This is a genomic window from Pseudomonas sp. PA-6-3C (assembly GCF_021605825.1).
GTDB lineage: Bacteria > Pseudomonadota > Gammaproteobacteria > Pseudomonadales > Pseudomonadaceae > Aquipseudomonas > Aquipseudomonas edaphica.
Map to the genome: position 1 here is coordinate 1 of NZ_WKDV01000046.1, position 52,767 is coordinate 52,767.

Sequence of the window (52,767 nt, forward strand, 5' to 3'; positions counted from 1 at the left end):
CCAGCTTGGTCATGACACTGGCTGGTGCTTGTTTTTCAAACCGTTCTAAAACCTTTTCCCACATAGCTTCGTCGTCCTGACTGAATTGATTAGGGGATTTTAAACCAAGACCTTGAAAGGCATGGCTGTAAGAGCGGAACCATAGGCCGCCGTTACCGCAGCAACGGATATGTACTCAGCAACCCTGAGCCAGCCCAAGACTTCAAACTGCCCCGGCACTCCCCGGTCACAAGGAAAAACCGGGGTGCCTGTCGCGAGGGCCGGCTCCTGCACCCCGGTTGCACCAACACTCAGTCGGCAGAAAACTTGAGCACAGTGTTCTGGCTATAAGTCTGCCCAGGATTCAACCGAGTCGACGCAAACTTGGGCTGGTTGGGCGCATCGGGAAAATGCTGGGTTTCGAGGGTAAAAGCACTCCAGTGCTGATACGTCTTGCCCGCTTTGCCCTTCACCGTGCCATCGAGAAAGTTACTGGTGTAGAACTGCACCCCAGGCTCGCTGGTGTAGAGCTTCAAACGCCGGCCAGACGCAGGGTCGTGTACTTCGGCGGCGAGTTGCTTGATATCGCCCTGGGTGTCGAGCGTCCAGTTGAAGTCAAACCCGCCTTGTTTCGGCTCGGCAAATTTGAGCTGCGGATGCTCGTCCTTGATGTGCTGGCCGATCGGCGTGGGTTTGAGAAAGTCCATCGGCGTGCCCTTGACCGGTGCCAGCTCGCCGGTCGGAATCAGGGTGGCATTCACCGGTGTGTAATGGCTGGCATGCAAGGTCGCGACCTGCTTGAGAATGTCGCCATTGCCCGCGCCCGCCAGGTTGAAATAGCTGTGGTTGGTGAGGTTGAGCACGGTGGGTTTGTCGGTGCTGGCTTTGTAGTCGATATGCAGTTCGTTGTTATCGTTGAGGCTGTAGGTGACCTCGGTTTTAAGGTTGCCAGGGAAGCCCATTTCACCGTCCTTGGACAGGTAGCTGAGCTTGACGCCGACCGAGTCCTTGCCCTTGACGGGTTCGGCTTGCCAAACGTGCTTGTCAAACCCCTGGGCGCCGCCGTGCAGCGAATTTGGCCCGTCGTTGAGCGGCACCTGATAGCGCTTGCCATCAAGCTCAAACGCACCGCCCGCCAGGCGGTTGCCGAAGCGCCCGATGGTCGCGCCAAAAAAGGCCGTGCCGCTCTGATAGCCCTGCACGTCATCAAAACCCAGTACCACGTCATCGACCTTGCCGTTTTTATCCGGCACGTGCAGTGACTGCAACACGCCGCCGTAGGTGATCACCGTGGCTTGCATGCCGTGGCTGTTGCGCAAGATGTACTGCTCGACGGCGGTGCCTTCATTGGTTTTACCGAAGGGTTTGTGTTCGCTGGTGAGGCCCGCAGCCTGGGCGCCGCCGCTGGCAATCAGCAGGGACAAGGCGAGGCCGGAAAGCAGGTGACGAGGGTGCTTCATGGTCGAACTTCCTTTTGTTGTTTTCAGTGGAATAGTTCTACTAATGTGCGATATTTTGTCGTTGCAGCAGCAGATTTATAGCCTTTTACGGCCTGTTTGCAAAATAAAATAAGACTAATTAAGTGAGGCAACCTTTATATGACCACTCAGCAGGCTGTTTACCCCGACCTTGAGGGTAAGACCGTTCTGGTTTCCGGTGGTGCCTCAGGCATCGGCGAATTCCTGGTGCGCGCGTTCGCCGCGCAGGGCGCCAGGGTGGGTTTTGTGGACCGGGCGCAAAGCCAGGGTGAGCGGCTGGCCGCGCTGCTGCATTCCCAGGGCTACAAGGTTGAGTTCGTGTGTTGCGACATCACCGATGAAATCGCCTATAAAGCGGCGATCGAACGCTTTGAGCACTCGTTGGGGCCGATCACCGTACTGGTCAATAACGCGGCCAACGATGTGCGTCACACCCTGGAAGAAGTCGATTCGGCGATGTTCGACAGGCTGATCGCGGTCAACCTCAAGCACGCGTTCTTTGCTGCCAAGGCCGTGGTGCCGATGATGAAACGCGCTGGTGGCGGGGCGATCATCAACCTGGGCTCGGTGGGGTGGATGATGGCGTCTGCTGGCTACCCGGTGTACGCCGCCAGCAAGGCGGCGGCCCATGGCATGACCCGCGCCCTGGCACGTGAGCTGGGGCCGAACCATATTCGCGTGAATACCCTGGTGCCCGGTTGGGTCATGACCGAAAAACAATTGGCAATGTGGGTCGATGATGCGGCCAAGGAGCTGATCAGCCGCAGCCAGTGCCTGCCCGGCAGCGTACTGCCGGAACACATCGCCAATATGGCGTTGTTTCTCGCCTCCGATGCCTCGGCGATGTGTTCGGCGCAGAACTTTATTGTGGATGGCGGCTGGGTCTAGGCCTGCTACTCGATGGGGTAGCGCTTGAACGCCGGGTGCTGTTCCAGTTGGTCGGCGTGACGTTGCAGGTTAGGGAATGCCTTGGGGTCGAGCACCGACGGCAGTTTGAGTTGGGTGAACGACCACGCGACTGCCGCGGTCAGCGCCGCCTGGGTCAGTGGCGCGTCGGTGGTTTGGGCAAGGTGCTTTTCCAGCAGCGAATAGGCGGCCAACAGTTGACCGGTCACGCGGTCTATCCACGGTTCATGGCGTTTTTCTGCCGGGCGCAGATTGTCCTCATAGACGATCTGCACGGTTTTCTCGCAGGCCGCCAGGGCCAGCCCGAGCAGGTGCAGTTCGTGGGCGCGGGCGCCCGGCGCTTGTGCCAGCAGCTTCTTGTCGGTGGGGGCCTGGGCTTCGAAATAATCCAGGATCAGGCTGGAGTCCATCAGCAAGGTGCCGTCGTCCAGCACCAGGGTCGGCGCCTTGACCACCGGGTTGATCGCGTGGAACTGCTCGAAGGTGCTGAACACCGACACCGACTGATGTTCAAACGCCACGCCGTACAGGTCCAGGGAAATTGCCACGCGGCGTACGTAAGGCGAGTCCAGCATGCCTATCAGTTTCATGAAGCCTCCGTTGCTTTCAGGTGATGGGATCAGGAGATTAAGGGCACATGATTGTCCTGCGCAATGGCCTTGCGCAGTTGCTGATAGGCATCCACTAACTGCTCCAGGTTGAACGCCAAATTGCGCCCGCTGGGGTTGGGCAACACCCATACCGCTGCGCCGCCCAACAACAGCGGCTGCAACCCCCAGGCAACCTCGCGTTGGCCGGACACGGCGCTATAACCGACCTTGCCCAGAAAGGCCACGAAGCGTGGCTGACAGCGGCGGATTTTTTGCTCAAACGCAACCGCCGCGTCGTTGAATTCATGCCGCGCCAATTCCCCCGCACTCGCCGTCGGACGCTCCACCAGTGTGGTCAGGCCGCAGTGGTAGTCGAGCAAGGTGCGCCCCTCTTCGGGGTGAATTTCATGGGGCGTGAAGCCGGCCAGGTGCAACGTGCGCCAGAAGCGGTTGCTGCGGTTGGCGAAGTGCAGGCCCAAGGCGGCGGAGCCTTTTCCGGGGTTGATGCCGCAGAACACCACGTTCAAGTGCTCGGTGAGGATGTCTTCAAGTCTGTCGCTCATGTCGGGTCTATCTGCAAACGCATCAGCAGCCATTCGGTAAAGCTGCGGGCCAGTGGGTCGTTTTCACTGTCACGGTGGGTCAACAGCGCCCAACTGGGACCGCGAATGGTGGCTTCGACCAGCGGCGTGAGCAAACCATCGGCCTGGGCCTGGCGGCTGAGCAGTTGGCTGACCAGGCCGATGCCCAGCCCGCTGCACACGGCATCCAGCAGTAAACCTGGATCGGAAAAATTCAGCCCGTGGTCCTGTTGGCCCACATCAATACCGGCCTCCACGGCCCAATGGCTCCAGTCCATCTCTCGCTCGCCGTGCAACGTGGTGCGCTGCGCCGCAGGCACAGACAGCAGCTTGGGATGGCAAGCCGGAAACAGGCGGTCGGCATGCAGCACCTTGAAGCTGCATTCGGCCTGGGAGCTGATGTCGTCACGCACGGCCAGGTCGATGGTCTGGCTGGCCATGTCAGGCACTTCATCGGTGCTGAAGATCCACAGGTCTACCTCCGGGTGCCGCTGACGAAAGTCCGCCAGGCGTGGCAGCAGCCAGTGACGAGCAAAGGTCGGCGTGGTGTTGAGCACCAGTTGATTGGGTTTGCGGTACTGCCCCAGGCGTCGCACGCCCACCGCCAGTTGTTGCAGCAGCGCCTGGGTGGTGCTGAGGAAGTCATAACCTGCGTCGGTGAGGCTCACGCTGCGCCCGCTGCGTAAAAACAGCGGCTGCTCCAGGTAAGCCTCCAGGCTGCGGATCTGCTGGCTGATCGCCGATTGGGTCAGGTGCAGTTCTTCGGCAGCCTTGTGGAAACTGCCTAGCCGGGCGGCGGCTTCAAAGCCGCGCAGGGTGCCGAGGGGCGGCCAGTGGTTGAGCATATCGATAAGCTCCGCTAATCAGTTTTCTACAAAATCCATCGTTTGTTTGGCCTTTTCAGCCTACGTAGCATGTGCGCCAAGACTCCGTGGGCAGTTTTCACTGAACACAATGACTTAACTCAAAGGTGCTTGTCATGCAGCGTAGTGAAATTTTAAGCAGTGGTTGGTGTATGCCCGCGGAGTGGTCCCATCATGTGGCGACCTGGATGGTCTGGCCACATAACCAGGCGCTGTGGGAAAGCACCTGGGGTGTGACTTTGGCATTGGTGCAGCAGGATTTTGCGCGGGTCGCCAATGCCATCGCACGTTTTGAGCCAGTAAAAATGATTGTCGACCCTTCGGCAATCGCCAGTGCCAAAGCCCTGTGTGGCCCTGGCATCGAGTTGATCGCTGAGGCCGTCAATGACAGCTGGTGCCGCGACTCCGGCCCCACCTTCATTTGTCACCCGCAACAGGGTGCGGCAGGTGTGAGCTGGCGCTTCAACGCCTGGGGCGGCAAGTCGGCCCATGACTTGGACGAAAGCCTGGCGCGCCGGGTGCTTAATCACCTGGGGCTGGAATGCTTCGGCACGCCGCTGAGCAATGAAGGCGGCGCGATCCATGTGGACGGCGAGGGCACCTTGATCACCACCGAATCGGTGCTGCTCAACCCCAACCGCAATCCCGGTATGACCAAGGCCGAGATGGAAGAGGTCTTCGCGCGCCTGCTGGGGATCAAAAAGACTATCTGGCTGCCCGGCGACCCGGATTACGTCACTGGCGATATGACCGACGGCCACGTCGACGGCGTGTGTGCCTTCGCCCGCCCTGGCCTGCTGCTGGTGGATGCCACCCACGATCACCACTCGACCTACGCCCAAGTGGTACGCGAAAACCGTCGCGCCCTGGAACTGGCCACCGACGCCCATGGCCGCCGTTTCGAACTGATCGAACTGTATGAGGCCACCGACGCAGTGGACACCGATGCAGAAGTGTTTTGCGCCTCCTACACCAACTTCTACATTGCCAACGGCGCAATCATCATGCCGGCCTACGGCATTGAGGCTGATCAGGTAGCGGCCGAGGTGCTGGCCCAGGCGTTCCCGGGCCGTGAAATCGTGCCGGTGCAGATCAACCACTTGGCCCACGGCGGCGGCGGGGTGCATTGCATCACGCAACAGCAACCGGCCTGGCCGTTAAAGGGGTAATGCCATGACTGTATTGACGATTGCTACTACCCAGATGCCGTGTACCTGGGACTTGCCGGGTAACCTCGACCGCGCCGAGCGGTTGGTGCGCGATGCCGCCGCACAGGGCGCCCAGGTCATCCTGCTGCAGGAGCTGTTCGCCACGCCGTATTTCTGTATCGAGCAGCATCACAAACATTTGGCACTGGCCGAGGAGTATCAGCACAGCCGCGTGCTCAAGCGTTTCGCCGCATTGGCGAAGGAACTGGGCGTGGTGCTGCCGCTGAGCTGGTTCGAAAAGGCCGGTAATGCCTACTTCAATTCCCTGAGTGTGGCCAATGCCGATGGGCAGTTGATGGGCGTGTACCGCAAGACTCATATTCCCAACGCCATCGGCTACCAGGAGAAGGAATATTTCAGCCCCGGCGACACCGGTTTTCGCGTCTGGGACACGGCGTTCGGGCGCCTGGGTGTCGGTATCTGCTGGGACCAGTGGTTCTCCGAAACCGCCCGCTGCCTGGCGTTGCAGGGTGCTGAAGTGTTGTTGTTCCCCACGGCCATCGGCTCGGAACCCGGCTGCGCGGCGCTCGACTCCCGTGACCACTGGCAAATGACCATGCGCGGTCACGCCGCCGCCAACCTGGTGCCGGTAGTGGCGGCCAACCGCGTAGGCCGTGAAGTGGCGACAACGGATGCGAGCCTGCAAATGGATTTCTATGGCTCGTCGTTTATCTGCGACCACAAAGGCAAGCTGCTGGTCGAAGCTGATCGCGAATCCACTGGCGTACTCGTGCACTCCCTGGACCTGTCTGCGATGCGCGAAGAACGCCGGACCTGGGGCATCTTCCGCGACCGCCGCCCGCACATGTATGACGCACTGCTGACCCTGGACGGACGCCCATCATGAGACTGCTTTTGAGCTGTGCCCTGATCCTCACCAGCGCCTGCGCCACGGCCGATGACAAGACGCTGAAACTCTACAATTGGGCGGACTATTTTGCGCCGGACACCTTGTCGGCTTTCACCGCCGAGACCGGCATCAAGGTGATCTACGACGTGATGGACGGCAGCGAAACCCTGGAAGCCAAGTTGATGGCCGGCGGCAGCGGCTACGACCTGATCTTCCCCGGCGACACCGTGGCCGAGCGCCTGATGCGCGCCGGCAGCCTGCAACCGCTGGACCCTGCCAAGCTCACTGCGCTGGATGATATCGAGCCGGGTTTGCAGAAGTTGCGCAGCCACTACGTCAACTCGAACAAAGCCACGGTGCCCTACACCTGGGGGACTATCGGCCTGACCTACAACACCGCACAGATTAAGCAGCGCTTGCCGAACGCGCCGGTCAACAGTCTCGACCTGCTGTTCAAGCCCGAATTTGCCGCCAAGTTCGCCGACTGTGGCATTTCGCTGATCGATTCACCGGATGAAGTGCTGGCCGTGGTGCTCAACTACCTGGGGCGCGACCCGCGCAGCGCCAAACGTGAAGACCTGGCCGCTGCCAGTGACTTGCTGCTCAAGCTGCGCCCGTATATCCGCAAGTTCCAGTCGCAACCGGTGACCGACTTGGTCAACGGTGATTTGTGCCTGTCTCTCGGCTACAGCGGTGACATGACCCAAGCCCAGCGCGCCGCCGATGCGGCCGGCAAATCGGTGACCTTTGGTTATCACATCCCTCGCGAGGGCACCACGGTATGGATGGATACCATGGCCATTCCCGTCGACGCCCAGCACCCGGAATACGCCTATGCTTTTATCAACTTCGTGATGCGCCCGCAGAACATGGCCGCCATCACCAACTTCACCGGCTACCCTACGGCCAACGCCAAGGCCCGCCCGGCGGTGGAGGCAGCCATGCGTGATAACCCGCAAATTTACCCGGATGCAGCCACCTTCGAGCGGTTGATTGCCGGCAAAGACATCCCCCAGGCGGATATGCGTGCGCGCATGCGCATGTGGACTAAATTCAAGACAGCGACCACCAAGTAGAGACCCCCATGCCAACCCGTCGAACCTTCATCAAACAAGCCAGCGTGGTCTGTGCCATGACCTTACTCACCACCCATGTACGTGCCGCTGTCAAAGGCCGTTTCTACATGCCCGACGAAGGCGAAAAACACCGCCAAGCCTTTATCGCCTTTGGCGCCCAGGACGCTATCTGGGAAGACTTTACCGCTGATGTGCAAGCGGCCCTGGGCCGTATCGCCAGGGCGATTGCCAACTATGAGCCGGTCACTGTGTTCTGTCGCGAAGACGAGCGCGCATTGGCGGAAAAACACTGCGGCACGCGCAATATCACCTTTGTCGAAACCGAGTTGGACGATATCTGGATGCGCGACACCGGCGCCAATTTCGTCATCGATGGCACCGGTGGCGAAGGCGCAGTGGATTTCAACTTCAATGGCTGGGGCAACAAACAACAACATGCCGATGACGCGCAGTTGGCGGCGCTGGTGGCCGAAGAAACCGGCGCGCGCCACATTCGCAGTGAGCTGGTGGGCGAGGGTGGGGCAATCGAAGTGGATGGCCTGGGCACCGGCATCATGACCGAAAGCAGTTGGATCAACCGCAACCGCAACCCCGACTGGAGCAAGGCCGACGTGGAGGCCGAACTTAAGGAACGCCTGGGGCTGCGCAAGATCATCTGGCTGCCGGGCATCAAGGGCAAGGACATCACCGACGCCCACGTCGACTTCTACGCCCGGTTTGTGTCGCCCGGCGTGGTGCTGGCCAACCTCGATACCGACCCCGAGTCCTACGACCACAAAGTCACCCTTGCGCACCTGGAAATCCTCAAGAACGCCACTGACGCCGACGGCCGCCCGTTGCAGGTGCACACCGTATCGCCGCCGCTGAACCCGCGCAAAAACAAGTTCAGCAAGGGTAACGAGGACTTCGCCGCTGGGTATATCAATTATTTTGTGATCAACGGCGCGGTAATTGCGCCTGAATTCGGCGACCCGGAGGCGGACCGCAGGCATTGGACCTGCTGTCACGGCTCTACCCGAGCCGCAAAGTGCTGCAACTCAATATCGATGCGATTGCCGCGGGCGGCGGTGGCATTCACTGCGTCACTAACCACCAGCCGATGGCTTAATCGTCCTTGGCCAGCAGGGTGCGGGCAAATTCGTCGGAGGCGATAAAGTCCAGGGTCTGGCGCAGTTGCGCCGCCGCTTCACGGCCGAATGCCTGATCGAAGCGTTCGGCCATTTGCGTGGAAATACGCTTGGCCGCCAGGTGGGTGCGCTTGCCTTGTTCGGTCAGCAGCACGCGCCGGGTACGCCGGTCGAGTTCGTCCACGCGCAGCTCCACCAGGCCGTCACGTACCAGCGGTTTGAGCGTGTGGCCGAGCGCGGACAAATCCATCACCAGGGTTTGTGCCAGCTCGCCCATTTTCGGCGTGCCGGCCTTGGCGATGCGGTTGAGCAGCGCGTATTGCGTGGCTTTGAGCCCGCAGGGCGCGAACGCTTCGTCATAGATCTGGCCCAGGCGGCGCGAGGTGCGGCGCACGGCACCGTTGACGCAGGCGCTGGGGCTCTCGGAGCAAGGCGGGGCAGATTTCAAGGGCAGATACTCTCTGATACAAAACACGACGCGGCTGATTATGCCTGCGCGACCTGTCAGGACAAGGCCTTTCGGACCGAACTGACGTTCCAGATGAAAACTGAGACAGCTTGAAACAAATTAGTTGCGTATGCCACTAAGTTCGATATCGTGGCATATGCCTCTTTGTGACCGGGATGTCGTTACAAAAACCCCAGGACGTGCATGGGGCGAGGCGGGAAACGGCATGGCGCAGCCTGCTTGACCGACCAATCTCCTGTCTGGATCACCTCCTATGCTCAACCTCGTGCGCATCGCCTTGCTGCGCCCCTATACCTTTTTGGTATTGGCCATTTTCATCCTGATCGTCGGGCCGCTGGCGGCCTGGCGCACGCCGACGGACATCTTCCCGGAAATCCGCATTCCGGTGATTGCGGTGATCTGGCAGTACACCGGTTTGCCGCCGGACCAGATGGCGGGGCGCATCACCTCGCCGTTCGAGCGGGTGCTGACCACCACCGTGAACGACATTCGCCATATCGAAGCGCAGTCGATGAACGGCTACGGGATTGTGAAGATCTTCTTCCAGCCCGGCGTCAACATCAGCACCGCCAACGCCCAGGTGACGTCGGTGTCCCAGGCGATCCTGCGGCAATTGCCGCCCAGCACCGTGCCGCCGCTGGTGCTCAACTACAGCGCCTCCACCGTGCCGATTGTGCAGCTTGCACTCTCTGGGCCGGGCCTGAGCGAACAGCGCCTGGGTGATATCGGCCTGAACCAGGTGCGCCTGATGCTCACCAGCGTGCCCGGCGCGGCCCTGCCATACCCGTTTGGCGGCAAGAGCCGGCAAGTGCAGATCGACCTCGATTCGGCGCGCATGCAAGCCCGTGGCCTGTCGGCACAGGACGTCGCCACTGCCCTGGCCACGCAGAACCTGATCACCCCGGTAGGCACCCAGAAGATCGGCAGCTACGAATTCAACCTGCAACTGAACAACTCACCTTCGGACTTCCATGACCTGGAAAACCTGCCGATCAAGACCGCCGACGGCACCACCGTGCTGATCCGGGACTTGGCCACCGTGCGCGACGGCAACCCGCCGCAAACCAACATCGTGCATGTGAACGGCAACCGCTCGGTGCTGCTGCCGGTGCTCAAGACCGGTTCGGCATCGACCTTGGGCGTGATCGCGGGCATCAAGGAAAAGCTTGCCGACAACAAGGCTGCGTTGCCGCCCAACTTGAATATCGATTTGATCGGCGACCAGTCGCTGTTCGTGCGTTCGGCCATCAGCGGCGTGGCCCGTGAAGGCTTGATCGCGGCGGCGCTGACCAGCCTGATGATTTTGCTGTTCCTCGGCAGTTGGCGTTCGACGGTGATCATTGCCACCTCGATTCCGCTGGCGATCCTGGCCTCGATAGCCACGCTTTCGGCGCTGGGCGAAACCCTGAATATCATGACCCTCGGCGGCCTGGCGCTGGCCGTCGGTATTCTGGTGGACGATGCCACGGTAACCATCGAGAACATCAACTGGCACCTGGAGCAGGGCAAACCGGTGCAGACGGCAATCCTCGACGGGGCGGCGCAGATCGTGACCCCGGCGTTTGTCTCGCTGCTGTGTATCTGCATCGTGTTTGTGCCGATGTTCTTCCTGGAGGGTGTGGCGCGCTTCCTGTTCGTGCCGATGGCCGAAGCGGTGATCTTTGCCATGATCGCCTCGTTCCTGCTGTCGCGGACCCTGGTGCCGACATTGGCCAACTACCTGCTCAAGCCGCATCTACACGGCGACGACGGGCACGCACCGTCGCGCAACCCGCTGGTGAATTTCCAGCGCGGTTTCGAAAAGCGTTTTGAAGCCTTTCGCGAGCGTTACCACAGCGTATTGCACAGCGCCTTGCACCATCGTCGCGCGGTGGTGATCGGCTTGCTGGCGTTTGTCGCCGTGTCGTTTGCGTTGGTGCCGTTCCTGGGCCGCAACTTCTTCCCCGAGGTCGATTCCGGGTTGATCCTGTTGCACGTCCGCGCTCCGGTGGGCACACGGGTGGAGAGTAATGCGCACCTGATTGCCGACATCGAAAACGCGATCCGGCGCAAAGTCCCGGCCCAGGAACTTAAAGCCTTGGTCGACAACATCGGCCTGTCCATCAGCGGTATCAACGTGGTGTACAACAACACCGGCACCGTGGGTTCCCAGGACGCCGATATCCAGATCAGCCTCAACGAAGGCCATCGCCCGACCGCCGAGTACATGCGCCAATTGCGCGAAACCCTGCCACGGGAGTTCCCTAGCGCGGTGTTCTCGTTCCCGGCCTCGGACATTGTCGGGCAGATCCTCAACTTCGGTTCTTCGGCACCGATCGACCTGCAAATCACCGGCAATAACCTCGCGGGCAACTTCACCTATGCCAGCGCGCTGCTGCGTGATATTCGCCGGGTGCCGGGGGTGGTGGATGCGCGCATCCAGCAGTCGCGGCAATTGCCGACGTTCAATATCGACGTGGACCGCACCCGTGCGCAGTTGGTCGGCCTCACCGAGCGCGATGTCACCAACAGTCTGGTGGTCAACTTGGCGGGCTCCAGCCAGGTGGCACCGACGTTCTGGTTGAACCCGGCCAATGGCATTTCCTACCCGATCGTGATGCAAACCCCGCAATACAACCTGGAAAGCCTGGCCGCACTGCACAACTTGCCGCTGAGCGGCAGCAATGGCGCGGCCACCGACCAGACCTTGGGCGGCCTGGCGAATATCCAGCGCAGCCACAGCAGTTCGGTGTTCAGCCAGTCGGATATCCAGCCGGTGGTTGAGGTGCTGACGGCGATTCAGGACCGCGATTTGGGTGGCGTCGCTGCCGATATCCAGAAAATCATCGCGGCCCACGCCGGTGAAGTGCCGACCGGCTCCAAGGTGATTTTACAGGGCCAGGTGCAGACCATGAACGCGGCCTTCAGTGGCTTGCTGTTCGGCCTGTTGGGCGCGGTGGTGCTGATCTACCTGCTGATCGTGGTCAACTTCCAGTCCTGGGCCGACCCGTTTGTGATCATCACCGCGTTGCCGGCGGCACTGGCGGGCATTGTGTGGATGCTGTTTGTCACGCATACGCCGCTGTCGGTGCCCGCCTTGACGGGGGCGATCATGTGCATGGGCGTGGCCACCGCCAACGCCATCCTGGTGGTGAGCTTCTGCCGTGAGCGCCTGGCTGTGCATGGCGATGCCGTGCAGGCCGCGCTGGAGGCCGGTTTCACGCGGCTGCGGCCGGTGTTGATGACCGCCATCTCGATGATTATCGGCATGGCGCCCATGGCTTTGGGCCTGGGCGAGGGCGGTGAGCAGAACGCGCCGCTCGGGCGTGCGGTGATCGGCGGGCTGGCGTTTGCCACCATCGCCACGTTGATTCTGGTGCCATTGATTTTCAGTCTGGTCCACGGGCGTCGCCAACACGCCACGCTGGCGACTACCGTTTCCCAAGGGGTTTGACATGTCCGTTTCCATTGCTGAAAAAAAGTCGTCCCGTGGCCTGCTGTGGCTGATCGTGGGCGGGGTGACGGTGGTGGTCATCGTCGGTGTCGGCCTGAGCGTGCGTGCCAGTGAATCCCGTGACCTCAGGACCTGGACCGACGCGCAGGCGCTGCCCAGCGTCAACCTGGTCAAGCCGGTGGTGCAAGCGCAAGGCCCGGTACTCAACTTGCCGGGGCGCATGGAAGCCTATTCGCGCGCGTCGATTTTTGCCCGGGTCAATGGCTACCTGAAATCCTGGAATGTCGACATCGGCACGCGCGTCAAAGCCGGCCAGGTATTGGCCGAAATCGACACCCCGGAACTCGACCAGCAACTGCTGCAAGCCCGCGCCACCCTGGCCTCGGCCCAGGCCGATGAGCACCTGGCCGAAACCACCGCCAAACGCTGGCAGGCGATGCTGGCGACCGACTCGGTGTCGCGTCAGGACGTCGACGAGCGCACCGGCGACCTGACCGCCAAACAGGCCAAAGTGACGGCGGCCAAAGCCAATGTCGAGCAGTTGGTGGCGACCAAGGGCTTCCAGCATCTGGTCGCGCCGTTTGCCGGTGTAGTCACCGCGCGCAGTACCGACGTGGGCGCGTTGATCAGCGCCGGGGGCACCGCCGGCAAAGAGCTGTTTGCGGTGGCCGATGTCAGCCGTCTGCGCGTGTATGTGCAGGTGCCGCAGACCTTCTCGCCACAGATTCGCGAAGGCACTACGGCGCGCCTGAGCGTGCCGGAGTATCGCGGCGAAACCTTTACCGGCAAGGTGATCGCCACTGCCGATGCGGTCAACGCCGCGTCCGGCAGCACCTTGGTGCAACTGCTGGTGGACAACCCCGGCGGCCGCCTGCTGCCCGGTGGCTACACCAGCGTGCAGTTTGATTTGCCGGTGCAGGCCGACGTGCTGCGCGTACCGTCCAGTGCCCTGGTGTTCGATGACAAGGGTATGCGCATCGCCACCCTCGACAGCCAGGACCATGTGCACTTCAAGACCGTCACCATCGCCCGTGACTTTGGCGACAGTGTGGAGATCGCCAGCGGCCTGCAAGCGGCCGACCGCGTGATCGATACGCCGCCGGATGGCCTGGCCGATGATGATTCGGTGCAATTGGCTGCCGCTTCCGTCGAGGCCAAACCCCATGGCTAAGCGCAACTTGCTGGGCCTGCTCGCCAGCTTGAGCCTGGGTGCCTGCTCGTTGGCGCCGCCGCTTGAAGTGCCGCAAACACCTGTCGCCGCGCAGTTTTACACCCAAGGCCCATGGACCGTCGGCGCGCCCGACGACCAGGCCAACCGAGACGGCTGGTGGCGCATCTACAACGACCCGCAGCTGGATGCGATGCAGCAGCAGTTGCTGAAAAACAACCCGGACCTGAGCGCGGCATTCGCGCATTACCAGCAATCCCAGGGGTTCCTGGCCCAGGACCGTTCGGGGCTGTTCCCCAAGCTCTCGGCCATCGGCAGCGGCCAGCGTATTCGCCAGTCGGACACCAAACCGCTGCGCTCGGCCACCTCGCCGGACGTCTATAACTCCGCGACATTGGGCCTGGAGGTGGATTATGAAGTCGACCTGTGGGGCCGCGTGCGCGACACGGTTGCGGCCGGCATCAGTGACTCGGAGGCGGCCAGGGCCGACCTGGCGTCGGTACGCCTGAGCCTGCAAGCGCAATTGGCTGACAGTTACATCCGCCTGCGCGGTATCGACTGGCAGAACCAACTGCTGGAACAGACCCGCGACGCCTACACCAAAGCCCTTAGCCTGACCGAAGGCTTGCACGGCGGCGGGATCGTGTCCGGGCTGGACGTGGCGCGGGCGCGCACGCAGCTGTCGACGGTCAAGTCGCAATTGAACCAGAGCCTGGTGCAACGGGCGGTGTTGGAGCATTCGATTGCGGCGATGCTGGGGGAGTCCGCCTCAACCTATACCGTCGCCGTGAATGTGGCGCCGATTGCCTTGCCCAACGTGCCCACGGGCGTGCCGTCGAGCCTGCTGCAACGCCGCCCGGATATTGCCGCTGCCGAGCGTCGCATCGCGTCGGCCAATGCGCGGATCGGCGTGGCCAAGGCCGCATGGTTCCCGCAGATCACCTTGAGCGCCCAGGGCGGCTATCAGAGTGATGAGTTTGCGCGTTTGCTCAGCGCACCCAACCTGTTCTGGGCCATCGGCCCGTCGCTGGTCGGCACAATCTTTGATGGCGGCGCGCGCCAGGCCCAGGTGGATATTGCCAAGGCCGCCACTGACGAAGCCGCGGCTAAATACCGCGGCGTGGTGCTGGGCGCTTTCGAGCAAGTGGAAGACAACCTGTCGCAGATCGCGGGCCTGGGCAGTGCCCTGGATGGCCAGCGTGACGCGGCCGCTGCCGCGCAATACGCCGAAGACCTGTCGACCTCGCGTTATCGCCAGGGCGCCGTGGCCTATCTGGATGTGGTCACCGCCCAAGTGGCTGCGCTGGAAGCCAAGCGCAGTGTGCTGCAACTGCAAACCCAGCAATTAAGCGCTAATGTGGGCCTGATCAAGGCGCTGGGCGGCGGATGGAACGTGGCCCAACTGGCTGCATCGAACAGTACTCAAATCAAGGAGAAGTGAGCATGACCGACTACCTACCCCCGAAGGTGTGGACCTGGGACACCGAAAGTGGCGGCACTTTCGCCAGCATCAACCGACCCATTGCCGGTGCGACCCATGACAAAGCACTGCCGGTCGGCAAACACCCGTTGCAGCTGTATTCCCTGGCCACGCCGAATGGGCAGAAGGTCACCATCCTGCTCGAAGAACTGCTGGCCCTGGGGCACAGCGGCGCGGAATATGACGCGTGGCTGATCAAGATCGGCGATGGCGACCAGTTCGGCAGCGGCTTTGTGGCAGTCAACCCCAACTCCAAGATCCCGGCGTTGATGGACCACAGTGGTGACACGCCGATTCGCGTATTCGAGTCGGGTGCGATCCTGCACTACCTGGCCGAGAAATTTGGCGCGTTCTTCCCCACCGAGCCTGCTGCGCGGGCTGAGTGTTTGTCGTGGCTGTTCTGGCAGATGGGCAGCGCGCCGTACCTGGGCGGCGGCTTCGGGCATTTTTACGCCTATGCGCCGAGCAAGATGGAATACCCGATCAATCGCTTCGCCATGGAAACCAAGCGTCAACTGGACGTGCTCGACCAGCGCCTGGCGGTGAGTAAGTACATTGCCGGCGATGAGTACACCATTGCCGATATTGCGATCTGGCCGTGGTATGGCGGCTTGGTCAAGGGCCGTTTGTACGGCGCGTCAGCGGAGTTTTTGTCGGTGCACGAGTACAAGCACGTGCTGCGCTGGGCCGAGGCGATTGAAGCACGTCCGGCGGTGCAGCGTGGGCGGCGGGTGAATCGGGTGTCCGGGGCACCTGAGGAGCAACTGGCTGAGCGCCACGACGCCACCGATCTGGACTGAAACCCGGGCAAATTGTGGGAGCTGGCTTGCCTGCGATGACGGAGTGTCAGTCGATAAATTTGCAACTGACCCACCGCTATCGCGGGCAAGCCCGCTCCCACCTTTGGACCTCCATATTCTTCCAAACTATTTGTAGCGCTGCTCGAACTGCACCCACACGTTGCGCTGGCCGAGGCGGTTGAAATACACCGATTTTGGACTGAAACTCGATCAAACTGTGGGAGCTGGCTTGCCTGCGATTGCGGTGGGCCAGTTTTTGATCGTTGTGTATCAGTTGGACAGGTTCTCCGAGGTCACGATCTGCGGTGGGATATGCACTCTGTGCCGCAGTGGATCGAAGGCCTCGGCGGCCTGCAACTCCACCAGTAATTCGATCAGCGCGGTCGCCGTCTGCCGAGGCTGCGAGTCCATCACCACATCAATCAAACCTCGGCTCAGCGCCTCACGCGACAACGCGGTGGACTCCTGCAAAATGCAGCACAGCGCCGGCCGTTTGGGCAGCTGCGCCAGGGCATTGATCACGCCGTCGCCGCCGCCGCCCACCACGCACAGGCCGCGCAGGTCGGTGTGGCGGGTGAGCAGGTCGAGGGTGGCTTCTTCAGTGATGTCGCTGTTGTCCAGGTTGATCAGCGGTTCCAGCGGCTTGAGCCCCGGCGCATGCTCGGCCAGGTAACTGTGCAAGCCTTCAACCCGCGCCTGGTGGCCGAGAAAACGATGGCCGCCCAACAGGATGCCGACGCTGCCTTTGCGTGCGCCGCAGGTGCGCGCCAGCAGCCAGCCCATGGTGCGCCCGACCACGTGGTTATCCTGGCCCACATACGGCTCCAAGGCTTGTTCGTGGATATCCGACAGTAACGCGACCACCGGCACGCCGGCTTTGCGAACCTGCGCCAGTGTGGCGTTGATCAACGGGTGGGCGAAGCTGACGACGGCGAGCGCGTCGCATTGCACCGCCAGTTGCTCGATTTGCGTAGCGATGGCACTGGGCGTGCGGTCGAGAATGTAGTCGAACTGGCAGGTCAGGTTGGCTGTAGCGTGCTGCTGCGCGGCCGTGCTGATCGACTGCGCCAGGTTGGCGTAAAACGCTTGGGCGGTGCCCAGCAGCAGGATGCCGAAACGGTAGGTGGGGCGCCGCTCACGAATGCGTTGGCCGATCAGCCGTGCGGCAAAATAACCCACGGCTTCGGCGGCCTGGAATACTTGCTCGGCGGTCTGCGGATTCACCGGCGCACGGGCATTGAGCACACGGTCGACGGTGGCCACACTCAAGCCTGCCTGGGCGGCGACAGTGGCGATGGTCGGGCGTTTATTATTCATGACAGGCCTCTCAAGCGTCTTGATAGAAAACTATCAAGCCTCGCTGGGCCTGGATGATAGCTTGATAGGGAATGGATTCAAGGCCTTGAGGCGGATTTATCCGCGCTCTATGGTTGGTTCGCAAAGCACCTGTTACCCAACGCTTGCGGAGAACAATAACAATGCCTGAACACACGCCTCACCGCGCCCGGCGCGACTACAGCCTCACCGGTCCGGAAGCTGCCCGCGCCGCAGAGAAGGGGCTGGTCTCGGCCAGTTGGTATCAATCGCCGATCTCGCGTAAACGCATGAAAGAACTGATGCAGCGCCGCGACGGCCCGGCGTTGCTCGATACGGCCCTGTGGGTGTCGGCGCTGCTGGTTACGGGGTTTGGCGGCTACTGGTTCTGGGGCTCGTGGGCCTGCGTGCCATTCTTTATGGCTTACGGCGTGCTCTACGGCACCGCGTCCAACCCGCGTTGGCATGAGACCGGCCACGGCACCGCTTTCAAGACCCGCTGGATGAATGATGGGCTGTACCAGGTGGCGAGCTTCATGTGCATTTTCGAGCCGCATGTATGGCGCTGGAGCCATGCGCGGCACCACACCGACACCATCGTGGTCGGGCGTGACCCGGAGATCGTCGAGCCGCGCCCGCCGAGCCTGTTGATGATGGGCCTGAGCCTGTTCAACCTGCCGCTGGCCTGGAAAACCTTCAGCGGCGTGGCGCGCCATGCGATCGGCAAGATGAGCGCCCAGGAACAGGACTTTATCCCCGAGTCCGAATGGCCCAAGGTGTTCCGTGCTGCGCGGATCTGGGTCGGTATTTATGCGCTGGTGATCGGCACCGCGTTGTACCTGCACAGCTGGCTGCCACTGATGCTGGTCGGCCTGCCGAGCCTGTATGGCGCCTGGCTCGGCTACCTGTTCGGCCTCACCCAGCATGTGGGCCTGGCCGAAGATGTGCTGGACCACCGCAGCAACTGCCGCACCATCTACATGAATCGCGTGCTGCGCTTTATCTACATGGACATGAACTACCACCTTGAACACCACATGTACCCGATGGTGCCGTACCACGCGTTGGCGCAACTGCACGAAGAGATCCGCAGCGACTGCCCGCCGCCGTACGCGAATATTCTTGAGGCGTACAAGGAAATCCTGCCGACGATCTGGAAGCAGCGCAGCGACCCGAGCTATTTCGTGCAGCGCCCCACTCACAGTGGCGAGCGAGCTTGCTCGCGCTGGGCTGCGCAGCAGCCCCAATAAAAACCACCGCATTCTTTCAGACAATACTCGACTGCCGACCTTGGGGCCGCTTCGCAGCCCGGCGCGAGCAGGCTCGCTCGCCACAAGGAAGGCCATGCATAGAGAGAACAACGCCATGAACGATCAATGGATCGACGTCTGCGCCGTGGGCGAAATTGACGAAGAAGACGTGCTGCGCTTCGACCATGGGCCGCACACTTACGCGGTGTACCGCTCGGCCGAGAATGAATTTTTTGCCACTGCCGGCCTGTGCACCCACGAGAAAATACACCTGGCCGACGGCCTGGTGATGGACCACGTGATCGAGTGCCCCAAGCACAACGGGCGCTTTGATTACCGCTCCGGCAAAGCCCTCGGCGCGCCGGTGTGCGTCAACCTCAAAACCTACCCGGTGCGGGTCGAAGCGGGGCGGGTTTTACTCGCCGTGACGGCGTGAGCATGAACGCCCCCCTGATCATCGTCGGCGCCGGCCATGCCGGTGGCCGTGCGGCGCTGACCTTGCGCGAAGAAGGCTACACCGGGCGCCTGATCCTGATCGGCGATGAACCGCACTTACCCTACGAGCGCCCGCCATTATCCAAGGGCTTGCTGCAAGGCAGCACGGACCTGGCGGGTTGCAGCCTGTGCGACAGCCAGCGCATGGCCGCGCTGGGCATCGAACATATCGCCGGCAACCCGGTTACGCGCCTGGAGCCGCACCAGCACCGGCTGCAACTGGCTGACGGCCAATGGCTGGACTTTGCCGGTGTGCTGCTGGCCACCGGCGGCCGGGCGCGACGCTGGCCTGTGGAGCAGGCGAGCGTGCTTTACCTGCGCACCCATGATGAGGCGCTGGCCCTGCGCGACGCCTTGCGCCCCGGCACGCGGCTGGTGGTGGTCGGCGGTGGTTTTATCGGCCTGGAAGTGGCGGCGACCGCGCGCGGCCTGGGCTGCCAGGTCACGGTGCTTGAAGCAGGCCCACGCTTGGCGGGCCGGGTGTTGCCGCCGGTGATCAGCGAAGCGCTGCTGGATTTGCACCGCCAGCAAGGCGTTGAGGTGCGCTTGAATGTGGCACTCGAATCCATCGACGCCGACGCGGTGCAACTGGTCGATGGGCAGCGCTTGCCGTGTGATCGGGTGGTGGTCGGCATTGGCATGCAACCCAATCTCGAACTGGCTGCAGCAGCGGGGCTGGAAGTAGGGCAGGGCATTCGCGTCGATGCGCAACTGCGCACCAGTGCGCCGAACATTTATGCGGCGGGCGATGTGTGTGAGTTTCGCCTGGGAGGCCTGTATCAACGCCAGGAAACCTGGCGCAATGCCGAAGCCCAAGGTCGCCATGCTGCGCTGAATATGTTGGGGCGTGAGTTGCCGTTCGAGGCCATGCCGGGTTTTTGGTCCGACCAGTACGACTGGGGCTTGCAGACCGTTGGCGTGATGACCCCGCTGACGGTCAGCCGCGCACTGCCGGGCGGTGGTTTGCTGTTGTTCCACCTGGATACCGACGGGCATTTGCAAGGCGCTTGCGGCTGGGCGCTCGGCAATGGCGTGGCCAAGGACATCAAGCTGTGCGAACGCTTGATCAGCGCGCGCATTGCACTCAATACGGCCGACCTGGCCAACCCGGACGTTTCCCTTAAACACGTGCTGCGAGGCTGATATGCACCAATTGCTGGTGTTCCAATCCCTCTGGGCCATGCAGACCGAACCGGGGCCGCTGGAAGCTCAGCTCGATCGCATCGCCGCCGCCGGCTTCGACGGCATCACCGATCATTACTGGAAACCCGCCGAGGTCGCGCGCCTGCACGCTGCTGCCAGCGCCAGGGGCTTGCAGATCGAAGGCCAACTGTTCCCGCAATCGGTGGATGACCTGGCCGCCGTGCTGGATGTGATCAGCCGCTACGGCTGCCACCACCTCACCCTGCAGGCCGATGTGCGCCCGCGCACGCTGGCCGAGGCGGCCCGCCTGGTCGAAGGCTGGCAGCGCCTGGCCGAACAGGTGGACTTTCCGATCCTGCTGGAAACCCATCGCTACCGCCTTACCAACGACCTGCTGTTCACCCTCGACCTGCTCGCACAGATGCCCGACCTGAAACTGCTCGCCGACCTGTCCCATTACGTCGTCGGCCGGGAGTTACCGGAACCGGGCGCGTTCGAGGACGACGAGCAGATACGCACGATATTGCGCCACAGCTGGGGCTTTCACGGGCGAGTGGCCAGCAGTGAACAGGTGCAGGTCTCTGTGGGTTTCCCCCAACACCAGGCCTGGGTAGAACGCTTTACCGGTTGGTGGCGCTACGGGATTGAAGACTGGCTGGCCCGGCCCGATGCGCCCAATAGCCTGTCGTTCACCTGTGAGCTGGGCCCGCCGCCCTATGCAATCACGGATGCAAACGGCGGTGAAATCAGCGACCGCTGGGCCGACGCGCTGAAGCTGAAGACCCTGATTCGCCAGGTGTGGGAGAGCTGCCAGCGATGATCTGCTAATCTGCGCGGGTTAAAACCGCCCTTAGCCTGTGGACTTTCATCATGAAGACTTGCCCTGTTCAGCCACCTCTTGAGCCGCAGTCCGTCTGCCATCCCATCACCAGCAGCGCGATCTTCATGGTGGCAACCGTCGCTCCCGGCAGTGAAGACCAGGTGCGCGCCTGGTGCGGCGATATCGCCGGGCTGGTGCGTTCGGTGGGCAAGCGCGTGCCGGCGGGCAACCTGACCTGCGTCTGCGGGTTTGGCTCGGATGCCTGGAGCCGGCTGTTCGGCGGGCCACGCCCGGCGGCCTTGCACCCGTTTCGCGAGTTCGGCGTGCCAGGGCGCATGGCTCCGTCGACGCCCGGCGATATCCTGCTGCATATCCGCGCCGAGCAGATGGACCTGTGCTTCGAATTGGCCACGCAGTTGATGGTGGCCCTGGGCGACAGCGTCAAGGTGGTGGATGAGGTCCAGGGTTTCCGTTACTTCGATATGCGCAGCATCATCGGTTTTGTCGACGGCACCGAGAACCCGGTGGGGCGCAAGGCCGTCGGCTTTACCATCGTCGGCGATGAAGACGCGGAATTTGAAGGCGGCAGCTACGTGCTGGTGCAGAAGTACCTGCACAACATGAGCGCCTGGAACGAGCTGACGGTGGAAGCCCAGGAGAAAGTGATCGGGCGTACCAAACTGGCCGACATCGAGCTGGATGAAGAGACCAAGCCGAGCAACTCCCACAGCGCCCTGACCGTGATCACCGACGAAAACGGCGAAGAAGTGAAAATCCTGCGCGACAACATGCCCTTTGGCCGCCCAGGCGCCGGCGAGTTCGGCACCTACTTTATCGGCTACGCGCGCTCGCCGCAGCCCTTGGAGTTGATGCTGGAAAACATGTTCGTCGGCCGCCCGGTCGGCAACTACGACCGCTTGCTGGACTTCAGTACCGCCGTGACCGGCGGCCTGTTTTTTGTGCCTTCGGCCGATTTGCTTGAAGAGCTGGCCGACCGTCAACCGGGGGCTTAACTGAGCAACCCGGTGCTGACCGCCACAATCAAGAAGACTCCCAGCAGCGCGCGATAAATCACAAACGGCCAGGTGGAGAACCGCTCCAGGAACTTCATCAGGCCCCAGATCGCGAAGAACGCCGAGATACTTGCCACCACCAGGCCGAAGAGCAAATGCGGCCAGGCGTGGGCGGGCATGTCGGCGTGCAGCAGCACCCACAGCTCTTTCAAACCGGCCAGCGCGATGGCGGGCAGGCCCAGCAGGAATGAAAAGCGCGCGGCTTCTTCACGCTTGAAGTTGAGGAACAGCGCAGCGGTCAGCGTCGAGCCCGAGCGCGATACGCCGGGAATCAGCGCGCCAATTTGCGCAACCCCGACAATCAGTGCATCGCGCAGGCGCATCTGGCCCATGTCCCGGGTGTGACGTGCGCGCACTTCGGCCACCGCCAGCAGTACCGCCATCACCACACAGGAAATCCCGATCACCATCAGGCCGCGCAACGGCGAGTTGCAGCTATTGAGGGTCGAGGACAAGGCCAGGCCGGCAATGCCGATGGGGATGGTCGCCAGCACAATCGCCACCGCCAGCTTGAACCACGGGTCGTTGTAGTCGCCCCGGCGTACCGCACCGATGCTGCCCGTGGTGACCTGGCGCACATCGCGCCAGAAATAACTGACCACCGCCGCCAGCGCCGCCAACTGCATCGCCGCCGAAAACGCCGAGCCGGGGTCTTGCCAGCCGAGCAGGGCGGGCACCACACGCATGTGGGCGGTGGACGACACCGGCAGCAGCTCGGTAATGCCCTGGATCACACCCAGGATGAAAATCTGCAGGTAATCCAGGGAGGCAAAGCCCACATCCAGGCCGGCGGAACAGACGTTGGTCAAAATAGAGGTCCTTGAGGAAAAGGTCGAAGCTGACGAAGTTTATTCTAAATGTTTCAGGAATTTCGGTTGGACGGGGCAAATCCGCAATCGGTTCAGCAAACAGAAAGGTTATGCAATGTATTGGCCTGCGCGCGTGTTTTGTGAACAATGGCGCCCTGCGTTTTGTCACCGAGAGCCCCATGCCTGAAACCACCGTTGAACTGATCCAGACTGGCCCCGAAGCGTCCGAGTTGATCCGCAACCTTTACCAGTATTACGCCTATGAGTCCTCGGACTGGGAACAGGAAGATGTCGAGGCGGATGGCCGCTTCTACATCCACGATGAGCACCTGACCCGTTACTGGCACGACCCGCAATGGAGCGCCAACCTGCTGCTGGTGGACGGTTATATCGCCGGCTTCCTGCTGATTGAAGGCAGCGAACTGCCAGGCATCGACGCCCTGGAACTGGCCGACCTGTTCATTCTCAAGCGCTACCGCCGCAAAGGCATTGGCCGTGCCATTGCCACCCAGGTGTTGAGCAGCGGCCAGGCCGATTGGCTGGTGCGTTTCTATGACCAGGATGAAGTGTCCCAGGCGTTCTGGCGTGCGGTGCTGGATGATTTGCCGCGCCCGGTGCAGACCCTGGAGCTGGAGGATGACCCGCAGTTGGTGAGTTACCTGATTACGCGAGCGGTCCTGCATTAAGCGAGCGCCTGCGGGCGCACGCTGGTTTACACCCACAGAGGCTTCGGCCTCTTTTTTATTGCGCTGAAAAACCATCATCGGTTGAAGAATAGAAGGTTTTAATGTTTTTAAGTACTTAAAAAAACATTTACAAGCCGACTCCATGCTGTGAGTATGTCCGGGCGAATTTAAAAAAACAAAAACATCCGCGGCACTGATCCCGTTCAGGCCATAACAACAACGACCTCAAACAGGCTTGAAGCCGGCTCCTGCCCCAGGCCGCTTCTGTGCGAAGGAGAACATCTCCCTTGAATCGCTTACTTAATGGCACGCTGTGCGTCACCCTCGTACTCGGCGCCGGCTTTGCGCAGGCCCAGACCACCTTGCGCGTCGGCTTGAACGCCGACATCCGCAGCACCGAGCCGGGCGTCAACCGTGACGAAAATACCGACACCGTGATGCTGCACATCGTTGAGGGCCTGGTAGCCCACCGCGAAGACGCCTCGGTTGGCCCGTTGCTGGCCCGCGAGGTGCAACGCGCCGACGACGGCTTGACCTACACCTTCAAATTACGCGAAGGCGTGCACTTCCAGAACGGTGCGACATTAACTGCCGATGATGTGAAGTGGACCTGGGAGCGCTACCTCAACCCCAAGACCCAGTGGCGTTGCCTGGCCGAATTCGACGGGCGTGGCGGGGCGAAAATCACCGCCATCGACACGCCGGACCCGCTCACCGTCGTGTTCCATCTCGACCAGCCCAGCGGCCTGTTCCTGGCTTCGATGGCGCGCCCCGATTGCGCCGGCAGCGGCATCCTGCACCCCGATTCGCTGGCCGCCGATGGCAGTTGGAAAGCCCCTGTCGGCACCGGCCCGTTCAGCCTCACCGAATGGAAACCCGGGCAATACGTGGTGCTGTCGCGCTTTCACGACTACAGCCTTCGTGACGACGCTGCACCGGACGGCTTTACCGGCAAGAAGCAGGCCCTGGTGGATGAAGTGCGCTTTATGGTGATCCCCGACCCGTCGTCGGCCAAGGCGGCATTGATGTCCAACAACATTGACCTGCTGCCCAATGTCAGCGCCAGCGATGCGCAGGAGTTGAAAACCACACCGGGTGTGCAGATTTCATTCAGCCCGATCATGGCCATCTGTGGCTTGTTGTTCCAGACCAACGATCCGCTGCTCAAAGATGTGCGCATCCGCCAGGCCATCGCCCATTCTCTGGATTACGGGCAAATGGTCAATGCGCTGTCCAACGGCACCTCCGAGCCGAACAACTCGGCCATCGCACAAACCAGCCCCTTCTACAGTGCCACCGCCAAGCAGGGCTACCGCTACGACCCGCAGCTGGCCCAGCGCCTGTTGAAAGAGGCCGGTTACCACGGCCAGCCGATCAAGATGATCGTCAATAAACGCTATTCGCAGATGTTCGACATGGGCCTGCTCAGCCAGGCAATGGCGGTGGCCAGTGGCTTGAACATCCAGATGGAAACCCTGGAGTGGGGCACCCAACTGGAGCGCTACCAGAGTGGCAATTACCAGATGATGGCGTTCTCTTACTCCTCGCGCCTGGACCCCGCTACCAGCTTCGATTCGCTGATGGGTGACAAGAGCAAGGAACCGCGCAAGGTCTGGGATAACCCCCAGGCCCAGGCGGTACTGCGTGAGGCGGTGCGCGAGAGCGACACGGCCAAGCGCCAGGCGCTGTTCGACCAGTTGCACTCGATGATGATCCACGACACGCCCATGGTGATCATCTACAACGGCACAGTAGCCGCGGCGCTGCGCGACAGCGTCAAGGGCTTCCATTCCTGGCCGGTGTCATCGCCAAGGCTGTGGGGCGTCAGCCTCGCGGCCCACTAACGAGGCCTGAGCATGTTGCGTTTTATTTTGCAAAAACTCGCGATGGCGATTCCGACACTGCTGCTGATCTCGGTGATGGTGTTCGCACTGATTCGCCTGATCCCGGGCGACCCGGCGCTGTTGATGCTCGGTGATATGGCCGACCCGCAAAGCCTGGCCGATATGCGCCACACCCTGGGCCTGGATCAATCGCTGGTCATGCAGTTCCTGATCTGGTTCAAGGCCGTAATGAGCTTCGACCTGGGTGTATCCATCAGCACCAAGCAGGCGGTATTGCCGCTGATCCTGGACCGCTTCAGCGTCAGCGCCACCATCGTGCTGGTGGCGGTGTTGTTTGCCACGTTGATCGCCGTGCCGATTGGCTTGATCGCGGCCTGGAAACAAAACAGCGCGCTCGACCTTGGGTTGGTGTCCGTCGCCACCTTGTTGCTGTCGATTCCCAGTTTCTGGCTTGGCCTGTTGCTGCTGCATGCCTTTGGTATTCAACTGGGCTGGTTGCCGGTGGTGGGCTACGTGAGTTTTGCCCAGGCGCCGTGGCAAGCGATCAGCTACATGGTGCTGCCGGTGGTGACGCTGACCCTGGTTGAAGTGGGCGCGATTACCCGCATGGCGCGTGCCAGCACCATCGAAGTGCTGCGCCTGGAGTACATCGCCCACGCCCGCGCCAAAGGCCTGTCGGAACGTGCGGTGCTGTGGAAACACGCGTTGCCCAATGCGTTTGCGCCGACCTGGACGCTGGTCGGGCTGATCCTCGGCAACCTGCTGGGTGGAATCGCTGTGCTGGAAACGGTGTTCACCCTGCCTGGCATCGGCCGCTTGATGGTCGATGCGATTTTTGCCCGCGACTATCCGGTGCTGCAAGGCTGCCTGTTGTTGATCACCTTTATCTATGTGCTGGTCAACCTGTGTGTGGATCTGCTCTATCCGCTGTTCGACCCAAGGGTGAAGTTATGAGTTCGACTATTGCCGTGCCCGTAGCGGCCAAGCGCCGACGTGGGTGGGCGCCGGCCAATGCCGTGATCGGCGGCGGGCTGCTGGTGGCGTTGATCGCGCTGGCGTTGATGGGGTTGGTGTGGTCGCCGTTCGATCCGCTGAAGATCGACTTGATCGCGCGTTTCCAAGCACCATCAGCGGCCCATTGGTTGGGCACCGATGAGTTTGGTCGCGACGTGTTCAGCCGCTTGCTGATCGGTGCCCGCACCAGCCTGTGGGTGAGTTTGCTCACGGTGACGGTGGCGGTACTGGCCGGCACCGTGATCGGCATGCTCGCCGGTTACTTGCGGGGTTGGACCGACCGCGTGTTGATGATGTTCAACGATGCGCTGCTGGCGTTTCCCGGCATCCTCATGGCGCTGGGCATCATGGCGATTATCGGTGCCAGCAAATACGGCATCGTGTTGGCCCTGGGCATTGCCTACACGCCCTCGGTGGTGCGGGTCGTGCGCGGCACGGTGTTATCCCTACGTGAGCTGGAGTACATCGAAGCCTCGCGGGTCATCGGCAACTCCGAGCTGTACACCATGCTGCGGCACATCGCCCCCAACTGCCTCGCGCCACTGTGTGTGCTGGCCACCAGCATGTTCGGTTGGGCGCTGCTTTCGGAAAGCGCCCTGAGCTTCCTCGGCCTCGGCGTACCGCCACCGGCTGCCACCTGGGGCAACATGCTTGCCAGCAGTCGGCCGTATATCGCCTCGGCACCTTGGCTGGGTGTGTTTCCGGGGCTGTTTATCTGCCTGACGCTGTTGGCGATCAACTTGTTTGGCGACGCACTGCGTGACCGTCTCGACCCCCGGATGAGGAAATGAACATGCCCGCCAATTGTGTTTTGTTGAGTGTGCAAAACCTGAAGATCCGCGTCGGGGAACATGGCCCGCTGGCCGTCGATGACCTGAGTTTCTGTATCGCGCCGGGCGAGATTGTGGCGTTGGTGGGCGAGTCGGGCAGCGGCAAGACCATGGCCGCTCGCGCTGCCATCGGCTTGCTGCCGTTGCCGATGCAAGTGTGTGGCGGGCGCCTGGATTTCCAGGGCCGCGACCTGGTCAAGGCCGGCACTGAAGAATTGCGCGCGATTCGTGGTGCGAGCATCGGCATGGTGTTCCAGGAACCGATGGTGTCGCTCAACCCGGCGTTAAAAATCGGCCAACAGATGAGTGAGGCGCTCAGGCTGCACACTGACCTCGACCCGCCGCAGATCCGCGAGCGCTGCCTGGCCATGCTGCGTCGCATCGGGATCAAGGCGGCTGAACGTTGCCTGGAGTCCTACCCGCATCAGTTCTCCGGCGGCATGCGCCAGCGCATCATGCTCGCCTCGGTCATGCTGTTGCGCCCGGCGCTGTTGATCGCCGACGAACCCACCACTGCCCTCGACTGCCTGGCGCAGTTGGACGTGATCGAGTTGATGCTGGAGCTGACTCGCGAACAGGGCACGGCCATTCTGTTTATCAGCCATGACCTGTCACTCGTGGCCCGCTATGCGCACAAAGTGGTAGTGATGCGTCACGGCCAGGCGGTGGAGCAGGGCAGTACCCAAGACATCCTGCTGGCGCCCAAGGCCGAGTACACCCGCCAACTGCTTGAAGCCTTGCCACGGCGTGGCGAGCTGCCAGCATTGCCGGCGAGCAGCACGCCGTTGGTGGAGATTGACCAGGTGTGCATCGAGCACCCTGGGCCGACTTCGTTCTGGGGCAAGCGCCAGTACCAGCGCGTGGTGCATTCGGCCAGCCTGGCGATTGCACCTGGCGAAACCCTGGCACTGGTGGGCGGCAGTGGCTCGGGCAAAACCACCCTGGGTCGTTCGCTGGTCGGGTTGATCAAACCTTGCGCCGGGTCGATCCGCTTCAAGGGCGTGGATATCCTCAAGGCCGCCAACCGTACCCACCGGCTGCAGTGCCAGATGATTTTCCAGGACCCGTATTCATCACTGAACCCACGGATGAAAATCGGCCAGATCCTTGCTGAACCCCTGCGCCACGAGCCCGGTTTGAATGCCGCCGAGCGGCGTGAGCGCGTCACGCAAACCCTCAAGGATGTCGGCCTGGGTGAGGAGTATGTCGAACGCTTTCCCCACCAACTGTCCGGTGGCCAACGCCAGCGTGTCGCTATTGGCCGCGCACTGGTGCGCCGCCCGCAATTGGTGGTCGCCGATGAGCCGATTTCGGCCCTGGACATGACCATTCAGAAACAGATCCTCGAACTGTTCGAGCGCTTGCAGGCGCAGTACGGTTTTGCCTGCCTGTTCATTTCCCATGACCTGGCGGCCGTGGAGCGCATCGCCCATCGCGTGGCGGTGATGCACCAGGGCGAGGTCGTGGAAGTGGGGGCACGCGAGCAGATCTTCGATTGCGCGCAGCACCCCTACACCCGCCAGTTACTGGCGGCCGCCAGCCCACTGCAGAAACTGCCGGGCGGCGGCTACCGAATACGACCGGCAATTTAACCCCCTGATTTCATCCGGCGCGCGGGCCTTCATGCCTGCGCGAGGGTGAACGTCGTGCCCAGAAAAACAATAAGACCTACTCACCGAAATGACTGCCAGGAGCCAACAACATGCCTAACAACACGCTCAACCTGATCTTAAAGGGCGCCGGTCTTATGAGCGGGGGCCTGCTGTGCGCCCCGGTCCAGGCGGACTTTATCAAGGACAGCAATGCAGATCTGGACTTGAAAAACTACTACTTCAATCGTGACTACCGCGAAGACGCCGGGCAATCCAAACGCGAGGAGTGGGCGCAGGGTTTTATCCTCAACCTCAAGTCGGGCTTTACCGAAGGCACCGTGGGGTTGGGTGTTGACGTGGTGGGCATGCTCGGCTTGAAACTCGATTCCAGCCCGGACCGCTCGGGCTCCGGTTTATTGTCGCGCGATAACGATGCTGCGCCGGGTAAACCGAGTTACTCCAGGCGTGCGCATGACGAGTACTCCAAATACGGCGTGACCGGCAAGGTGCGTGTTGCCCAGAGCGAGTTGCGCAGCGGCTACCTGCTGCCGGACTTGCCCACGTTGCAACCCAATACCAGCCGATTGTTCCCGCAGACGTTCCGGGGCACGCAGGTGACCTCCACCGATATCGCCGGGCTGGCGCTGATTGGCGGGCAGATTGACCAGACCAAACAGCGTGAGTCCACCGAGTACGAGGATATGGGGCTGACCAGTCAGAGCGGGGCTTACAAAAGCACCGCCAGAAGTGATCGTTTTCGATTTGCCGGCGGCGATTACAGGCTCACGCCGGGCATGACCCTGAGTTATCACTTTGCGCAGCTGGAAGATATTTATCAGCAGCACTTTATTGGGCTGAAAAACAGCGTTGCGCTGGGCGGCGGCCTGCTCAAGATGGATATCCGATATTTCGATGCGGACACCTCAGGTGCCGGTTCGGCGGGCAACGTGGATAACCGCGCGCTGAGTACGCGGGCGATGTTCAGCTACAAGGGGCATAGCGTGGGTGGCGGGTATCAGGAGCAGTACGGCACAACGCCGTTTACCTATGTGGACGGCACCAATACCTATCTGTTTTCCGAGTATCAGTTGAGTAACTTCTCGCAAACCAATGAACGGGTCTGGCATGCGCGGTATGACTTTGATTTTGCGGTGCTGGGGGTTGCGGGACTGACATTCTCTACGCGCTGGGCCAAGGGTGACCGGGCGCAGGTGAAGGGGTTTGCGGGGGAAGGGCGGGAGTGGGAGCGGGATATTGATGTGGGGTATGTATTCCAGTCGGGGGCGCTGAAAGGCGTTTCATTGCGCTGGCGCAATGGGTTGAGCAAGGCCAATTACCTGCGTGACATGAATGAAAACCGGGTGATCGTCGGTTACACCGTGGCGCTTTGGTGATGCACGTGTTTGCCCTGAAGACGCTGTCTCTGTGTGGTAGCTGGCTGGCCTGCGATGGCGGGCTTGCTCGCCAGAGCCATGTGTCAGGCGCTGGAAGACTTGGGTCGGGGTACATAGCCCCAGGTGGGGGTAACCGCTGCAGCGGATATGCCCCCAATCCACACGCCTCAGCTCTTGTTTCGCGCCACCCGCAACTTGCTCGCCACATCCAGATGCCGATGCAACAACGTCGACGCCCACTCATTATCGCCTTGCTCCAACGCATCCAGAATCGCCAGATGCTCCTGGCACGACACCCGGACCCGCTCCACATTGTTCACCGTGTGAAACTCGGTCAACCGTCGCAACCGGTTCTGCTGCTGGATCGCCTGCAAGATATAGCCATTACCGGAAGCCGCCGCCAGCAGCTCATGAAACTCCGCGTTGCACTCGATAAAACGCTGCCCATCAACCGTGCCCTCCAACAACTCCATCTGCCGCTCCCGGCAGCGGCGAAACTGCTCAGGGTTGATAGTGAACGTCGGCTCCAACAGCCCCGCCGGCTCCAGCAACATGCGGAAGCGGTAGCTCTCAAAGCGCGTCTTCGGGCTGTTCAGCGTTGGCAAAAACTGCCAGCCATGCCCGTGCTTGCGCTGCATCACACCCTCATCAGACAAGCGCAGCAAACACCGGCGCAGCACGCTTTTGCCGACACCGTAGCGGCGCAGCAAATCACTTTCGGAAATCTGGTCGGGCAGCACCTGGTTCAAACGGTCATCGATCAAGCGTGTGTACAGCTGATCTTCTTCGTTATGCAACGCACTGACCTGTTGCGCCAAGCCATCGCCGGCTTCCAGTGGCACACGAAAGCCCTGCTGCGCCAGCGGCTCGATGGCTTTCTGTGTGGCCAGGTACGACAGCGCGCTGCGGATCGGCGAGCGCGACACGCCCAGGCGCTGGGCCAGTTCCACTTCTTTGAGGTGCATCCCGGGTTGCAGGTCGCCGCTGGCGATGGCGGCCAGGATCTGTCCGGCGACTTTGGTCTGCAGCGAGGTGAGTTGGGGCATGGCGTGAAGTCGATCCTGTGACAAGGGAGGCAAGAATACCCGGAAAACTGAATTATAGGCGGCTCAAATACATGAAGGCCGTCGTGAGTAAAACCTTATCTGCATTATTTGAAATATAAAAACATCAAAGAGGACCGATTATGACCTACATTCCGCTGCCCAGGGCCTTGCCCCATGAACGCGGTGTCGACCCCGCCGGCATTGCCGATTTCATCCAGGCCGTGTCCCTGGCGGGTCTTGAACTGCACAGTTTCATGCTCTATCGCCAAGGTGCGGTGGTGGTCGAGGCGTTTTGGCAACCCTACTCGGCGCACCGCATGCATGTGCAGCATTCGGCAACTAAAAGTTGGACCGCCACCGCGATCGGCCTGTTGGTGGACGACGGTCGCCTGCGGCTTGACGCTAAGGTCGTCAGTTTCTTCCCCGAGTTGTGCCCGCAGCCCATCAGCGCCAACCTCGCGGCCATGACCGTGGAGGATTTACTGACCATGCGCACCGGCCATGCACGCGGGATTTCCGGCGGGGACTGGCGCAACCTGCAAAGCAGTTGGGTCGAGGCCTTTCTCAACGAGCCGGTGGACGAGCCGCCGGGCCAGGCGTTTATCTACAGCAGTGCTTCCAGCTTTATGCTTTCGGCGATTGTCACCCAGGCGACCGGGCAGACGATGCATGCCCTGCTGCAGGCGCGTGTCCTTGATTACCTGGGGCTCGACAAGCTTGCGTGGGACCTGGCGCCGGGGGGCTTCAACGCCGGCGGCAATGGCTTGAGTTGCACCAGCGAAGACGCGTTGAAATTCGGCGTGTTGCACCTCAACCAGGGCCAGTGGCAGGGCCGCCAGCTGTTGTCGCCACAGTGGGTGGCACAGGCCACGCGCAACCAGGTACAGGACGTATGGATGGGCGAGTTCGACGGCAAGCAGTATCTGCCACGGGACAAAAACAAGGGCAACGAAGCCCAGCGCGAAGGCTATGGCTACCAGTGGTGGATGACCGAGCACGGCGGCTATTACGCCTCGGGGGTGTTCGGCCAGCAGTGCATGGTGCTGCCGGAGCAGGACACGGTGATTGTCTTCACCTGCGGCCTGCGCCTGGGCGAGAAACGCTTGCACCAGGCGCTGTGGCAGCATCTGTTCCCGGCGCTGGGGCGCACTGCTGCGGATGCTCAAACCAGCCAAATGCACTTGGACGCGCTGATCGAGGGCCTGCGCCTGCCCGGGCTGCCAGGCCTGCATGCCTCGCCCGCCAGCGCCGCCATGCAAGGTCGGTTCGCCATCGAACCCAATGAGGACGGTGTGCGCGAGTTGGCCTTTGATTTCCAGGGAGAGCACTGCGATTTCACCCTGGTTGACCACCGCGGCACCCACCACATACGTGCCGGCTTGCGGCAACCGATCGAAACCACTACCAGCATGACCGGCAACTATCTGCATCACCAGTATCAACCCGAGCAAACGCAGGTGGTTGCCCAGGCGCGGTGGACGCCCGAGGGCGAGTTGCACATGGATTGGCGCTTTGTTGAAACCGCATTCGGTGACCACGTGCGCTGCCGCCTCCTGGAGGGTCGCTTGTATTGCGACCGAGGTGTGAACACCAACGCCGGCGCCTTGCAACGGCCAACCCTTTTCGGCGTACGCACACAGTCTTAAGGAGTGCACGCAATGACCTCTTCCCTATGGGCGCCCTTTACCGCGATGCGCGCCTTCAACCGTCAGCCGATGTTGTTTGATCGCGCTGCCGGCATGCATTACACCACCACCGAGGGGCGCGAGATGCTCGACGCCATGGCCGGGCTCTGGTGCGTCAACGCCGGTCACGGCCAGCCGCGTATCGTCGAGGCGATTCGGGAAGCGGCGGGGCGCCTGGACTTTGTGTCCTCATTCAAGATGAGCCACCCTGCGGCGCTGACCCTGGCTGATCGTCTTGTGGCAACCGCCCCTACGGGCCTGGATAAAGTGTTTTTTACCAACTCCGGTTCCGAAGCGGTGGATACTGCGTTAAAGATCGCTCGCGCCTACCATCAGGCGCGCGGCGACTGCCGCCGCACCAAGCTGATCGGCCGCGCCAAGGGCTATCATGGCATGGGGTTTGGCGGTTTGTCGGTGTCGGGGATTGGCCGCCAGAAGCGCGACTTCGGCCCGTTGCTGGGTGATGTGGCGCATTTGCCGCTGCCCTATGACGCGGGCTTACGTTTCAGCCCGGGTCAGCCGCAGCAGGGCGCGCACTATGCCGATGCCTTGTTGCAGTTGCTGGAGATCCACGACCCGGCAACCGTGGCGGCCGTGATTGTCGAGCCGGTCACCGGTTCAGGCGGCGTGTACGCACCGCCCCAGGGCTACCTGCAAAGATTGCGCGAGATCTGTGATCGTCATGGCGTGCTGCTGATTTTTGATGAAGTGATTACCGGTTTCGGCCGCCTCGGTCATGGGTTCGCCGCCCAGGCTTTCGGTGTTACGCCAGACCTGATGACCCTGGCCAAAGGCCTCACCAACGGTGCGGTGCCCATGGGCGGCGTGCTGGTCAGCGGCGCGGTGTACGAGGCTTTTATGCAAGGCCCGGAGCAGGCCATCGAGTTGATGCATGGGTACACCTATTCAGCGCATCCACTGGCGTGCGCAGCGGGTTTGGCGACCCTGCAGGTGCACGAGGAACTGGCTATCAACACCCATGTTCAGCAGCTTGCCCCGCTGTGGCAAGCCCGCGCGCTGGCGCTGCGTGAACAACCGTGGGTGCTGGATGTGCGTGCAACAGGTTTGCTCTGTGCGGTCGAACTTAAGCCGCGCGAGGGTGCGCCGGGTGCGCGGGCCGGGGAAGTCGCCCAGCGCTGTTACGAGGCGGGCGTGCTGGTGCGCGCGTCCGGGGACAATATCCTGCTGTCGCCGCCGTTGATCATCAGCGAGGAGCAGGTCGCGCTGGTTTTCCATACCTTGGGCGCTGCGCTGGAGGCGACGCGATGAATCACCGGGACTTTTACATCGACGGCCAATGGGTCAAGCCATTGGGGGCCGAAACCCTGGCGGTGCTCAACCCGGCCACCGAGTGCGTCATCACCCGCATCAGCCTGGGCACTGTCGCCGATCTGGACCTGGCGGTGGCTGCCGCTCGGCGCGCTTTTGACTGCTACAGCCAATGGTCACGCGAGCAACGCCTGGAGCTGTTGGCGGCGATCATCGACGGCTATCGCCAACACAGCGAAGCCCTCGCGCAGTGCGTGCACCAGGAGATGGGCGCGCCATTGTCGCTGGCGCGCAGCGCACACGTGCCGGCAGGCCTGGGCCATCTGCAACGGGCCTATGAACTGCTGAAAGACTACGCATTCGAGCGCCTCCACGGCAGCACTCTGATCAGCCGTGAGCCGATTGGCGTGTGCGGGCTCATCACGCCGTGGAACTGGCCACTGAATCAGCTGACCTGCAAGCTCGCCCCAGCCCTGGCAGCGGGCTGCACCCTGGTGCTCAAACCCAGCGAAAAGGCGCCCCTGTCGGCCCTGTTGCTGGCCGACATCCTGCATCGCGCCGGGGTGCCCAAGGGCGTGTTCAACCTGGTCAATGGTGATGGGCCGACCCTCGGCGAGGGGATTGCCCGCCATGCTGATATCGACATGGTTTCCTTTACCGGCTCGACCGGCGCAGGGGTTGCGGTGGCCAAGGCGGCCGCGCAAACGGTCAAGCGGGTCTGCCAGGAACTGGGCGGCAAGTCGGCCAACCTGATCCTCGCGGATGCGGACTTCGATGCAGCGGTGCGCCACGGCGTCAGCAGTTGCTTTCGCAACAGCGGGCAGTCATGCAACGCACCGACGCGCCTGCTGGTTCCACGGGCCATGCAGGCCGGTGCGGTACAGATTGCCCGAGAGGTGGCGGCGCAAGTGTGTTTTGACGACAGCAACCCGGCCACGGCCATCGGGCCGCTGGCCAATCAGGCGCAGTTCGAACGCGTGCAGAGTGTGTTGGGGGCAGTCGCCCAGGCGCCGGTATGCGGTGGCGTGGGGCGGCCCGAAGCGCTGACGACGGGTTTTTATACGCGGCCCACGGTGTTCGCCGACGTCGACCCGCAGTCGCCGATTGCCCGTGAAGAAGTGTTCGGGCCGGTGTTGGTGATCATCCCGTACGACAGCGAAGCGCAGGCGATCGCAATTGCCAACGACAGCCCCTACGGTCTCTCCGGTTACGTCAGCGCCGGCACCCTGGAACGCGCGCGTTTCGTGGCTCGGCAACTGCGCACGGGCATGGTCCACCTCAACGGTAGCAAGGCTGACAATGGCGCGCCATTTGGCGGGTACAAGCAGTCGGGCAATGGTCGCGAGTGGGGCGTGTTTGGCTTGGAGGATTACCTGGAGGTGAAGTCGATGTTCGGTTATGCGCCTAACCCGGATTGAACAACACCTGTTGCATGGCCTGGGGCGGTTGCCCGAAGGCACGCAGAAACGCCTGGCGCATGCGTTCGCGATCACCAAAGCCGGTTTCGCGGGCCACCACTTCGACCGGGTGACGGCTGGTTTCCATCAGCGCCCGGGCCGCTTCCACGCGCAGTGATTCGATGGCCTTGGCCGGCGTTTGCCCGGTTTCTTCGCGAAACACCCGACTGAACTGGCGCGGGCTCAGGCGGGCAACCTCGGCCAGGGCTTCGACCGAGAGGTCGTGGGTCAGGTTTTCGCGGGCATAGGCCAGGGCCAGCTGCACGCGGTCGGATTTGGGGTCCAGTTCCAGCAGGGCTGACAATTGCGACTGCTCACTGCCGCGGCGTTGGGCGATCACCAGTTTGCGGGCGATGCGCCGGGCCAGGTCGCTGCCCAGGTCAGCCTCGACCATGGCCAGTGCCAGGTCGACGCCGGCACTCATGCCGGCGCCGGTCCAGATCTGGCCGTCGACCACGAACAGTTTGTCTTCCTCAAGCTGGATGTGCGGGTAGCGCTTGCGAAAGGCGGGCGCGTGGATCCAGTGGGTGGTGGTGCGCTTGCCCTCGAGCAAGCCGGCTTCGGCCAACACGAAGATGCCCATGCACAATGAGGCCACGCGCCGTGATTGGGCGGAGGCGGCCTTGACCAGTTCGAGCAGGTTGGCTTCCGGCAAGCGAAATTCCAGATAGCCGCTGACGATCAGCGTGTCATAGCCCTGCGCGCGGATCGGCGTGGTGTTCACCGAAAAGCCTTGGGAGGTCATCACGGCACCGCCGCTTTCGGACACCAGGTGAAACTCATAGGCCGGTTCGCCGCGCAGCAGGTTCGCGCATTCAAATACCGAGCCCAGGCTGAGGCTCAGGGATTGAAAGTTCGGGTAAACCATCAGCGCAACGCTGTGCATCATTGTTCTCCAAAAAACGCGGGCCAAGGGCTCGGGAGGGGTGATTGTCGGCGCGTGCCAGGTAAACGGCAACCGGCTTTGTGGCATGTCCGGAATCCTTGCGCATCTGACATTGTTGAAGGTTTGCGTGGCGCCTAACATCCCCTCAACGAACTAGACGACTGGTCTAATCGGACGGGAAGCGTGATGAACAACCAAGCTAAAAGTACTCGGCAGGTCATTCTGGACACGGCGCAAGTGATTGTCGGCCGTAAAGGATTTTCTGCGGTGGGCTTGAACGAAATACTGCAAGCCGCCGAAGTACCCAAAGGCTCGTTCTATCACTACTTCAACTCCAAGGATGCGTTCGGCGTGGTGTTGCTCGACAGTTACTTCGACCACTACGTCAACGGCATGCAGCAGTTGTTCAATCAGCCTGAGCTGTCAGGCTTTGCCAAGTTGATGCGCTATTGGCAATCCTGGGTCGACAACCAGACCGGCTGCACCGACACGGGCAAATGCCTTGCCGTCAAACTCGGTGCCGAGGTGTCAGACCTTTCAGAGCCGATGCGTCTGGCCCTGCAGCGCGGCACTGCACGCACCATTGAATTGCTTGCCCAGGCCTTGCAGCACGGCATTGAAGACGGCTCGCTGCAGGCACAGCTACACCCCGAAAGCCTGGCCCGGCGCCTGTATGCGTTGTGGTTGGGGACCAGCGTCATGAGCAAGATCACCCGAACATCCGCGCCGTTTGATGAGGCGCTGCTACTCACACAACATCTACTGCAACCCATCGATCGAGGCACTGGAAAATGAAAGTATTAATGGTACTGACCTCTCACGACCAGCTGGGCGATACCGGTCGTAAAACCGGCTTCTGGCTCGAAGAATTTGCCGCTCCGTATTACACCTTCAAGGACGCCGGTGCCGAACTGGTGCTGGCATCGCCGGCCGGTGGTCAGCCACCGCTGGACCCGGTCAGTGACCAGCCGGATGCGCAAACCGACGATACCCGCCGCTTTGCCGCCGATTCGGCCGCGCAGCAGGCCCTGGCCAACACGGTCAAGCTGGACTCGGTGAATGCTGCCGACTTCGACACGGTGTTTTACCCAGGTGGTCATGGGCCATTGTGGGACCTGGCCGAATCGCAAGCGTCGATCGCGCTGATCGAAGCCTTTGAGCGCGCCGGTAAGCCGATCGGGTTTGTCTGCCATGCGCCGGGCGCGCTGCGTCACGTCAAGGCGGTCAACGGCGAGCCGTTGGTGAAGGGCCGTCGTGTGACGGGCTTCTCCAATTCCGAAGAAGCCGCCGTGGGCCTGACCGATGTGGTGCCGTTTTTGATTGAAGATGATTTCAAGGCGCTCGGTGGCCTGTATGAGAAGGGCGCCGACTGGCAATCCTTTGTGCTTGAAGATGGTTTGCTGGTGACCGGGCAGAACCCTGCCAGCTCCAGCGATGTGGCCAAGGCCCTGCTGAAACTCACCGCTTAAATTAACTAACCGTTGTAGGCATTGGCGGCTCTCAAGAGCCGCCAATGCTTTTGTTCGCCCTGAATTTGGACTTTTACTCATGACCATGCGTGTTTTAAATACCCCGGTAAAGCTGGGGCATCACAGCCTCAATAACCGGGTTGTGCTGCCGCCCTTGACCCGTCAACGCAGTGCGCAACCGGGTAATATCGCCACCGACCTGATGGCCGAATATTACCGCCAGCGCGCCAGCGCCGGGTTCATGGTCAGTGAAGGCACACAGATCGAACCTCGCGGCCAGGGCTATGCGTGGACGCCGGGTATCTACACGCCCGCGCAGATCGACGGCTGGCGCAAAGTCACCGAGGCGGTGCATGCCGATGGCGGGGTGATTTTCGCCCAGCTCTGGCATGTTGGCCGTGTGTCCCATAACGCCCTGCAGCCAGAAGGGTTGGCACCGGTCGCGCCCTCTGCATTGAGGGCGGAGCAGGCGAAAGCCTTTATCGAAACCGGCCCCGGCGTGGGCGAATTGAAACAGCCGCCGGTGCCGCGTGCATTGAGTGTGCTGGAGATTGAGGAGTTGGTTGGGCATTACGCACAGGCTGCGCGCAATGCCTTGGACGCCGGGTTCGATGGCGTGGAAATCCATGCTGCCAATGGTTACCTGGTCAACCAGTTCATTTCGGCTCACGCCAACCAGCGCGACGACGAATACGGCGGCTCGTTGCACAATCGCCTGCGCTTTTTGCGCGAAATCGTTGAAGCAGTGACGGCCGTGGTTGGGCCTGAGCGCCTTGGTGTGCGTTTTTCGCCGTTGTTCAGCGGCACTAATCAGGACCGCGTGTACATCGGCCTGGTGGAGGAAGACCCGCATCACACCTATATCGAGGCGATCAAGGTGCTGGAGGCGTCCGGCATTGCCTATGTGTCCATCGCCGAAGCCGACTGGGACAACGCGCCTGACCTGCCGGAAACCTTCCGCCAGGCGGTGCGCAGCACCTTCAGCGGGCGCATCATCTACGCCGGGCGCTACACCGCTGAGCGCGGTGCAAAGCTGCTGGAGGCGGGGCTGGCAGACCTGATCGCATTCGGTCGCCCGTTCATCGCCAACCCGGACTTGCCACAGCGGCTTTTCAACGGCTGGCCATTGAACCCGCTGCGGGCTGAGGGCATGTATGGCGGCTCTGAGCTGGGCTATACCGATTACCCGGTGTACGCCGGGTAAGTGCGCCAAGCCGCTGCGATGGCGGTGGTTCAGGTGGTTTATGTTTCGCCAGTGCCGCCGTCTTCGCAGCCTCGCTGGGGCTCGACAGCTCCCACATTTGAGCTTTGTCGCTGGGTGAATCTGCGTTCGATGCGATGGCCCTGCAAACCGAACCCCCAGCAACACAGCCGATTCCCTGTGGGAGCTGTCGAGCTTTAGCGAGGCTGCGAAAGCGGTGGGTCAGGCAACTTGTATGTCGCCTGTGCCGCCGCCTCGCCGGGGCTCGATTACTTCACTTGCAACACGATCTTGCCAATATGATCCCCGCCTTCCATCCGCGCATGGGCCTGGGCGGCGTCGGTGTATGCGTACACCTTGTCGATGATCGGCAGGCAGCGCCCGGCGGACAGCACCGGCCATATGTATTCGCGCAGCTGCTCAGCGATTGCGGCTTTCTCGTCCTTGGTGCGAGCGCGCAACAAGGAACCGGTGATGACTGCGCGTTTGCCGAGGATCGTCAGCAGGTCGACGTCATTGGCTTTGCCGCCGCCGAGGAAGCCCAGCATCACCAAGTGCCCGTCCATGCCCAGGGCCTTGAGGTTGTTGTTCAGGTAGGAGGCTCCCATGATGTCGAGGATCACGTCGACGCCCTGGTCGCCGGTCTTCTTGGCGATGACCTCGGCAAAGTCCTGCTCGCGGTAATTGATCGGCTCGGCGCCCAGTTTGGCAATTGCCGCGCATTTGTCGGCGCTGCCGGCGGTGGCGAACGCCTGGATGCCGAACTCCTGGCAGAGCATCAGCGCGGTGGTGCCGATGCCGCTGGTGCCGCCGTGGATCAAGGCGCGTTGGCCTGTGTGCGCGCCACCCAGGCCGAACAGGTTGGCCCAGACAGTGAAAAAGGTTTCTGGCACGGCAGCGGCTTGAATCCAATCCATGCCTTCAGGCACCGGCAGGGCCTGGCTGGCGGGTACGGCGCAGAACTGTGCATAGCCGCCACCATTGGTCAGGGCACAGACCTTGTCACCCAGGCTGTATTCACTGACGCCATCGCCCAGCGCAACCACTTCGCCGGCCACTTCCAGGCCCGGTATCGGGCTCATGCCGGGCTTCATCGGGTACTTGCCGGCGCGTTGCAGGGCATCAGGACGGTTGACCCCGGCGGCATGCACGCGGATCAGAATTTCGCCGGGGCCGGGTGAGGGCACTGCAACCTGACGGGGCTGGAGAACCTCGGGGCCGCCGAAGGTGGTGATTTCAATCTGGGTCATGTCGTGGGGCAGAGTCATGTTTACGATTCCTGTAGCGATGAGCGTATGAAGTGGGACCGCAGCCTGGGGTGGTTGATTCAACCGGGGTAGTTTGTGTGGCGCCCAGCATAGCTGGCTCTTTGCCATAAGGTCAGCACAGGCTTGCAAGCTCGGGCGCGGCTCTGCGGACACAATCGACGTCGGTTTCTTTTATGGACGTTGCAGATGAATGAATCAAAAAGTCAGGCGCTTGGGCTGCTGTTTCTGCGAGTGAGTGCATCGCTGTTCTTGCTGTGGGTACATGGGCTGCCCAAACTGCTCCACTACAGCCAACAATTGACGCTGATCGAAGACCCGTTCCACCTGGGTGCCAATGTCACGTTATGCCTGGCGATTGGCGCAGAAGTCGTCTGCCCGTTGTTGATTATCGCCGGGGTCTGGGTGCGCCTGGCCTGTTTGCCGATCCTTGCAGTGCTGCTGGTGGCTTTGCTGGTAGTGCACCCGCAGTGGTCGCTGTTTGAAGGGCAGTTTGGATGGCTGCTGTTGATCCTGTTTTCCAGCATTCTGATCGCGGGGCCCGGTCGCCTGGCACTTGATCACGGTTGAGCCTGAACGAAAAAAGGCCGGGCAAGCCCGGCCAAAGAAAGGAGAGGGTGACGCCGTTGTTTCAGCGGTTGAGGAAGGCCAGCAGGTCTTCGTTCAACTGCTGGGTGTGAGTGGCGGCAAAACCATGCGGCGCATCCTTGTACACCTTCAATTGCGCGCCTTTTATCATCTGTGCCGCCACTTTGCCGGTGGTCTCGAACGGCACGATCTGGTCGCCATCACCGTGGATCACCAGGGTCGGCACATCGACCTTGGCCATGTCCGGGCGAAAGTCGGTTTCGGAGAATGCCGTGACACAATCAACCGTCGATTTTAGCGATGCCAGCAAGGCGATCTGCAAGGTCTGGGTGAGCACGCCTGGCGAGACCTTCTGCCCCTGGTTGATGCCAAAGAACGGGGTATTGAAATCGCTGATAAATTGCGCGCGGTCCTTGAGTAGCCCGGCCTTGATACCGTCAAATACATCGGCGGGCACACCTTGCGGGTAGTCCGCTTTCTGACCAAAGATCGGCGTCACGGCACCCAGCAATACCAGGCCGGCTACGCGTGCGTTGCCATGGCGGGCGATGTAGCGAGCGACGTCGCCGCCGCCCATGGAGAAGCCCACCAGGGTCACGTCGGTGAGGTCCAGGTGTTCAATCAACTGGGCAATGTCGTCGGCGAAGGTGTCGTAGTCATTGCCGGTCCATGGTTGGTCGGACCGGCCAAAACCACGGCGGTCGAAAGCGATGGTGCGAAAGCCGCGGCTGCTCAGGTATTCCATCTGGTATTCCCACATATCCGCATCCAGCGGCCAGCCGTGGCTGAACAATACAGGTTTACCGCTGCCCCAGTCCTTGAAGTAGATCTGGGTACCATCTTTGGCAACGAATGTGCTCATGCATAACTCCTTGATTGAGGGGGATGACTGCGAGTTACTATTGCCCTGCACGTGTCGAAGGGCTTGTACACCTGTGCTTGCTTGGGTTTACCAACTGAATTTGAGCTCGACTCCCAGGTAATTGCTGTCGTCACCACCGGCCTCGCGCAGGGTGCGGCCCACCGCGTAATGCACGGCTTCGACCGCGCCGGTAAGGTTCGGTGTGAAGTCATAGTCGGTGCGCAGCTGAGTGTAGGCGCCGGTCCAGCGTTCACCTTTGCCTGCAGTGCCGGCCACGGGCAAGTTCGGTTGGGTATAGACCGCGTCTTCGGTGGTCTGTCGCCAGAGCAGGCCGATGGCAGTCTGTACGCTCAGTTTGGCAATGGGCTTGACGGTGATCGACGGTTTGACGTGGATCAGGTTGCTGTAGCCCGTATAGCCGGCCAGTGAAAAATAGTAGCCGTTGGGAAACAGCGGGTTGAACGTGCCGACGGTAGCGTCACCCGCTTTGCGGTCGCCGGAGGCGATATCCAGTTGCACGCCGAGCCGTGGTTTCCATGCCAGGCCGTCAAGCGTGTAGCCCGTACGGCTGCCAGCGGCCCACGCCCGAATCGACTTGCTCCCCACCGACCCCCTTTGCAGCATCGCCTCGATGTCCCAATCGAAGCCCCGGGCCACACCGCCCAGGCGGGCGTCGAACAGCTGGCGGGTTTCCTCGCCGTCGGCGTCCAGGTAATGCGCAGCGCTGCGTTCATACACGCCGTAGTAGGCCGACAACTCATTGCTGCCGCCCACCAGTCGCTCGACCCGCAGCAGGTGAAAGCGAGCGTCGCTGTTGGAGCGGTCGTCGAAGTGTCTCTCGTCCTGATACTGCACCGGCTGGCTGGCGATCGCGATAAAACGCCAATGGGGGGTTTCCCAGTCGGCCCAGAGCGCGTCGAACGACTGGCGCACATTCGGCCCATCCCGCGACGAGATAAAACGCTGCAAGTCGAAGGCGAAGTCCTGGCGGCCGATACGGCCCTTGAACGTCCCGCTGCTGAAGGTGTTCACGTACTCGGCAAAGGCCAGCCGCAAGTCGACACGGTTTTGATCGGCACCACCCACTGTGGTTTTGTCGTACGCCCGAGCATCTTCGAGTTGGGTGAACACCCGCCAGTTTTCGTCCAGGTGCAGGTCCGCGTGGATCTCAAAGCGCTGGATCAGGTAGCGATCACGCTTCACATCGCGCACGCCGAAGCCACTGGCATCGTTCATCTCGAAACGTTCGCGCAAGCTCGCGCCCAACGACAGGTACGTCAACGGGTTGGCGCTTGACAGCGGGATGTACTTCAAGTTGTCCAGCGGTTGCGTGCGCAGCACCGGGTCTTGCAGCACCGACCAGTTTTCCTGCCAGCGGTTGGTTTTGAGTACCGGTCGGGTGGCTTGCTCCTCTGCGTGGGCGCTGGCGGTGAGCAGCGGCCACAGCACGGCCAAGCCCCAGGGGGTATGACGATTCATTTTGTCGCGCTGAGCTGGTGAATTTCCGCGACGTATCCACCGGGAAATTCGACCATTGCGCTGCGCCGCCCTTTGCTCGCGAACGCCGGTACCAGCACAGTGGCGCCAGAGCCTGTGGCTTTGGCCAGGGTAGCCGTCAGGTCGTCGACTTGGTAACCGGTGGTCTCATGGCCGAACGGGTAGGGCAGTTGGCCATTGGTCACCAGTACGGCCATGCGTCCGAACGGCGATTGCAGGTCGACACGCCGGTAGAGGCCGCCCTGGCCGATATCGATACCCGGCGCGTGTTTGTCGTCAGCCAGGACCTTGCCATGGGAAAAACCGAGGAAAGCGTTGATAAACGCCTCGGCCCGCTCGGCTGGCAGGTATACGCGGTTTTCCGGCACCGTCTGGAACCCTGCGTAGTTCGGCGCCTGGGTGTGCCAGTAGAGCTGCATGTTCACACCGCCTGGCCACTGCACCACGGCATCGCGGCCGATAGGGTCGGGAAAGTCACTGACAATCACGGCCGCACCATTTTCCCGCGCGGCCTTTAGGGCCTCGTCCATGTCCTTGACCAGATAACCGTTGCGCTCCTGGCCAAACGGATGCGGTATGGGGGTGCTGAAGCCGAACAGTGACACCGTACCGACTGGCGTCTGCAGCAATTGCGAGGTGGTACTGCTTGGCACTGGCAGTACGTTCACCACCACTTGTGGGGTACTTTTGCCACCGAAGGTCGCGAGGAAGCTCGTGGCAAAGCGGTCCACATCAGCGGGTGCCACGTAGACGTGGCTGGTGTCGTATTGCGGTGCCACTGCCACGCTCGGCGTTGCCGCAAAAGCGCTGTTCATCATGGCCCCGACCAACAGCGTCAATGCCAGGCTTACCGTATTCGAGTTTCTACCCATGCCTGCTCTCCAGCCGTTTTTGGAAAGTCAGGAGCTTAGGCGGCCGGCACGGATGCGAATTGTACGGGCGTGCTCGATGGAACACTTGAGGCGGGAAAGTCACAGGGCATGACAGGTGCGTTTTTCAGCGCGCAGCACTGCTGTAGCTTCGAGTGATATCGCAACCCGACAAAAATCTACCTCCGTCAGGCCACCATAATAATTTTCGACACCAATTCCACCACCGTCTTGGCCTGCAACTTTCTCATCAAGCGCGCCCGGTGCACCTCCACCGTGCGGTGGGAGATCGCCAGGCGCAAGGCGATTTCCTTGGACTTGAGGCCATTGACGATGTGCATGGCGATTTCCCGCTCCCGTGGCGTGAGGTCGCCGGTGCCCTGGTGGGTGCGGTCCAGGCGTTCGAAGTGCCAGATCATCAGCTTGAACGGGTCTTTGGGCGTAAGGGTGTAGCCGTGAGACCTGGCCCAGAACACTTCGCCGTTGTGGTGCTGCATGAAACGTTCGTCGGAGTAAAAGCCGTTTTCGCTTTCCAGCAGCCATTCATGGCTGCGCTTGCCAATGGCGTGGTAGTCAGCCTGGGAAGGGTAGATCAGCAGCGTCAGCTGGTTGACCAATGCGTCGCGCGAATAGCCGAACAACTGCAGGAAAGCCTCATTACAGTCGACCATTACGCGGTTGCGGGTGACCAGTTGCGGCGCGGGGGAGAGCTGGAACGCCAGGCGTTCTATGTCGTGGAACTGCTGTGCAAACGCGTTCATTGGGCATCCTGCCTCGTCGCTTTTCTCAACTGGGGCTACTTAGCCATGTAAGTAGTTGCACGAATTGGCGCGCGCCCAACGGTGGGTCATTGTAGGTAAATGTCCGCGCCAAAAATAGAAGAAATTGATTATGCCAGCTGATTGCGTCTCCATTGTTGCTGCCGGTCATTCACGTTTTGGTCGCCTTGAAGGCACCAGCCTGGAGGATCTGATCGTACAGGTCACCCGCGAAGCCCTGAAGGACGCGGCGATTGACGCGAGCGAGATCGACGCGTTGTTCCTTGGCCACTTCAACTCCGGGTTGGTGCCCGACGGGTTCCCGGCCTCGCTGCTGCTGCAGGCCGACCCTGGGCTGCGCTTCAAACCGGCGACCCGCTGTGAAAACGCCTGCGCGTCCGGCTCGGCGGCAATCCTGGCCGGGGTCCAGGCGATCCTGTCCGGCAGCGCCGAGCTGGTATTGGTGGTGGGCGCGGAAAAAATGACCCACACCACCACCGCCGAGGTGACCCAGGCCTTGGCCGGTGCCGGTTATCAGAACGACCCGGCCGAAGCGGGCTTGAGTTTCCCGCAGCTGTTCGGCCGTGCGGCGCGCCAGTATGCCGAGCGCTACCACTGCCCGTTGGGCTCGATGGCGGCCATCGCCACCAAGAACCACTCCAACGCCATGGCCAACCCGCTGGCACAGATGCACCGGGTGATGGATTTCGAGCACTGCAACAACGTGTCCAAGAGCAACCCGTTTGTGGCCGATTCGCTGCGCCTTACCGACTGCTCGCTGATCAGCGACGGCGCCGCCGCGATCATCCTGGCCTCGCCCAAGCGCGCGCGGGCGTTCCGCCGTGATGTGCAGATTCGTACACTGACCCAGGTCAACGATTGCCTGCCGATTGCCCAGCGCGACATCCTCGCCTTTGAAGGCCCGCAACGCGCGATCCATACGGCGTTGCGCGGGGCGAATATCACCCTGGCCGACCTGAGCTTCGCCGAGGTGCATGACTGCTTCACCATCGCTGAGCTGCTGATCTACGAGGCCATGGGCCTGGCGCCCAAAGGTGAGGGGCACCGTGTGCTCGACAGCGGTGTGGTGCGCGCGGGCGGGCGGTTGCCGGTGAACCTGTCCGGCGGGCTCAAGGCCAAGGGGCATCCGGTGGGCGCCACCGGTGTGTCGATGCATGCCCTGGCGTTTCGCCAGTTGACCGGCGAGCCGATCGGCCTGGCGGTACCCAACCCCGAATTCGGCCTGGTGTTCAATATGGGCGGGATGGCCGTGGCCAACTATGCCTCGGTTCTGCACGCGCGTCGGAGCTGAACCATGAACATTGCCAACTGGCTGCACGACACCCAGCGCCGCGATCCGCTACGCCCGGCGTTGTTTGAGGGCACGCGGCAAGTCGCCGACTACGCGACCTTCACCGCCCATGTCCGTCAACGCGCTGCGCAACTGGTCGATCAATATGGCCTGGTGCCGGGCGATGCGGTAGCGCTGCTGATGAAGAACAGCTGCGACTACCTGGAAGTGCTCTACGCCGTCTGGTGGCTGGGTGGCGTGGTGGTGCCGATCAACGCCAAACTGCACCCGGCAGAAGCTGCGTGGATTGCTACCCATGCCGAGGCCCGCTTGATCTTTACCGACGGCGGCCGGGTCTTCGCGTCATCCCGGGACTTGCCTGCGCGCTGCAAGGAACTGGACGCTCACACACTGCCGCCGACCCGCGGCTGGCCGACCCTGGAGCAGCCGGTGCCGCGCCAGGATCAGGACCTGGCCTGGCTGTTCTACACCTCCGGCACCACCGGGCGCTCCAAGGGCGTGATGTTGTCCCACGGCAACCTGGTCGCCATGTCGCTGTGTTACCCCACGGATGTCGACCCGGTGAGTGCCGACGACGCAGCCGTGTATGCCGCGCCGATGTCCCACGGTGCGGGGCTGTACAACTTCATCCATGTGCGCTGCGGCGCCCGGCATGTGGTGCCGGCTTCCGGTGGTTTTGATGCCGGCGAGTTATTTGGCCTGGCTACGGAGCTGGGCAATGTATCGCTGTTCGCCGCGCCGACCATGGTCAAGCGCATGGTCGAACAGGCGCGGCGCCAGGGTTATGGCGGCGACGGCATCAAGACCATCGTCTACGGAGGCGGGCCGATGTACCTGGCCGACCTGTGCGAGGCGTTCGACACCTTCGGCGCGCGCTTGGTGCAGATCTACGGCCAGGGTGAAAGCCCGATGACCATCAGCGTATTGCCTCGCGCTGTGATCGCGGACCGCCAGCGCCCAGGCTGGTTAACCTTGGCGGCGTCTGTTGGCCATGCGCAAGCCTGTGTCGAAATCCGTATTCTGGATGCCCGGCACCAACCGCTGCCGACCGGCGAGCGCGGTGAGATCGCCGTGCGCGGTGCCACGGTGATGCAAGGTTATTGGCGCAACCCGCAGGCCACCGCGCAAACCCTGGTGGATGGCTGGTTGCTCACCGGCGACATCGGCTTTCTCGACCTGGCCGGCTTCTTGACCCTCACCGATCGCTCCAAAGACGTAATCATCACTGGCGGCAGCAATGTGTACCCGCGTGAAGTCGAGGAAGTGCTGGTGCAGCATCCCGACGTGTCCGAGGTGTGTGTGGTGGGTGAGCCGGACGCGCAATGGGGCGAGTCAGTGGTGGCCTTCGTGGTTACACGCAGCGGGCAGGCGCTGGACGAGGCCGAACTCACCGCGTGGTTTCTGCAGCGCATGGCGTCATTCAAGAAACCCAAAAAGTATGTGTTCAGGGCCGATTTGCCGAAGAACAGCTACGGCAAAACCCTCAAGACCGACTTGCGGCAGTGGTTGAAAGCAGCGAGTATCGCCGCGCTTTCCTAGCTTTTCATGGACAGAACAACCGACAAGGAGTCCCTTCGATGGGCAATACAGCGCAAGACACGCAGCGCAAGCGCCGCCGTGCATTCCTCGGTGCCACCTCCGGCCACTTGATCGAGTGGTACGACTATGGCGTCTACGGCTTTCTCGCCGTGTACATCGGCCAGGCGTTTTTCGTCTCCGACGACCCCACCACCAGCCTGCTCGCCAGTTTCGCGGCGTTTGCCCTGAGCTTCTTTATCCGGCCGTTGGGCGGGCTGTTCTTCGGCCCGCTGGCGGACAAGATCGGCCGGCGCAAAACCCTGATCATGGCGCTGGTGATGATGACCGGCTCCACTGTAATGCTGGGCCTGTTGCCCACTTATGCGACCCTTGGTATCGCCGCGCCGATCCTGCTGATTCTGGTGCGCTGCGTGCAGGGCTTTTCGGCGGGCGGCGAGATCGGCACCGTCACCAGCTTTATCTCCGAATACGCCGGCCCCGGCCGCCGCGGTTTTGCCACGTGCTGGTTGATGGTTACCGCCGTGCTCGGCCTGCTGCTGGGTGGCGCCGTGGCGAACGGCATGACCTGGATTCTGGGCGCCGACACGATGCAGGAATGGGCCTGGCGCGTGCCGTTCCTGATCGCGGCGCCGCTGGGGTTTATCTCCATGTATATCCGCCTCAAGCTCGAAGACAGCCCGGAGTTTCTGGCCCTGCAACGCGCCGGGCAAACCTCCCGCGCGCCGCTGCGCGAGGTCTGGCAGTGGAAACGCGCCATCGCCCTGGTGTTCTTCATCATTACCTTGCACAGCTCGATCTTTTACCTGGTGCTGACCTTCGCCTCGACCTACATGGCCAAGATCCTCAAGTTCGACAGCGGCACCACCTTGCTCTATGTGTTTGTCGCCAGCTTCTCGGCGGCATTCGTGATGCCGTTTGGTGGCGCCTTCACCGACAAATACGGGCGCAAGCCGTTTCTGATGGTGATCGGCACTTTGGCCACGCTGGCGATGTTCTGGCTGTTCAAATCGGCACCCACCGCCACGCCCGCGTCGTTCTTCGCGCCGTTGATGGCCGTGGCGATCCTGTTCGGGCTGTACGCCTCATCCACCTACGCGCTGATGAGTGAGTTGCTGCCGACGCGCATCCGCTCCACCGGGATTGCCGTGGCCTATAACGTGCCGGTCGCGGTGTTTGGTGGCAGCGCGCCGCTGATCTCCACCTGGCTGATCAAAGTGACGGGCGACATTACTTCACCGTGGTACTTCTACGTGGCCACCGGTGTGGTATCGCTGATTGCCCTGGTGGTGTTGCGCAAAGAAGATTTTGTTGCCAGCGGTAGCCCGGTGGTTGTGCCGCCTGCGGCTGCGGCGTTGGCCTGATTGCTCAGGGGCGCTGGGGTTTTACCGACGTCCCGAACGTATTGCCCATGCGGTTACTGGTCGCCGCCGGCGTGGCCAACCCCACCTGGTTCGGCGGCCGCTTGTGTACCGGGAGGTTCTGCGCCTCGCGGTTCTTTTGCGCGGCCTTGGCCGCGTCCGGGTCATTGCCCATTTGCTGGCTCAGGCAGCCATAGTCGGGCGCCTTGTACCCATCTACCGTGACTTCCGTGCAGCCTTTGGCAGCGGTTTCGGCGTGGGCGGCCAGTGGCAATGCGACGCACAGCAACAGGCCGGCGAATGGGGTGTAACGCTTCATCGGAGCCTCCTGGCAGGCCCGCACAGAGGGGCCGTTAGTGTTGCGAAGTGTAGTTCAGCGGGCTTGCCGTCACCGTGATGTTTTTTTTGCTATCACCGTAACATCAGGTTCATAAACGGGCCTCAGGATGACGGTTTTCAAGGACACGTCAGCCGTGCAGCGATGCCGCGTGGGGGGTGAACAGGGAGGCTGGAAGCGCGCCATGGGTGCCCTGGCCTTGCTGTTGCTGTTGGTTGGCATAACGCCCGCCAGCGCCGCGCCATCGCTGCTGACATTGGACCTGCCCGCGCAGGACCTGGAACACGCACTGCATGCCTACAGCCGCGCCACCGGGATGGCGGTGCTGGTCGACCGTGAGTTGACGCGGGGCCGGCGCTCCATCGGTGTGCGCGGGCGGTTCACTGCGCAGGAGGCGCTGGCGGTGCTGCTGACGGGGAGTGGGCTGATGGCGCGTTATGCACGTGATGATGCGGTCACCCTGCAAGTCCCGCCGACCCCGGCGCCTTTGCTGCGGGGAGCGTCAGCGCGCAATACGGCACGCATCAACACCAGTTACGCCGCCGCGCTGCAACAGGCGATCGAAGCCAGCCTGTGCCGTTCGCCACTGACCCGGCCCGGCAGCTTTCGGGCGTTGGTGCAGGTGTGGGTCAACGCTGATGGCGTGATTGAACACAGCCGGCTGGTCAGCTCCACCGGCGATGAACAACGCGATGAAGCACTGGTGCGCAGCCTTGGGACAACCCGGGTCGAACGCCCGGCACCCAGCGCGCTGCGCCAGCCGGTGACGTTACTTTTGATGCCCGACACAACAGGAATACGCATGGAATGCACAGCAGGGACGGGAGCCGCGGGCGCATGAAGAACACCGGGCACAGTGCGATGGTCAGTCTGTTTCTGGCCTCCTATGAAGACTTCAAGGTGCGCCTGCGCAAACGCTTGGGCTCGGAGGACCTGGCCAATGATGTGCTGCACGAAACCTACCTGCGGGTCGACCGCATGGACGTGCCGCCGAACCTGCAACAACCCAACGCCTACCTGTACCGCATGGCCCTGAACATCGCCGCCGACCGCCGCCAGGCGGATGCGCGCTTGCTCACCGGCAGTGAAGTCGAGGCGTTGCTGCAAAGCGCCGATGAGGCCCAGGACCCTTCGCGGGTGGTGGGTGGCCAGCAAGAGATCCAGTCGTTGGTCAAAGCCCTGTACGAACTGCCGGCGCGCCGACGCAAGATCCTGATCGCTGCGCGCCTGGAAGAAGCGCCGCACCTGGAAATCTCCCAGCGCTTCGGTATTTCCACGCGCATGGTAGAGAAGGAAATCAAGGCTGCTTTGGGCCATTGTGCCAAGCGCCTGGAAAGAAAAGTGATTCAGCGGTTCGGTCCCGGGGCCGGAAAACCGTCTTAGTGTCGAGTCCCTGATAAAACCGTGAGTATGTGCGCGCTTGAACATTTTCAGTTTCCCCTCCACCCGGCAATCGCCCGCTGACCCTGTGCACGAACAAGCCCGTGATTGGTTGCTGTTGCTGACCTCGGGCCGGGCCACCGTGGCTGATGCCAAGGCGCTGCAGGCCTGGGTCGCGCAAAGCCCGGCGCATGCCCAGGCGTTCGAGCAGGCCAAGCTGTTGTGGCGGCAATTGGGCGCGGCCGCCGAACAGTCGGCGCCGCACCGTCAGTTTGGGCGTCGTGCGTTCCTGGGTGGCGCGATTGCGGCCACGGCGGCAGTGGTGATGGTGCGTGTGGGCGTGCCGGGCGGGTTTGCCGGATTGAGGGCCGACTATCGCACCGAGGTGGGTGAGCAGCGCCAGGTGCTGTTGAGCCAAGGCGTCAGCCTGGAGCTCAACACACAGACGCGTATCAGCCGGGTCGGGCAGGGGATTGAGTTGCTTGAAGGCGAAGTCGAAGTGCTTGCACAGCTGGCGCAACCGCTCAAGGTGCAGGCCGGCGAGGGCTGGGTGACTGCGGCGCAGGCGCGGTTCAATGTGCGCAACACCGACCGCAATGTGTGCGTGACCTGTATCGAGGGTTCGCTGACGGTGGATGTTTCCGGGCGCAGTGTGCGCTTGGACAGTGGCCGGCAACTGACTTATGGCGCGGGAGGTGTGGGCGAGCCGATTGGGGTGGATGCGCAGGCGGTCGTCGCTTGGCGTGAACAGGTGCTGGTATTTAACAACGCGACATTGGCGACGGTGGTGGATGAGATCAATCGTTATCGGCCGGGGATGTTGGTGTTGCTTAACAAGGAACTGGGGCAGCGGCGGGTGCAGGCGCGGTTCAGTTTGCAGCAATTAGCGGGCGTGGCGCTGTTGATTCGGGATGCGTATGGGGCCAAGTGTACTGAGCTGCCGGGTGGGGTGGTGTTGCTCAGTTGATCGTTGCTCAGTTGATCGTTCCCGCGCTCTGCGTGGGAATGCCGCCATGGACGCTCTGCGTCCGCTTTTAAACACTGCTTGGTGTGTAGGATTTTTTCCTCGGTGATTGTAGGTGTCTTCTCGTTGTGTTTTTTCGGCCTCTTTGAACAGCTGCCCAATCCCACGGGCGGTGTTTATAGTCACTGCTGGGAAAAAGCACGGCAGGGAGCCGATCCTTCATGAATATCTGCAATAAGCATCTTCAGGGGCAGGCGGCACAGCCAACTTGTCTTGTGCATTCGGGGCACCGCCTGCGGGTGGCGCTCAAAGCGTGCGAAATTCCGCCGACGGCGTTTGCCGAGTGGTTGCGCATTAGTCCGCAACGTTTGAATAATTGGTTTTTGCGGGGTTTGCCGGATGTGCATCTGGAGGGACTGGCGAGCGCGTTGAGTTTGAGCAGGGTCTGGCTTGAGACTGGGGAGGGGGAGCCGTAGGTTGGGGGTATATCCGTTATTTGGGTAACGGCGGCTATTGGTTCCGCTCTTACAGCGGGTCACTTTTGGCAAACGCCCGGAATGCCGGCCCAGCCAAAAGTAACCAAAAGGTCTTCGCCCCACCACTCGGTGCCTCGCTTAGGCTCGGCATGCCCTCACTCCGGCTTGAATCCGTGGGCCGCCGCGATGGGCCATCCTTGGCCCAGCGCGGCTAACCCGGCGTCCTGCCGGGTTACCCACGGATTCAAGCCTGCGTTCGGCCATCGTGGTTAACGGG

The 52,767-nt window shown here is 61.9% G+C and carries 47 protein-coding genes and 1 pseudogene; 33 read left to right on the top strand and 15 right to left on the bottom strand.

What is annotated here, in order from left to right:
* Positions 1-290 precede the first annotated feature (290 nt).
* Entirely contained in the window at positions 291-1,439 is a 1,149-nt protein-coding gene (locus GIW48_RS24760; RefSeq protein WP_236463078.1) for an aldose epimerase family protein, read from the bottom strand.
* Positions 1,440-1,577: 138 nt separating this feature from the next.
* Here GIW48_RS24760 and GIW48_RS24765 point away from each other — a divergent pair, with 138 nt between their 5' ends.
* Positions 1,578-2,345, top strand: coding sequence for an SDR family NAD(P)-dependent oxidoreductase (locus GIW48_RS24765; protein ID WP_099549152.1), 768 nt, complete (start codon positions 1,578-1,580; stop codon positions 2,343-2,345).
* A gap of 5 nt (positions 2,346-2,350) precedes the next feature.
* Here the strand turns inward: GIW48_RS24765 and GIW48_RS24770 are convergent, their stop codons facing one another.
* From GIW48_RS24770 to GIW48_RS24780, 3 genes are read right to left on the bottom strand one after another with little or no spacing between them, the layout of a single operon-like run.
* Positions 2,351-2,953, bottom strand: coding sequence for a glutathione S-transferase family protein (locus tag GIW48_RS24770; RefSeq protein WP_017134568.1), 603 nt, complete (start codon positions 2,951-2,953; stop codon positions 2,351-2,353).
* Between the two features lie 29 nt (positions 2,954-2,982).
* Complete coding sequence (mug, locus tag GIW48_RS24775) at positions 2,983-3,516, bottom strand: G/U mismatch-specific DNA glycosylase (protein WP_236463076.1); 534 nt, start codon at positions 3,514-3,516, stop codon at positions 2,983-2,985.
* A complete protein-coding gene (locus GIW48_RS24780; protein WP_099549155.1) occupies positions 3,513-4,379 on the bottom strand; it encodes a LysR substrate-binding domain-containing protein in 867 nt (288 codons plus the stop codon). The genes mug and GIW48_RS24780 overlap by 4 nt, the downstream gene beginning before the upstream one ends.
* Before the next feature lie 134 nt (positions 4,380-4,513).
* On the opposite strand from GIW48_RS24780, the gene GIW48_RS24785 reads away from it, so the two are divergent.
* The 4 genes and pseudogenes from GIW48_RS24785 (at position 4,514) to GIW48_RS24800 (ending at position 8,639) form a co-directional block, all read left to right on the top strand.
* The gene (locus tag GIW48_RS24785; protein ID WP_017134571.1) at positions 4,514-5,566 is read left to right on the top strand and encodes an agmatine deiminase family protein; all 1,053 of its coding nucleotides are present in this window, start codon (positions 4,514-4,516) and stop codon (positions 5,564-5,566) included.
* A 4-nt stretch (positions 5,567-5,570) separates the two neighbouring features.
* Positions 5,571-6,452 carry an N-carbamoylputrescine amidase gene (aguB, locus tag GIW48_RS24790; RefSeq protein WP_236462351.1) on the top strand — a complete coding sequence of 294 codons (882 nt, stop codon included), beginning with the start codon at positions 5,571-5,573 and terminating at the stop codon, positions 6,450-6,452.
* Positions 6,449-7,531 (top strand): extracellular solute-binding protein, encoded by a 1,083-nt coding sequence (locus tag GIW48_RS24795; RefSeq protein ID WP_026013487.1) that lies wholly within the window; start codon positions 6,449-6,451, stop codon positions 7,529-7,531. The genes aguB and GIW48_RS24795 overlap by 4 nt, the downstream gene beginning before the upstream one ends.
* 8 nt (positions 7,532-7,539) lie before the next feature.
* A pseudogene (locus tag GIW48_RS24800) lies at positions 7,540-8,639 on the top strand (agmatine deiminase family protein).
* Here the strand turns inward: GIW48_RS24800 and GIW48_RS24805 are convergent.
* On the bottom strand, positions 8,636-9,106 hold the full coding sequence (locus GIW48_RS24805; RefSeq protein ID WP_178111042.1) for a MarR family winged helix-turn-helix transcriptional regulator: 471 nt from the start codon (positions 9,104-9,106) through the stop codon (positions 8,636-8,638). The pseudogene GIW48_RS24800 and the gene GIW48_RS24805 overlap by 4 nt on opposite strands.
* A gap of 274 nt (positions 9,107-9,380) precedes the next feature.
* Between GIW48_RS24805 and GIW48_RS24810 the strand changes: the two genes are divergently transcribed.
* Genes GIW48_RS24810 through yghU form a run of 4 tightly spaced genes read left to right on the top strand, consistent with a single transcriptional unit; the run spans position 9,381 to position 16,008 of the window.
* Entirely contained in the window at positions 9,381-12,560 is a 3,180-nt protein-coding gene (locus GIW48_RS24810) for an efflux RND transporter permease subunit (protein WP_236462354.1), read from the top strand.
* A gap of 1 nt (position 12,561) precedes the next feature.
* Positions 12,562-13,731, top strand: a complete 1,170-nt coding sequence (locus tag GIW48_RS24815; RefSeq protein ID WP_236462356.1) for an efflux RND transporter periplasmic adaptor subunit — start codon at positions 12,562-12,564, stop codon at positions 13,729-13,731.
* A complete protein-coding gene (locus GIW48_RS24820; RefSeq protein WP_236462362.1) occupies positions 13,724-15,169 on the top strand; it encodes an efflux transporter outer membrane subunit in 1,446 nt (481 codons plus the stop codon). Before GIW48_RS24815 ends, GIW48_RS24820 begins: the two co-directional genes overlap by 8 nt.
* Positions 15,170-15,171: 2 nt before the next feature.
* Positions 15,172-16,008 carry a glutathione-dependent disulfide-bond oxidoreductase gene (yghU, locus tag GIW48_RS24825; RefSeq protein WP_017134579.1) on the top strand — a complete coding sequence of 279 codons (837 nt, stop codon included), beginning with the start codon at positions 15,172-15,174 and terminating at the stop codon, positions 16,006-16,008.
* Between the two features lie 270 nt (positions 16,009-16,278).
* On the opposite strand, the gene GIW48_RS24830 is transcribed toward yghU, so the two are convergent.
* Positions 16,279-17,325 (bottom strand): LacI family DNA-binding transcriptional regulator, encoded by a 1,047-nt coding sequence (locus tag GIW48_RS24830; RefSeq protein WP_017134580.1) that lies wholly within the window; start codon positions 17,323-17,325, stop codon positions 16,279-16,281.
* 161 nt (positions 17,326-17,486) lie between these two features.
* Here GIW48_RS24830 and GIW48_RS24835 point away from each other — a divergent pair, with 161 nt between their 5' ends.
* The 5 genes from GIW48_RS24835 to GIW48_RS24855 all read left to right on the top strand — a co-directional run bounded on the left by GIW48_RS24835 (position 17,487) and on the right by GIW48_RS24855 (position 22,043).
* Positions 17,487-18,572 carry a fatty acid desaturase family protein gene (locus tag GIW48_RS24835; protein ID WP_176992600.1) on the top strand — a complete coding sequence of 362 codons (1,086 nt, stop codon included), beginning with the start codon at positions 17,487-17,489 and terminating at the stop codon, positions 18,570-18,572.
* 115 nt (positions 18,573-18,687) lie between these two features.
* A complete protein-coding gene (locus GIW48_RS24840; RefSeq protein WP_017134582.1) occupies positions 18,688-19,008 on the top strand; it encodes a MocE family 2Fe-2S type ferredoxin in 321 nt (106 codons plus the stop codon).
* A gap of 2 nt (positions 19,009-19,010) precedes the next feature.
* The gene (locus GIW48_RS24845) at positions 19,011-20,210 is read left to right on the top strand and encodes an NAD(P)/FAD-dependent oxidoreductase (RefSeq protein WP_236462365.1); all 1,200 of its coding nucleotides are present in this window, start codon (positions 19,011-19,013) and stop codon (positions 20,208-20,210) included.
* A 1-nt stretch (position 20,211) separates the two neighbouring features.
* Positions 20,212-21,030: a sugar phosphate isomerase/epimerase family protein gene (locus GIW48_RS24850; RefSeq protein WP_236462368.1), complete on the top strand. Its 819-nt coding sequence runs from the start codon at positions 20,212-20,214 to the stop codon at positions 21,028-21,030.
* A gap of 50 nt (positions 21,031-21,080) precedes the next feature.
* The gene (locus GIW48_RS24855) at positions 21,081-22,043 is read left to right on the top strand and encodes a Dyp-type peroxidase (RefSeq protein WP_169988361.1); all 963 of its coding nucleotides are present in this window, start codon (positions 21,081-21,083) and stop codon (positions 22,041-22,043) included.
* On the opposite strand, the gene GIW48_RS24860 is transcribed toward GIW48_RS24855, so the two are convergent.
* Positions 22,040-22,912: an undecaprenyl-diphosphate phosphatase gene (locus GIW48_RS24860; RefSeq protein WP_099549168.1), complete on the bottom strand. Its 873-nt coding sequence runs from the start codon at positions 22,910-22,912 to the stop codon at positions 22,040-22,042. The genes GIW48_RS24855 and GIW48_RS24860 overlap by 4 nt on opposite strands.
* Positions 22,913-23,091: 179 nt before the next feature.
* On the opposite strand from GIW48_RS24860, the gene GIW48_RS24865 reads away from it, so the two are divergent.
* The 6 genes from GIW48_RS24865 (at position 23,092) to GIW48_RS24890 (ending at position 30,272) form a co-directional block, all read left to right on the top strand.
* Entirely contained in the window at positions 23,092-23,598 is a 507-nt protein-coding gene (locus GIW48_RS24865; RefSeq protein WP_099549190.1) for a GNAT family N-acetyltransferase, read from the top strand.
* Positions 23,599-23,909: 311 nt separating this feature from the next.
* Positions 23,910-25,442 (top strand): ABC transporter substrate-binding protein, encoded by a 1,533-nt coding sequence (locus GIW48_RS24870; protein ID WP_236447806.1) that lies wholly within the window; start codon positions 23,910-23,912, stop codon positions 25,440-25,442.
* A 12-nt stretch (positions 25,443-25,454) separates the two neighbouring features.
* Complete coding sequence (locus GIW48_RS24875; protein WP_099549170.1) at positions 25,455-26,396, top strand: ABC transporter permease; 942 nt, start codon at positions 25,455-25,457, stop codon at positions 26,394-26,396.
* Positions 26,393-27,247, top strand: a complete 855-nt coding sequence (locus tag GIW48_RS24880) for an ABC transporter permease (RefSeq protein WP_099549171.1) — start codon at positions 26,393-26,395, stop codon at positions 27,245-27,247. The genes GIW48_RS24875 and GIW48_RS24880 overlap by 4 nt, the downstream gene beginning before the upstream one ends.
* A 2-nt stretch (positions 27,248-27,249) precedes the next feature.
* The gene (locus GIW48_RS24885) at positions 27,250-28,878 is read left to right on the top strand and encodes an ABC transporter ATP-binding protein (RefSeq protein WP_419789496.1); all 1,629 of its coding nucleotides are present in this window, start codon (positions 27,250-27,252) and stop codon (positions 28,876-28,878) included.
* Positions 28,879-28,988: 110 nt separating this feature from the next.
* Positions 28,989-30,272 carry an OprD family porin gene (locus GIW48_RS24890; RefSeq protein WP_236472930.1) on the top strand — a complete coding sequence of 428 codons (1,284 nt, stop codon included), beginning with the start codon at positions 28,989-28,991 and terminating at the stop codon, positions 30,270-30,272.
* 167 nt (positions 30,273-30,439) lie between these two features.
* Here the strand turns inward: GIW48_RS24890 and GIW48_RS24895 are convergent, their stop codons facing one another.
* Positions 30,440-31,318 (bottom strand): GntR family transcriptional regulator, encoded by an 879-nt coding sequence (locus tag GIW48_RS24895; RefSeq protein ID WP_099549174.1) that lies wholly within the window; start codon positions 31,316-31,318, stop codon positions 30,440-30,442.
* Positions 31,319-31,458: 140 nt separating this feature from the next.
* Between GIW48_RS24895 and GIW48_RS24900 the strand changes: the two genes are divergently transcribed.
* From GIW48_RS24900 to GIW48_RS24910, 3 genes are read left to right on the top strand one after another with little or no spacing between them, the layout of a single operon-like run.
* Complete coding sequence (locus tag GIW48_RS24900) at positions 31,459-32,964, top strand: serine hydrolase domain-containing protein (RefSeq protein WP_236447765.1); 1,506 nt, start codon at positions 31,459-31,461, stop codon at positions 32,962-32,964.
* A 12-nt stretch (positions 32,965-32,976) separates the two neighbouring features.
* Positions 32,977-34,272, top strand: a complete 1,296-nt coding sequence (locus GIW48_RS24905) for an aminotransferase class III-fold pyridoxal phosphate-dependent enzyme (protein ID WP_236462199.1) — start codon at positions 32,977-32,979, stop codon at positions 34,270-34,272.
* Positions 34,269-35,690 carry an aldehyde dehydrogenase family protein gene (locus GIW48_RS24910; protein ID WP_236462201.1) on the top strand — a complete coding sequence of 474 codons (1,422 nt, stop codon included), beginning with the start codon at positions 34,269-34,271 and terminating at the stop codon, positions 35,688-35,690. Before GIW48_RS24905 ends, GIW48_RS24910 begins: the two co-directional genes overlap by 4 nt.
* On the opposite strand, the gene GIW48_RS24915 is transcribed toward GIW48_RS24910, so the two are convergent.
* Positions 35,677-36,615 carry a GlxA family transcriptional regulator gene (locus GIW48_RS24915; protein ID WP_170040798.1) on the bottom strand — a complete coding sequence of 313 codons (939 nt, stop codon included), beginning with the start codon at positions 36,613-36,615 and terminating at the stop codon, positions 35,677-35,679. The two genes, GIW48_RS24910 and GIW48_RS24915, sit on opposite strands and share 14 nt — an antisense overlap.
* Before the next feature lie 186 nt (positions 36,616-36,801).
* Between GIW48_RS24915 and GIW48_RS24920 the strand changes: the two genes are divergently transcribed.
* From GIW48_RS24920 to GIW48_RS24930, 3 genes are all read left to right on the top strand, one after another.
* Positions 36,802-37,410 carry a TetR/AcrR family transcriptional regulator gene (locus GIW48_RS24920; RefSeq protein ID WP_170040797.1) on the top strand — a complete coding sequence of 203 codons (609 nt, stop codon included), beginning with the start codon at positions 36,802-36,804 and terminating at the stop codon, positions 37,408-37,410.
* Positions 37,407-38,084 carry a type 1 glutamine amidotransferase domain-containing protein gene (locus tag GIW48_RS24925; RefSeq protein WP_236462206.1) on the top strand — a complete coding sequence of 226 codons (678 nt, stop codon included), beginning with the start codon at positions 37,407-37,409 and terminating at the stop codon, positions 38,082-38,084. Before GIW48_RS24920 ends, GIW48_RS24925 begins: the two co-directional genes overlap by 4 nt.
* A gap of 79 nt (positions 38,085-38,163) precedes the next feature.
* The gene (locus GIW48_RS24930; RefSeq protein ID WP_236462210.1) at positions 38,164-39,288 is read left to right on the top strand and encodes an alkene reductase; all 1,125 of its coding nucleotides are present in this window, start codon (positions 38,164-38,166) and stop codon (positions 39,286-39,288) included.
* Positions 39,289-39,554: 266 nt separating this feature from the next.
* On the opposite strand, the gene GIW48_RS24935 is transcribed toward GIW48_RS24930, so the two are convergent.
* Positions 39,555-40,553: an NAD(P)H-quinone oxidoreductase gene (locus tag GIW48_RS24935; protein ID WP_099549182.1), complete on the bottom strand. Its 999-nt coding sequence runs from the start codon at positions 40,551-40,553 to the stop codon at positions 39,555-39,557.
* A 186-nt stretch (positions 40,554-40,739) separates the two neighbouring features.
* Between GIW48_RS24935 and GIW48_RS24940 the strand changes: the two genes are divergently transcribed.
* Positions 40,740-41,120, top strand: coding sequence for a DoxX family protein (locus tag GIW48_RS24940; protein WP_170040794.1), 381 nt, complete (start codon positions 40,740-40,742; stop codon positions 41,118-41,120).
* Positions 41,121-41,181: 61 nt separating this feature from the next.
* Here the strand turns inward: GIW48_RS24940 and GIW48_RS24945 are convergent, their stop codons facing one another.
* The 4 genes from GIW48_RS24945 to GIW48_RS24960 form a co-directional block, all read right to left on the bottom strand.
* Positions 41,182-42,000 (bottom strand): alpha/beta fold hydrolase, encoded by an 819-nt coding sequence (locus GIW48_RS24945; protein WP_170040793.1) that lies wholly within the window; start codon positions 41,998-42,000, stop codon positions 41,182-41,184.
* 87 nt (positions 42,001-42,087) lie between these two features.
* Positions 42,088-43,479, bottom strand: a complete 1,392-nt coding sequence (locus GIW48_RS24950) for an alginate export family protein (protein WP_236462213.1) — start codon at positions 43,477-43,479, stop codon at positions 42,088-42,090.
* Positions 43,476-44,369 (bottom strand): VOC family protein, encoded by an 894-nt coding sequence (locus GIW48_RS24955; protein WP_236462216.1) that lies wholly within the window; start codon positions 44,367-44,369, stop codon positions 43,476-43,478. The genes GIW48_RS24950 and GIW48_RS24955 overlap by 4 nt, the downstream gene beginning before the upstream one ends.
* A gap of 185 nt (positions 44,370-44,554) precedes the next feature.
* Positions 44,555-45,127, bottom strand: coding sequence for a LuxR C-terminal-related transcriptional regulator (locus tag GIW48_RS24960; RefSeq protein WP_138453870.1), 573 nt, complete (start codon positions 45,125-45,127; stop codon positions 44,555-44,557).
* Between the two features lie 130 nt (positions 45,128-45,257).
* Here GIW48_RS24960 and GIW48_RS24965 point away from each other — a divergent pair, with 130 nt between their 5' ends.
* The 3 genes from GIW48_RS24965 to GIW48_RS24975 are packed head-to-tail and all read left to right on the top strand — an operon-like array spanning position 45,258 to position 49,336.
* Entirely contained in the window at positions 45,258-46,436 is a 1,179-nt protein-coding gene (locus GIW48_RS24965) for an acetyl-CoA acetyltransferase (RefSeq protein WP_186618361.1), read from the top strand.
* A gap of 3 nt (positions 46,437-46,439) precedes the next feature.
* Positions 46,440-47,975: a class I adenylate-forming enzyme family protein gene (locus GIW48_RS24970; RefSeq protein WP_236462219.1), complete on the top strand. Its 1,536-nt coding sequence runs from the start codon at positions 46,440-46,442 to the stop codon at positions 47,973-47,975.
* Between the two features lie 38 nt (positions 47,976-48,013).
* A complete protein-coding gene (locus tag GIW48_RS24975; RefSeq protein WP_099549187.1) occupies positions 48,014-49,336 on the top strand; it encodes an MFS transporter in 1,323 nt (440 codons plus the stop codon).
* 4 nt (positions 49,337-49,340) lie between these two features.
* Here GIW48_RS24975 and GIW48_RS24980 read toward each other — a convergent pair whose 3' ends face one another.
* A complete protein-coding gene (locus tag GIW48_RS24980) occupies positions 49,341-49,652 on the bottom strand; it encodes a hypothetical protein (RefSeq protein WP_017134601.1) in 312 nt (103 codons plus the stop codon).
* A 202-nt stretch (positions 49,653-49,854) separates the two neighbouring features.
* On the opposite strand from GIW48_RS24980, the gene GIW48_RS24985 reads away from it, so the two are divergent.
* From GIW48_RS24985 to GIW48_RS24995, 3 genes are read left to right on the top strand one after another with little or no spacing between them, the layout of a single operon-like run.
* Positions 49,855-50,511, top strand: a complete 657-nt coding sequence (locus tag GIW48_RS24985) for a secretin and TonB N-terminal domain-containing protein (protein WP_017134602.1) — start codon at positions 49,855-49,857, stop codon at positions 50,509-50,511.
* Complete coding sequence (locus tag GIW48_RS24990; RefSeq protein ID WP_017134603.1) at positions 50,508-51,053, top strand: RNA polymerase sigma factor; 546 nt, start codon at positions 50,508-50,510, stop codon at positions 51,051-51,053. Before GIW48_RS24985 ends, GIW48_RS24990 begins: the two co-directional genes overlap by 4 nt.
* Before the next feature lie 37 nt (positions 51,054-51,090).
* Positions 51,091-52,017, top strand: coding sequence for a FecR family protein (locus GIW48_RS24995; RefSeq protein ID WP_236462222.1), 927 nt, complete (start codon positions 51,091-51,093; stop codon positions 52,015-52,017).
* Positions 52,018-52,767: the final 750 nt, after the last annotated feature.

Coding starts and splice junctions, on each gene's coding strand:
- GIW48_RS24760 (WP_236463078.1), bottom strand. CDS start 1,439: ATGAAGCACCCTCGTCACCTGCTTTCCGGCCTCGCCTTGTCCCTGCTG.
- GIW48_RS24765 (WP_099549152.1), top strand. CDS start 1,578: ATGACCACTCAGCAGGCTGTTTACCCCGACCTTGAGGGTAAGACCGTT.
- GIW48_RS24770 (WP_017134568.1), bottom strand. CDS start 2,953: ATGAAACTGATAGGCATGCTGGACTCGCCTTACGTACGCCGCGTGGCA.
- mug (WP_236463076.1), bottom strand. CDS start 3,516: ATGAGCGACAGACTTGAAGACATCCTCACCGAGCACTTGAACGTGGTG.
- GIW48_RS24780 (WP_099549155.1), bottom strand. CDS start 4,379: ATGCTCAACCACTGGCCGCCCCTCGGCACCCTGCGCGGCTTTGAAGCC.
- GIW48_RS24785 (WP_017134571.1), top strand. CDS start 4,514: ATGCAGCGTAGTGAAATTTTAAGCAGTGGTTGGTGTATGCCCGCGGAG.
- aguB (WP_236462351.1), top strand. CDS start 5,571: ATGACTGTATTGACGATTGCTACTACCCAGATGCCGTGTACCTGGGAC.
- GIW48_RS24795 (WP_026013487.1), top strand. CDS start 6,449: ATGAGACTGCTTTTGAGCTGTGCCCTGATCCTCACCAGCGCCTGCGCC.
- GIW48_RS24810 (WP_236462354.1), top strand. CDS start 9,381: ATGCTCAACCTCGTGCGCATCGCCTTGCTGCGCCCCTATACCTTTTTG.
- GIW48_RS24815 (WP_236462356.1), top strand. CDS start 12,562: ATGTCCGTTTCCATTGCTGAAAAAAAGTCGTCCCGTGGCCTGCTGTGG.
- GIW48_RS24820 (WP_236462362.1), top strand. CDS start 13,724: ATGGCTAAGCGCAACTTGCTGGGCCTGCTCGCCAGCTTGAGCCTGGGT.
- yghU (WP_017134579.1), top strand. CDS start 15,172: ATGACCGACTACCTACCCCCGAAGGTGTGGACCTGGGACACCGAAAGT.
- GIW48_RS24830 (WP_017134580.1), bottom strand. CDS start 17,325: ATGAATAATAAACGCCCGACCATCGCCACTGTCGCCGCCCAGGCAGGC.
- GIW48_RS24835 (WP_176992600.1), top strand. CDS start 17,487: ATGCCTGAACACACGCCTCACCGCGCCCGGCGCGACTACAGCCTCACC.
- GIW48_RS24840 (WP_017134582.1), top strand. CDS start 18,688: ATGAACGATCAATGGATCGACGTCTGCGCCGTGGGCGAAATTGACGAA.
- GIW48_RS24845 (WP_236462365.1), top strand. CDS start 19,011: ATGAACGCCCCCCTGATCATCGTCGGCGCCGGCCATGCCGGTGGCCGT.
- GIW48_RS24850 (WP_236462368.1), top strand. CDS start 20,212: ATGCACCAATTGCTGGTGTTCCAATCCCTCTGGGCCATGCAGACCGAA.
- GIW48_RS24855 (WP_169988361.1), top strand. CDS start 21,081: ATGAAGACTTGCCCTGTTCAGCCACCTCTTGAGCCGCAGTCCGTCTGC.
- GIW48_RS24865 (WP_099549190.1), top strand. CDS start 23,092: ATGCCTGAAACCACCGTTGAACTGATCCAGACTGGCCCCGAAGCGTCC.
- GIW48_RS24875 (WP_099549170.1), top strand. CDS start 25,455: ATGTTGCGTTTTATTTTGCAAAAACTCGCGATGGCGATTCCGACACTG.
- GIW48_RS24880 (WP_099549171.1), top strand. CDS start 26,393: ATGAGTTCGACTATTGCCGTGCCCGTAGCGGCCAAGCGCCGACGTGGG.
- GIW48_RS24885 (WP_419789496.1), top strand. CDS start 27,250: ATGCCCGCCAATTGTGTTTTGTTGAGTGTGCAAAACCTGAAGATCCGC.
- GIW48_RS24890 (WP_236472930.1), top strand. CDS start 28,989: ATGCCTAACAACACGCTCAACCTGATCTTAAAGGGCGCCGGTCTTATG.
- GIW48_RS24895 (WP_099549174.1), bottom strand. CDS start 31,318: ATGCCCCAACTCACCTCGCTGCAGACCAAAGTCGCCGGACAGATCCTG.
- GIW48_RS24900 (WP_236447765.1), top strand. CDS start 31,459: ATGACCTACATTCCGCTGCCCAGGGCCTTGCCCCATGAACGCGGTGTC.
- GIW48_RS24905 (WP_236462199.1), top strand. CDS start 32,977: ATGACCTCTTCCCTATGGGCGCCCTTTACCGCGATGCGCGCCTTCAAC.
- GIW48_RS24910 (WP_236462201.1), top strand. CDS start 34,269: ATGAATCACCGGGACTTTTACATCGACGGCCAATGGGTCAAGCCATTG.
- GIW48_RS24915 (WP_170040798.1), bottom strand. CDS start 36,615: ATGCACAGCGTTGCGCTGATGGTTTACCCGAACTTTCAATCCCTGAGC.
- GIW48_RS24920 (WP_170040797.1), top strand. CDS start 36,802: ATGAACAACCAAGCTAAAAGTACTCGGCAGGTCATTCTGGACACGGCG.
- GIW48_RS24925 (WP_236462206.1), top strand. CDS start 37,407: ATGAAAGTATTAATGGTACTGACCTCTCACGACCAGCTGGGCGATACC.
- GIW48_RS24930 (WP_236462210.1), top strand. CDS start 38,164: ATGACCATGCGTGTTTTAAATACCCCGGTAAAGCTGGGGCATCACAGC.
- GIW48_RS24935 (WP_099549182.1), bottom strand. CDS start 40,553: ATGACTCTGCCCCACGACATGACCCAGATTGAAATCACCACCTTCGGC.
- GIW48_RS24940 (WP_170040794.1), top strand. CDS start 40,740: ATGAATGAATCAAAAAGTCAGGCGCTTGGGCTGCTGTTTCTGCGAGTG.
- GIW48_RS24945 (WP_170040793.1), bottom strand. CDS start 42,000: ATGAGCACATTCGTTGCCAAAGATGGTACCCAGATCTACTTCAAGGAC.
- GIW48_RS24950 (WP_236462213.1), bottom strand. CDS start 43,479: ATGAATCGTCATACCCCCTGGGGCTTGGCCGTGCTGTGGCCGCTGCTC.
- GIW48_RS24955 (WP_236462216.1), bottom strand. CDS start 44,369: ATGGGTAGAAACTCGAATACGGTAAGCCTGGCATTGACGCTGTTGGTC.
- GIW48_RS24960 (WP_138453870.1), bottom strand. CDS start 45,127: ATGAACGCGTTTGCACAGCAGTTCCACGACATAGAACGCCTGGCGTTC.
- GIW48_RS24965 (WP_186618361.1), top strand. CDS start 45,258: ATGCCAGCTGATTGCGTCTCCATTGTTGCTGCCGGTCATTCACGTTTT.
- GIW48_RS24970 (WP_236462219.1), top strand. CDS start 46,440: ATGAACATTGCCAACTGGCTGCACGACACCCAGCGCCGCGATCCGCTA.
- GIW48_RS24975 (WP_099549187.1), top strand. CDS start 48,014: ATGGGCAATACAGCGCAAGACACGCAGCGCAAGCGCCGCCGTGCATTC.
- GIW48_RS24980 (WP_017134601.1), bottom strand. CDS start 49,652: ATGAAGCGTTACACCCCATTCGCCGGCCTGTTGCTGTGCGTCGCATTG.
- GIW48_RS24985 (WP_017134602.1), top strand. CDS start 49,855: ATGGGTGCCCTGGCCTTGCTGTTGCTGTTGGTTGGCATAACGCCCGCC.
- GIW48_RS24990 (WP_017134603.1), top strand. CDS start 50,508: ATGAAGAACACCGGGCACAGTGCGATGGTCAGTCTGTTTCTGGCCTCC.